The 57,671-nt window shown below is 71.9% G+C and carries 44 protein-coding genes and 3 pseudogenes (1 of these 47 running past the window's edge); 13 read left to right on the top strand and 34 right to left on the bottom strand.

The features are described from left to right. Both ACIRRH_RS38305 and ACIRRH_RS38300 read right to left on the bottom strand, forming a co-directional pair. Positions 1 to 52 carry the 5' end (the start) of a pentalenene synthase gene (locus ACIRRH_RS38305; RefSeq protein WP_403077003.1) on the bottom strand. 938 nt of this gene lie to the left of the window's left edge, so the window shows 52 of its 990 coding nt (coding positions 1-52); the start codon lies at positions 50 to 52; the stop codon falls past the left edge of the window. Between the two features lie 31 nt (positions 53 to 83). Continuing rightward, positions 84 to 1,448 carry a cytochrome P450 gene (locus ACIRRH_RS38300; RefSeq protein WP_403077001.1) on the bottom strand — a complete coding sequence of 455 codons (1,365 nt, stop codon included), beginning with the start codon at positions 1,446 to 1,448 and terminating at the stop codon, positions 84 to 86. Positions 1,449 to 1,895: 447 nt separating this feature from the next. Here ACIRRH_RS38300 and ACIRRH_RS38295 point away from each other — a divergent pair, with 447 nt between their 5' ends. Then, the gene (locus ACIRRH_RS38295) at positions 1,896 to 3,311 is read left to right on the top strand and encodes a pyridoxal phosphate-dependent decarboxylase family protein (protein ID WP_403076999.1); all 1,416 of its coding nucleotides are present in this window, start codon (positions 1,896 to 1,898) and stop codon (positions 3,309 to 3,311) included. A 44-nt stretch (positions 3,312 to 3,355) separates the two neighbouring features. Here ACIRRH_RS38295 and ACIRRH_RS38290 read toward each other — a convergent pair whose 3' ends face one another. The 3 genes from ACIRRH_RS38290 to ACIRRH_RS38280 all read right to left on the bottom strand — a co-directional run bounded on the left by ACIRRH_RS38290 (position 3,356) and on the right by ACIRRH_RS38280 (position 5,844). Continuing rightward, positions 3,356 to 3,859 (bottom strand): DinB family protein, encoded by a 504-nt coding sequence (locus ACIRRH_RS38290; RefSeq protein WP_403076996.1) that lies wholly within the window; start codon positions 3,857 to 3,859, stop codon positions 3,356 to 3,358. Between the two features lie 69 nt (positions 3,860 to 3,928). Then, complete coding sequence (locus ACIRRH_RS38285) at positions 3,929 to 4,375, bottom strand: hypothetical protein (RefSeq protein WP_403076993.1); 447 nt, start codon at positions 4,373 to 4,375, stop codon at positions 3,929 to 3,931. Between the two features lie 251 nt (positions 4,376 to 4,626). Next, entirely contained in the window at positions 4,627 to 5,844 is a 1,218-nt protein-coding gene (locus tag ACIRRH_RS38280) for an RNA-guided endonuclease InsQ/TnpB family protein (protein WP_403077041.1), read from the bottom strand. Positions 5,845 to 6,033: 189 nt separating this feature from the next. Between ACIRRH_RS38280 and ACIRRH_RS38275 the strand changes: the two genes are divergently transcribed. Then, positions 6,034 to 6,462 (top strand): PPOX class F420-dependent oxidoreductase, encoded by a 429-nt coding sequence (locus ACIRRH_RS38275; protein WP_403076990.1) that lies wholly within the window; start codon positions 6,034 to 6,036, stop codon positions 6,460 to 6,462. A 90-nt stretch (positions 6,463 to 6,552) separates the two neighbouring features. Here ACIRRH_RS38275 and ACIRRH_RS38270 read toward each other — a convergent pair whose 3' ends face one another. The 7 genes from ACIRRH_RS38270 to ACIRRH_RS38240 all read right to left on the bottom strand — a co-directional run bounded on the left by ACIRRH_RS38270 (position 6,553) and on the right by ACIRRH_RS38240 (position 18,167). Then, entirely contained in the window at positions 6,553 to 7,344 is a 792-nt protein-coding gene (locus ACIRRH_RS38270) for a putative protein N(5)-glutamine methyltransferase (RefSeq protein WP_403076987.1), read from the bottom strand. A 325-nt stretch (positions 7,345 to 7,669) separates the two neighbouring features. Then, positions 7,670 to 8,341 carry a ScbR family autoregulator-binding transcription factor gene (locus ACIRRH_RS38265; protein WP_403076984.1) on the bottom strand — a complete coding sequence of 224 codons (672 nt, stop codon included), beginning with the start codon at positions 8,339 to 8,341 and terminating at the stop codon, positions 7,670 to 7,672. 134 nt (positions 8,342 to 8,475) lie between these two features. Beyond that, on the bottom strand, positions 8,476 to 9,324 hold the full coding sequence (locus ACIRRH_RS38260) for a BTAD domain-containing putative transcriptional regulator (protein WP_403076981.1): 849 nt from the start codon (positions 9,322 to 9,324) through the stop codon (positions 8,476 to 8,478). A 301-nt stretch (positions 9,325 to 9,625) separates the two neighbouring features. Next, positions 9,626 to 10,357 carry a ScbR family autoregulator-binding transcription factor gene (locus ACIRRH_RS38255; protein ID WP_403076978.1) on the bottom strand — a complete coding sequence of 244 codons (732 nt, stop codon included), beginning with the start codon at positions 10,355 to 10,357 and terminating at the stop codon, positions 9,626 to 9,628. Positions 10,358 to 10,883: 526 nt separating this feature from the next. Beyond that, on the bottom strand, positions 10,884 to 14,774 hold the full coding sequence (locus ACIRRH_RS38250) for an AAA domain-containing protein (protein ID WP_403076975.1): 3,891 nt from the start codon (positions 14,772 to 14,774) through the stop codon (positions 10,884 to 10,886). Between the two features lie 443 nt (positions 14,775 to 15,217). Further along, positions 15,218 to 16,582, bottom strand: coding sequence for a M14 family metallopeptidase (locus ACIRRH_RS38245; RefSeq protein ID WP_403076973.1), 1,365 nt, complete (start codon positions 16,580 to 16,582; stop codon positions 15,218 to 15,220). 160 nt (positions 16,583 to 16,742) lie between these two features. Then, entirely contained in the window at positions 16,743 to 18,167 is a 1,425-nt protein-coding gene (locus ACIRRH_RS38240) for a BTAD domain-containing putative transcriptional regulator (RefSeq protein WP_403076971.1), read from the bottom strand. A 231-nt stretch (positions 18,168 to 18,398) separates the two neighbouring features. Between ACIRRH_RS38240 and ACIRRH_RS38235 the strand changes: the two genes are divergently transcribed. The 3 genes from ACIRRH_RS38235 (at position 18,399) to ACIRRH_RS38225 (ending at position 20,687) form a co-directional block, all read left to right on the top strand. Continuing rightward, positions 18,399 to 18,974 carry a hypothetical protein gene (locus ACIRRH_RS38235; protein ID WP_403076969.1) on the top strand — a complete coding sequence of 192 codons (576 nt, stop codon included), beginning with the start codon at positions 18,399 to 18,401 and terminating at the stop codon, positions 18,972 to 18,974. A 229-nt stretch (positions 18,975 to 19,203) separates the two neighbouring features. After that, the gene (locus ACIRRH_RS38230; protein ID WP_403076966.1) at positions 19,204 to 20,070 is read left to right on the top strand and encodes a DUF4389 domain-containing protein; all 867 of its coding nucleotides are present in this window, start codon (positions 19,204 to 19,206) and stop codon (positions 20,068 to 20,070) included. 257 nt (positions 20,071 to 20,327) lie between these two features. Next, entirely contained in the window at positions 20,328 to 20,687 is a 360-nt protein-coding gene (locus ACIRRH_RS38225; protein ID WP_403076963.1) for a hypothetical protein, read from the top strand. Positions 20,688 to 20,806: 119 nt separating this feature from the next. Here the strand turns inward: ACIRRH_RS38225 and ACIRRH_RS38220 are convergent, their stop codons facing one another. Beyond that, positions 20,807 to 21,229 (bottom strand): RidA family protein, encoded by a 423-nt coding sequence (locus ACIRRH_RS38220; protein ID WP_403076960.1) that lies wholly within the window; start codon positions 21,227 to 21,229, stop codon positions 20,807 to 20,809. 226 nt (positions 21,230 to 21,455) lie between these two features. Between ACIRRH_RS38220 and ACIRRH_RS38215 the strand changes: the two genes are divergently transcribed. Next, on the top strand, positions 21,456 to 22,082 hold the full coding sequence (locus ACIRRH_RS38215) for a C40 family peptidase (protein WP_403076958.1): 627 nt from the start codon (positions 21,456 to 21,458) through the stop codon (positions 22,080 to 22,082). A gap of 44 nt (positions 22,083 to 22,126) precedes the next feature. On the opposite strand, the gene ACIRRH_RS38210 is transcribed toward ACIRRH_RS38215, so the two are convergent. Then, a complete protein-coding gene (locus tag ACIRRH_RS38210) occupies positions 22,127 to 22,603 on the bottom strand; it encodes a MarR family winged helix-turn-helix transcriptional regulator (protein ID WP_403076955.1) in 477 nt (158 codons plus the stop codon). A gap of 81 nt (positions 22,604 to 22,684) precedes the next feature. Between ACIRRH_RS38210 and ACIRRH_RS38205 the strand changes: the two genes are divergently transcribed. Beyond that, positions 22,685 to 23,095 carry a VOC family protein gene (locus ACIRRH_RS38205; protein WP_403076952.1) on the top strand — a complete coding sequence of 137 codons (411 nt, stop codon included), beginning with the start codon at positions 22,685 to 22,687 and terminating at the stop codon, positions 23,093 to 23,095. A gap of 140 nt (positions 23,096 to 23,235) precedes the next feature. Here the strand turns inward: ACIRRH_RS38205 and thrS are convergent, their stop codons facing one another. The 5 genes from thrS to ACIRRH_RS38180 all read right to left on the bottom strand — a co-directional run bounded on the left by thrS (position 23,236) and on the right by ACIRRH_RS38180 (position 28,174). Then, entirely contained in the window at positions 23,236 to 24,513 is a 1,278-nt protein-coding gene (gene thrS, locus ACIRRH_RS38200; protein ID WP_403076949.1) for a threonine--tRNA ligase, read from the bottom strand. A gap of 224 nt (positions 24,514 to 24,737) precedes the next feature. After that, positions 24,738 to 25,496 carry a leucine-rich repeat domain-containing protein gene (locus ACIRRH_RS38195; protein ID WP_403076946.1) on the bottom strand — a complete coding sequence of 253 codons (759 nt, stop codon included), beginning with the start codon at positions 25,494 to 25,496 and terminating at the stop codon, positions 24,738 to 24,740. Positions 25,497 to 25,554: 58 nt separating this feature from the next. Next, positions 25,555 to 26,106 (bottom strand): GNAT family N-acetyltransferase, encoded by a 552-nt coding sequence (locus tag ACIRRH_RS38190; protein WP_403076943.1) that lies wholly within the window; start codon positions 26,104 to 26,106, stop codon positions 25,555 to 25,557. Positions 26,107 to 26,238: 132 nt separating this feature from the next. Further along, positions 26,239 to 27,486, bottom strand: coding sequence for a serine hydrolase domain-containing protein (locus tag ACIRRH_RS38185; protein ID WP_403076940.1), 1,248 nt, complete (start codon positions 27,484 to 27,486; stop codon positions 26,239 to 26,241). Between the two features lie 199 nt (positions 27,487 to 27,685). Further along, positions 27,686 to 28,174 carry a carboxymuconolactone decarboxylase family protein gene (locus ACIRRH_RS38180; protein WP_403076937.1) on the bottom strand — a complete coding sequence of 163 codons (489 nt, stop codon included), beginning with the start codon at positions 28,172 to 28,174 and terminating at the stop codon, positions 27,686 to 27,688. A gap of 95 nt (positions 28,175 to 28,269) precedes the next feature. Here ACIRRH_RS38180 and ACIRRH_RS38175 point away from each other — a divergent pair, with 95 nt between their 5' ends. Continuing rightward, positions 28,270 to 29,229: a pirin family protein gene (locus ACIRRH_RS38175; protein WP_403076934.1), complete on the top strand. Its 960-nt coding sequence runs from the start codon at positions 28,270 to 28,272 to the stop codon at positions 29,227 to 29,229. A 1,133-nt stretch (positions 29,230 to 30,362) separates the two neighbouring features. On the opposite strand, the gene ACIRRH_RS38170 is transcribed toward ACIRRH_RS38175, so the two are convergent. Beyond that, positions 30,363 to 32,177, bottom strand: a complete 1,815-nt coding sequence (locus ACIRRH_RS38170; protein WP_403076931.1) for an APC family permease — start codon at positions 32,175 to 32,177, stop codon at positions 30,363 to 30,365. A 329-nt stretch (positions 32,178 to 32,506) separates the two neighbouring features. Here ACIRRH_RS38170 and ACIRRH_RS38165 point away from each other — a divergent pair, with 329 nt between their 5' ends. Then, positions 32,507 to 33,253, top strand: coding sequence for a DUF4118 domain-containing protein (locus ACIRRH_RS38165; protein WP_403076928.1), 747 nt, complete (start codon positions 32,507 to 32,509; stop codon positions 33,251 to 33,253). A 48-nt stretch (positions 33,254 to 33,301) separates the two neighbouring features. On the opposite strand, the gene ACIRRH_RS38160 is transcribed toward ACIRRH_RS38165, so the two are convergent. From ACIRRH_RS38160 to ACIRRH_RS38145, 4 genes are all read right to left on the bottom strand, one after another. Next, the gene (locus ACIRRH_RS38160) at positions 33,302 to 34,786 is read right to left on the bottom strand and encodes a cation:proton antiporter (RefSeq protein WP_403076926.1); all 1,485 of its coding nucleotides are present in this window, start codon (positions 34,784 to 34,786) and stop codon (positions 33,302 to 33,304) included. Between the two features lie 278 nt (positions 34,787 to 35,064). Continuing rightward, positions 35,065 to 36,432 (bottom strand): hypothetical protein, encoded by a 1,368-nt coding sequence (locus tag ACIRRH_RS38155; RefSeq protein WP_403076924.1) that lies wholly within the window; start codon positions 36,430 to 36,432, stop codon positions 35,065 to 35,067. A 675-nt stretch (positions 36,433 to 37,107) separates the two neighbouring features. Beyond that, a complete protein-coding gene (locus tag ACIRRH_RS38150; protein WP_403077038.1) occupies positions 37,108 to 37,182 on the bottom strand; it encodes a 50S ribosomal protein bL37 in 75 nt (24 codons plus the stop codon). Positions 37,183 to 37,214: 32 nt separating this feature from the next. Beyond that, positions 37,215 to 38,036 (bottom strand): SDR family NAD(P)-dependent oxidoreductase, encoded by an 822-nt coding sequence (locus tag ACIRRH_RS38145; RefSeq protein WP_403076921.1) that lies wholly within the window; start codon positions 38,034 to 38,036, stop codon positions 37,215 to 37,217. Between the two features lie 493 nt (positions 38,037 to 38,529). On the opposite strand from ACIRRH_RS38145, the gene dnaE reads away from it, so the two are divergent. Next, complete coding sequence (dnaE, locus tag ACIRRH_RS38140) at positions 38,530 to 42,039, top strand: DNA polymerase III subunit alpha (protein ID WP_403076918.1); 3,510 nt, start codon at positions 38,530 to 38,532, stop codon at positions 42,037 to 42,039. 643 nt (positions 42,040 to 42,682) lie between these two features. Here dnaE and ACIRRH_RS38135 read toward each other — a convergent pair. Then, on the bottom strand, positions 42,683 to 43,051 hold the full coding sequence (locus ACIRRH_RS38135; protein WP_403076916.1) for a hypothetical protein: 369 nt from the start codon (positions 43,049 to 43,051) through the stop codon (positions 42,683 to 42,685). Between the two features lie 407 nt (positions 43,052 to 43,458). Between ACIRRH_RS38135 and ACIRRH_RS38130 the strand changes: the two genes are divergently transcribed. After that, positions 43,459 to 46,092, top strand: a complete 2,634-nt coding sequence (locus ACIRRH_RS38130) for a SpoIIE family protein phosphatase (protein ID WP_403076913.1) — start codon at positions 43,459 to 43,461, stop codon at positions 46,090 to 46,092. 56 nt (positions 46,093 to 46,148) lie between these two features. On the opposite strand, the gene ACIRRH_RS38125 is transcribed toward ACIRRH_RS38130, so the two are convergent. The 8 genes and pseudogenes from ACIRRH_RS38125 to ACIRRH_RS38090 form a co-directional block, all read right to left on the bottom strand. Beyond that, positions 46,149 to 46,280, bottom strand: a complete 132-nt coding sequence (locus ACIRRH_RS38125; RefSeq protein WP_403076910.1) for a hypothetical protein — start codon at positions 46,278 to 46,280, stop codon at positions 46,149 to 46,151. A gap of 376 nt (positions 46,281 to 46,656) precedes the next feature. After that, a pseudogene (locus ACIRRH_RS38120) lies at positions 46,657 to 46,931 on the bottom strand (helix-turn-helix domain-containing protein); the annotation flags it as partial. Between the two features lie 366 nt (positions 46,932 to 47,297). Next, a pseudogene (locus ACIRRH_RS38115) lies at positions 47,298 to 47,777 on the bottom strand (multicopper oxidase domain-containing protein); the annotation flags it as partial. 378 nt (positions 47,778 to 48,155) lie between these two features. Next, positions 48,156 to 48,662: a DUF302 domain-containing protein gene (locus ACIRRH_RS38110; protein ID WP_403076907.1), complete on the bottom strand. Its 507-nt coding sequence runs from the start codon at positions 48,660 to 48,662 to the stop codon at positions 48,156 to 48,158. Further along, a complete protein-coding gene (locus ACIRRH_RS38105) occupies positions 48,659 to 49,114 on the bottom strand; it encodes a hypothetical protein (protein WP_403076904.1) in 456 nt (151 codons plus the stop codon). Before ACIRRH_RS38105 ends, ACIRRH_RS38110 begins: the two co-directional genes overlap by 4 nt. Before the next feature lie 245 nt (positions 49,115 to 49,359). After that, positions 49,360 to 49,788, bottom strand: a pseudogene (locus tag ACIRRH_RS38100) (AAA family ATPase); the annotation flags it as partial. Between the two features lie 102 nt (positions 49,789 to 49,890). Further along, entirely contained in the window at positions 49,891 to 51,555 is a 1,665-nt protein-coding gene (locus ACIRRH_RS38095) for an AMP-binding protein (RefSeq protein ID WP_403076901.1), read from the bottom strand. Positions 51,556 to 51,613: 58 nt separating this feature from the next. Next, positions 51,614 to 53,125 carry an aromatic amino acid ammonia-lyase gene (locus ACIRRH_RS38090; protein WP_403076898.1) on the bottom strand — a complete coding sequence of 504 codons (1,512 nt, stop codon included), beginning with the start codon at positions 53,123 to 53,125 and terminating at the stop codon, positions 51,614 to 51,616. A 933-nt stretch (positions 53,126 to 54,058) separates the two neighbouring features. On the opposite strand from ACIRRH_RS38090, the gene ctaD reads away from it, so the two are divergent. After that, entirely contained in the window at positions 54,059 to 55,708 is a 1,650-nt protein-coding gene (ctaD, locus tag ACIRRH_RS38085) for a cytochrome c oxidase subunit I (protein ID WP_403076895.1), read from the top strand. Positions 55,709 to 55,747: 39 nt separating this feature from the next. Then, a complete protein-coding gene (locus tag ACIRRH_RS38080) occupies positions 55,748 to 55,990 on the top strand; it encodes a hypothetical protein (protein ID WP_403076892.1) in 243 nt (80 codons plus the stop codon). A 760-nt stretch (positions 55,991 to 56,750) separates the two neighbouring features. On the opposite strand, the gene ACIRRH_RS38075 is transcribed toward ACIRRH_RS38080, so the two are convergent. Further along, positions 56,751 to 57,671: FAD-dependent oxidoreductase (locus ACIRRH_RS38075; protein ID WP_403076889.1), on the bottom strand; the 921-nt coding region annotated here is incomplete at its 5' end.

Raw genomic sequence — 57,671 nt, 5'->3', positions numbered from 1 at the left:
CCTGGGCCGGTGTCCCCGGATCCGCGGACAAGGGCTCTGCCGTCGATGTCATGGTGTGGCGCACCTTCGGGAACGGGGCCGGTTCAGTCGGCCGGCCAGGGTGAGACGCGCATGGGCAGCGCGTTGGGCCGGATCAGCGCGTGGACCACGGGGCGGACCCGGTGCCCCTCGACCGGCCGCAGCCGCCACCGCGAGACGATCGAGCGGAGCACGACCAGCATCTCGGTCATCGCGAAGTGGTCCCCGATGCACTTCCGGTTGCCCAGCGCGAACGGGACGTAGGCGCCCGGCGGAAGGTCCTTCTCGGTACGGTCGAGCCACCGGTCCGGGTCGAACCGCAGCGGGTCCGGGTAGTACGCCGGGTCCCGGTGCATCGCCAGCGCGCTGTAGATCAGCTCGGCCCCCTGCGGGAGGTCGACCCCGCAGACCCGCACCGGCTCCAGGGCGCGCCGCATGAGCAGCCAGCTGGGCTGGTGCAGCCGCAGCACCTCTCGGAGGAAGCGCTCGGTGAACGGGAGCGTCGCCACGCCGGGCAGGGCGCCGGCGGGCAGCGCTTCGCACTCGGTCCTGATCCGCTCGGTGAGCTCCGGACGCCGGCCGATCTCGTGGAGCGCCCAGGCCAGTGTGGTGGACGTGGTCTCGGCGCCGGCCATGAGCAGGGACAACAGCTCGTCGCGGGCCTCCACGTCGGTCATTCCCCGCGGGTTGCCCGGAGTTCCGGCGAACATGATCGACAGCAGGTCCCCGCGGTCGGTGCCGCCCTGCCTCTCCTGCCCGGTCTGCCGGGCCTGTCGGACGGCGGTGTCCGCGAGCTCGCGAAGCGCCGCGGCCGCGGCCAGGTACCTGCGGTGGCCCAGCGCGGGCGAGGATGCGATCGGAGCGGGCAGCACGGTGCCCACGAAGACCCCGCGCATCACCGTGGTCAGGTGCTCGGCGACGCGTTCGCCCAGCTCGGCGACGGCGTCTGCGCCGTCCGGGCGTTCGGTGCTGAACAGGGTCGCCACGAGCATGACCGTCATCATCCGGCGCAGCACTACGTCCATGGCGATCACCTCGCCGGGGCGCCAGGCCGACACCTGCTCCTCAGCGATGTCGGTCATCGTGCCGACGCACGCGGCGATGCCGTCCCGGCGGAAAGCCGGCTGCAGCGCCCGCCGTTGGCGAAGGTGGAAATCCCGCTCGGAGGTGATGATGCCGTTCCCGATGAAAGGCCGCGCGACGTCGAACAGCAGTCCTTTGCCGAACTTCCTGCTCTGCGTCAGGAGAACGTCGTGGACGGCCTGCGGCGAGTTCAGGACGAACACCGGCCGACTCCCCAGGAATATCCTGACGATGTCGCCCTGCGCCCTGACCGACTGCAGGAACTCCACCCGTTTGACGGCCAGCTGTGGCAGGTGGCCGAGCAGCGGAAAGCGCCCCGGCGCCACGGGAGCGGTGATGGAACGCACAGCCCTGCACCTCCCTGAAGTCTCGGATCGAAAACCCGCCCTACAATGGAACGTTTGCTCGCTCGCGGTGCACGGTGATCATCGTCCGCCCCCTGCGGAGAGGTCAAGGGACCGATGGGAAATTCCCATCCGGGGTTGTTTTGAGTCGAAGGATGTGAATTCCTTGGAATTCGCCCCGGAGCCGTCGGCCTTGCTGCTAGGGCCTGTCTTCAGCCCCCCGTCTGCGGGCGGACGACGGGAGTTCGAAGACAGGCCCTGGGGCGGCGGAGAGCACGGTAGGCCTCGGGAATCGGACCTACAAGTCCAGAGCACCGGCGGCATCGGCCGGTTGGCGAGACCCGGGCGCTCGGCCGCCGCACCCTCCGGGCCACCCGTTCCGGATTGGACCGGGACACCGGCGGCCCCGGCGGTTAGCCTCGGCGCACAGTCGATCAACGGAGAAGCGTCATGCACCCCGAACTCGCCGCCGATCTGGGCCGGTTGCCCGAACTCCTGGAGGAGACCCGGCAGCGGGCGCTCGCCTTCCTGACGGGCCTCGACGAGCGGCCCGTGGTCGAACGGGCCGAGCCGCCCACCGTCGCGCCGCTCACCGAGGAGGGCGGCGGGCTGCGGGCGGCGCTGGCGGAGTTCGCGGAGCGCTGGGAGCCGCGGCTGTCGGCGAGCGCCGGTCCGCGCTACTTCGGGTTCGTGACCGGCGGGGCGACACCGGCGGCGCTCGCGGGCGACTGGCTGACCTCGGCCGCGGACCAGAACTCCAACTCCTCGCTGGACCCGGCCGGTCAGCAACTGGAGCGGGAGACGGTCGGCTGGCTGCGCGAGCTGTTCGGGCTCTCGGCGGCGCACCACGGCACCTTCGTGAGCGGCGCCACGATGTCGAACACGGTGGGGCTGGCGATCGCCCGCGAGTGGCTGGGCGAGCGGCTCGGCGTGGACGTCGCCGAGGACGGGACCGGCGCCCTGGGCCCGGTCCGGGTGCTGTCGGGCAGTGCGCACTCCAGCGTCGCCAAGGCGCTGTCGGTGCTGGGCCTGGGCCGGACGGCTCTGCGCGCGGTGCCCGTCCTGCCGGGCCGGGAGGCGGTGGACGTGGCCGCGCTGGAGCGGGCGCTGGCCGAGGCTCAGGGACCGTGCGTGGTGGTGGCCAACGCCGGGACGGTCAACACCGTCGACTTCGACGACCTGCGGGCGATCGCCGCGCTGCGCGAACGGTACGGGTTCTGGCTGCACGTGGACGCCGCGTTCGGCGCCTTCGCCGCGCTGTCGCCGGAGCACGCGGAGCTGGTGGCGGGGCTGGACCTCGCCGACTCGGTCTGCGTCGACCTGCACAAGTGGCTCAACGTGCCGTACGACAGCGCCGTGCAGTTCACCCGCCGCCCGGACCTCCAGGCCCGGGTCTTCCGGAACGCCGCCGCCTACCTCGGCCCTTCTCCGGCCTCCGGCCGGGGGTACTCCCAGGGCGAGCACCCCGATCTGGTCCACCTCACGCCGGAGAACTCCCACCGGCTGCGCGCCCTCGCCGCCTGGTTCACCCTGCGGGCGTACGGCCGCTCCGGGCACCGGGAGATCGTGGAACGCTGCATCGCCGGTGCCCGGACGCTCGGCGAGCACGTCGCCCGGACCGACGGCCTGGAGCTTCTCGCCCCGGTGCGGCTGAACGTGGTCTGCTTCTCGCTGACGGCGGACCCGACCCCCGAGCGGCTGGCCGCGCTCGCCACCGAGCTGGCCGGCGAGGCCTTCCTCACTCCCACCCACCACGCGGGCCGGCCCGCCCTGCGCGCGGCGTTCACCAACTGGCGCACCACGGAGGCGGACGTCCGACGCACGGCGCAGGCGCTGGCCCGGGCCGTCCGGAAGCTGACGGCCTGAGCGCCGGGCCGGGGGGGCGGGCCGAGCGGGAGCAACGTCCGCGGTCAGCTCCGGTCGTGGTCCCCCGTCCCGCCGTCGATCAGCTCGCGCAGGATGTCCATGTGCCCGGCGTGCCGCGCCGTCTCCGTGGTCATGTGGATCAGCACCCAGCGCAGCGAGACGGTGTTGCCCGACCAGGAGGTACCGAGGGCGTCCAGCGTCAGCTCCCGGATCGCCTCGTCGGCGCCGGCCCGGGCCCGTGCGTAGAACGCCAGGACGTCCGCCGTCGACTCGTGCGGTTCCACCCGCATGTCGGAGGTCTCGTCGGCGTCGATGTCGAACGGCAGCGGACCGGTGTCCCGGCCGAACGTCTCCCGGAACCAGCCGAGTTCGGCGCCCCCGAGGTGCTTCACCAGCCCCAGCAGGTTGGTCCCGGAGGGCGTCATCGGGCGGCGCAGCTGCTCGTCGTCCAGCCCCTCCACCTTCCACAGCACCGCATCGCGGTGCCGGTCCAGCGCCGCATGGAGGCTTTCCTTCTCGCCACCCGTGAAGGGCACACGATTGCTCATGCGCGGGACCGTACCAGCCGGCACCGACAGCCGGCGCCGCCTACGGCCACCGCCCCCGGCCGTCCGGGATCACGGGTGCGCCCCGTCCCCGTACACGCCGCCCGCCCGGTCGGTCAGGCCCGCCATGAGCTCCGCGTGCGCGAGGTTCATGTACGCCAGCGGGCGCCAGCGGGAGCGGTGGTCGGGGTGGTCGCGGAACCGGTCCGCCGTCTCGCAGAGCCGTTCCCACCACAGCATGGCGTCCTGGCGCATCCGCTGCGTCCAGCCGGGCTCGTCGTTGCGGCCCTCCAGGACCACCTCCTCCCAGGCCACCAGGACGTCCGAGAGGAAGACGCAGTCGCCGGCGGTGACCTCCGCCAGCCGTTCGGCGGCGAACCGGGCGCTGCTGTCCTCGGGTTGGGCCTCGACCACCTCACGGAGGCGGGCGGCCAGGAAGGCCTGCAGCGGGGTGACATCGTCGGTGTGGAGGTCGTCGGAGTACTCCAGCAGTTCCACCGGCCTGCGTTCGCGTGCCATCGTACGGTGTCCCCTCGGCTCGGACGGTACGCACTCGATGACGGACCGTCACAACTCTCGGACCGACCCTAACGGCTCGCACCGAAGATCACGGCGAATTTCCGAACCCCCCGCACCGGCTCGCCGACCGTGCCGTCATGCGGAGCCTCCTGCACCCAACACGCGTGACGGACCTTGCCTTCACACCGGTGTGAAGGCCGATGATGCTCCCTTGACTTCCTCCCCCTTCTCTGACGGGAGGGGGATTCCCCTCAGCCTCGCGGCTGAGCCGCTGCGCGTTTGCGCTGCGGTGGGACGACTTCCTGCTTCACCGACGACCGCCCGCCCGGAGTGTTCCGTTGAGGTCTTACACCGTCTCCACAGGCCGACACCGCCAGTCCGGCGGCCAGGATGTTGCGTGCCCCGTTCACGTCCCGGTCGTGGACTGCTCCGCAGTCGCACGCCCACTGGCGGACGTTCAGCGGCATCTTCGCGGCGATAGTGCCGCACGCGCTGCACAGCTTGGAGCTGGGGAACCACCGGTCAACGGTGATCAGCTCGCGGCCGTACCAGGCGCACTTGTACTCCAGCATGGTCCGCAGCTCGGTCCAGCTCGCGTCCGAGATGGCTCGGGCAAGGGGCTTGCTCTTGAGCATGTTGCGCACCGTCAAGTCCTCGATCACGACCGTTTGGTTTTCACGGACGAGTCGGGTGGTGAGCTTGTGCAGGAAGTCCCTGCGCCGGTCGGCGATCCTCGCGTGGACACGGGCGACCTTGCACCGGGCCTTCTCCCGGTTGTTGCTGCCCTTGGCCTTGTGGGCGAGTTCCCGCTGCGCCCTGGCCAGGCGTTCCCGATCGCGGCGCTCGTGCTTCGGGTTGGCGATCTCCTCCCCGGTGGAGAGCGTCACCAGGCTGGCGATCCCGACATCGATCCCCACGGCCGTGTCCAGCACGGGAAGCGGCTTCACCGTCGAGTCGTCACACAGCATCGAGACGAACCAGCGCCCCGCCGCGTCCCGACTCACCGTCACCGTGGACGGCGAGTGCCCTTCCGGGAGCGGACGCGACCACACGATGTCCAGCGGCTCAGCCATCTTGGCCAGCGTCAGCCTGCCGTCGCGGTAACGGAACGCGGACGTGGTGTACTCGGCGCTGTCACGGGACTTCTTCCTCGACTTGAAGCGGGGATACCCGGCCCGCCTCTGCCAGAAATTGGAGAACGCCCCTTGCAGATGCCGGAGCGCCTGCTGCAACGGAACGCAGGACACCTCGCAGAGGAACGCCAGCTCCTCGGTCTTCTTCCACGCCGTCAACATCGCCGACGTGGCGTTGTAGGTCACCCGCTCCCGGCGCATCGTCCACGCCTCGGACCGGGCGGCCAGCGCCTTGTTGAAGACGAGCCGCACACACCCGAACGTGCGCGACAGCTCGGCCGCCTGCGCATCAGTCGGGTAGAAGCGGAACTTGAACGCCCGCTTCACGTGAGTGATCGCCACGACACAAACGGTAACACCCGTCCGGATGGACACCCACTGGTGATCACCTCGCGCGACGCCACACCGCCTTGGCGACGGCCTCGCTCTCCCTGCCCCGCCACGCGGGAGCTTCGTTTCTCCCCCCGCAAGCGGGAGGTGCCCCCATCCCCGGCTGAAGCCGGGGGTATCCACGAAGGAGTCCGAATGACCGCCATTCCTTTCGACGCATACGCGCTGCTCGCGCAGAGCCGCCTCGGCGTCCTCGCCACCATCAAGGCGGACGGCCGGCCGCAGCTCTCCCCCGTCATGCCGTTCTACGACCGGGCGGCGAACGCCATCCTGATCTCCACCCGGGACGGGCTGGCCAAGACCGCCAACCTGCGCCGGGACCCGCGGGCCAGTCTGGAGGTGACCGGGCCGGACGGCCACTCCTGGGCCACCGCCGAGGGCGTGGCCGCCCTGACCGGGCCGGGCACCGACCCCGACGGGCCGGAGGTCGAGGCGCTGGTGGACTACTACCGTCGCGCCGCCGGGGAGCACCCGGACTGGACGGAGTACCGCAAGGTGATGGTCGCCGACCGCCGGGTGCTCCTCACCATCCCGGTCGACCACGTGTACGGCACCCGCATCTGACCGGACCCGGCCCGGCCACCGTCACAGGGGAACGGTGGCCGGGCCCACGCCGCCGGGCCGCCGGCGAACCCACCTCGGCAGCAGGGCGGTTCAGCGCAGCGTCGCCGCGACCACCGTGGCGTCCAGCTCCTCCTGCCGGCTCGCCACCGCCGCCAGCCCGGCCGCCCGGGTCACCGCGAGGGCCGTCGGTACCTGCCGCTCGCTGGTCTCGAACAGCAGCGACCCACCGGGCGCCAGCCACTGCGGCGCCTCGGCGACCACCCGCCGCAGCACGTCCAGCCCGTCCGCCCCGCCGTCCAGCGCGGGCCGGGCCTCGTGCAGTCGCGCCTCGGGCGGCAGCAGGCCGAGGTCACCGGTCGGAACGTACGGGACGTTGGCGATCAGCACGTTCACCCGGCCGCGCAGCTCCGCGGGCACGGCGCCGAACAGGTCGCCCTGGAAGACCCGCGCCGCGGCGCCGGCCAGGTTGCGGCGGGCGCAGCGGACCGCGCCCGGATCGATGTCCGCCGCGTACAGCTCGACCGGGTGGGCGGCCGCGGCCGCCAGCGCGGCGCCCAGCGCGCCGCTGCCGCAGCACAGGTCGAACACCACCGCGCCCGGGGCGGTCAGCGCGGTGGCGGTGGCGGCCAGGAACTCGCTGCGGCGGCGCGGGACGAAGACGCCCGGGTCGACGGCGATCCGCAGACCGGCGAACTCGGCCCATCCGACGACGTGTTCGAGCGGCCGCCCGTCGGCGCGGGAGCGGACCATGGCGGCCAGGTCGGCGGGCGAGGCGGCGGCGGAGAGCAGGATCCGCGCCTCGTCCTCGGCGAACACGCAACCGGCGGCGCGCAGCCGGGAGACGACCGAGGAACGGAGGGAGGCGGAGGAGAAGACCGACAAGAGAACCCCTTGGGGGAAGACGGGAGGGCTGACGACTCCGTCAGGGCTCCCGCGAGGGCCGACACCGTGTCGGCGCGCCGTCCGCGCTATGCGCGCGGGGCGCCCGCACGGCCGCGCTCCGGGAGCACCCGCTCGGACATACCGGTAATGGGTCTCACCTCCCTGAGTCGCGGTCATACTCGGCGTCGGCCACCCTACCGCACCGCCGGCCGAGGGTGATCGGAACGGCTCCACCCCGCCCTCCGCCGGCCGGGCCGCCCGCGGTGCCTTCGGGTACCGGGGGCGGCCCGCTGTCCGCCGGGGTCGGGTTCAGACGGGCCCGGGTTCAGGCGGGCTGCCGGGCCGGCGGCCTGGTGCGGTAGCCGCCGGCCGTGCCCGGGGGCACCAGGCAGGGCAGCAGCCAGTCCCAGAGCGCGCCCACCCGGCGGGCACGCTCATCGGCGGGGCAGCCGTCGACGAAGACCACCTCCAGACCGCAGGCGGCTGTCACCACCAGGGTCTCCGGGCCGAGGCCGCCCGAGCGGTCGCGCAGCTCACCCGCGCGGCGGGCGCCGGCCAGCAGGTCGCGCACGACCCCGGCCCAGACACTGTGGAAGCCGCGCATCCCGGCGAAGGCCGGCCCGGCCGTGGTGAGCGAGGCCGTGGTGGGCGAGACCTGCCACCCGGCGTCCTCGCGGCCGAGGCGGAAGGCCGCCCGGATCACCGGGTCCGCCCCGAGAGCGTCGACCAGCCAGTACCCCGCGTCGATCAACCCCTGGAGCGGGGAGGAGGCGCGCACTTCCGTGCAGGCCGACCGCAGCAAGCGCTCGGCCCGCGCGGACACCGCCCTGGCCAGCTCCTCCTTGGAGGCGAAGTGGAAGTACAGCGCCCCCTTCGTCACCCCGGCGGTCGCGGCGATCTCGCCGAGGGTGGCCCCTGCGTAACCGCGCCGGTCGAACAGTGCCGCCCCCGCCTCCACCAACCGCCCGCGCGTCCGTTCCGACCTCTCCTGGACCACCCGTCCCACAACCCCTCACAACGACAAGCAGGTTCCGACCGGACCGCGGCCGCCCCACGACGGGCGGCGCGGCTTCCGACGGCCGTCCGCGGCCGGCTCCGGCGATCCGGCGCCGCCCCGGACGACCAGCCGGTTCAGCCGACCCGGCTGAACCGGGCCGCCGCCTCCGGTCCTGCGGCCACACCGGCGGGTTCGCGGTCCGCCCGCTCCGGCCCGGCGAGCAGGATGGAGCGCTGGAGCCGCCGCAGTCCGACCGATGGCTCCATGCCCAACTCCCGGACCAGGGTGTTCCGCAGGCGCTGGTAGGCCTCCAGTGCCTCGCCCCGGCGGCCGGAGCGGTGCAGCGCGATCATGTACTGGCCGTGCAGGCTCTCGTGGGTGCGGTAGCGGTCCACGAGGACGGTGAGTTCGGCGAGCAGCACCCGGTGCCGGCCCAGCCGCAGGTCGGCCTCGATCCGCTGGTCCAGTGCGCAGAGCCGGGTCTCCTCCAATCTCTTCGCCTCGACGGCGAGTTGGCCGCCGACCGGGACGTCCGCGAAGGCCGATCCGCGCCACAGCGCGAGCGCCTCGCCGAGCAGCCGGGCCGCCGCCGGGTAGTCCTCGCCGTCCATCGCCCGGTAGCCCGTTCCGGCGAGCCGTTCGAACTCCCGCAGGTCCGTCAGTCCGCCGCCGCTGTTGAGCATGTAGCCGCCCGGCGAGGTCACCAGGACGTCCTTGGCGCAGGACACCCCCGTCGCCGCACCGGCCGCGACGAGCGCCCGGTCGATGAGGTCCCGCAGCTGGAGCACGTACGTCTGCACGGTGGTGCGCGCACTGCGCGGCGGCCGGCCGGACCACAGCTCGTCGGCCAGCACCCCGGCCGGCACCACCTGGTCCGCCCGCAGCGCCAGCAGCCCCAGCACCTGCCGCGGCTTCGGCGCCGACGGCACCACCGACACCCCGCACACCCGGACGTCCAGCGCCCCGAGCACCCGGATTTCCACGATGACCACCCCAATCACACGGAACGCCGCAGCCTCCATCGCCGCGGCCGGCACCCGGGTCGACACCCTGGGTCAAGTGCTACCAGTCAAAAACAGGACGCGCGGTTTGTCAATATAAAACCGAACGTGCTGTTTGTTTTGCCCAGGCGTCGCCGCTCGCCACCACAGGTGAGACTTCAGGCACGCTGCGTCACCGAATCCGGGCAAACCAAAGGCGGCGCCGGACCACCCTGGCCCCGTCGCCGCCGGTTCGCCTGCGCCTGCCCGGACTCCCGTGGGCAGGAGGGCTGGTGAGCCACCGTCAGCCCACGCCGACCTCCGCCTGCGCCTCGACGCGCGCGGTGCCGTCCGCCCCACCGTCCGGGGCGCCGCCCTCCTCCGCCACACGGGCCGCCGCGGCCTCGGCGACCACCTCGGCCCCGCGGTTCGGCCCCATCTGCAGCGAACCGAGCACGCCCGGCACCGCGATGCTCGGCATCAGGTGCTGGAACAGCGCGGACACCCGCAGCTCCAGGTCCGCCCGGCCGCACAGCTTCTGGGACTGGATCTGTACCCCCGTCCACGCGGCGATGACCAGCCACGCGGTGTCCGCCGGCACGACGTGCGGGAGCAGCTCGCCGCGCTCGCCGGCCGCGACCAGCAACGCCTCGAACCGGCTGATCCAGCCGGGGATGGCGCCGCCGCCGAGATCGTCGAAGACGTCCTGCCCGAGCGAGAGCCGGGCACCCGCACTGAGCAGCGGGTCACGCGGCATCAGGTACGCCACCACCATCCCGGTGTCCACGAACTCCTGGAGCTTGCAGCTCCGTTCGGGAACTCCGTCCTGAACGAACTGCTCCTCCACCACGCCCTGCGCCAGATCCCGCTTCGAGGCGAAATGGAAATACACCGCACCACGCGTCACGCCGGCCCGGGAGACCACCTCACCGATGGTCGCGCCCTCGTACCCGAACTCGTCGAAGACCGAGGCCGCCGCCTCCAGGATCAGCCGACGTGTCCGGAGCGCCCGCTCCTGCCGTACCACCGAAACCACCCGCCCTGAGCTCCCCGGAAAACAAAACCAAACACCCCGTATCTTAGCTGCGCCCCACCCACGACGGACAAGACGATGCCGATGAATCCCGCCAACCACTCCCCCTCCCCGTAACCCGTCAAGCCCCACCGCCCCGAGGGCGACCACACGCCCCGGTCGTCCCTCCGGTTCGGCCTTTGATACACCACCTCTTCACCCCAAAAACCGAACGAACGGTTTCTTTCGAGCATTCACCTCCGTACATACGTGACCTCCGAGGCGGCCCGGTCGTTGCGCCGGATCGGCGGGATTCCTCGACGGATCCGGATGCGGACGGGCCTCGGGCCGGGCGTGGTGGTACCGGCGCTGGGCGACCGGCCCCGGGGGCCGAGCGCGCTCCTCGACTCGTCGGCCGCCCAGGAGGGCCAGGCCGCCCGGTCCCCACCACGCTCGACCGCATCCGCCCCGAGGGCCGGTCAGGACGTGTGGGGCGTCGGCCGGTCCGACGTCCCACACGGCGGCCTCGGGGCGCCCCCTTGCGCGCGGATCAGCCGTTCGCGCCTCGGCCGGCGGGATCGCCACCGGGGTCGTCGAGCGGCCAGGTGTCGCGGTCGCGGACGTGGTCGTAGGCGGGGAGTTCCGCGGCCAGGACGTCGAAGTGGGGCAGCGGGGCCCACAGGGCGCGGTCGCCGACGACGTAGAGGCGGCGTTTGGCGCGGCTGGCCGCGACGTTCAGGAGGTGCGGGGTGCCGGCGGCCCAGTCGCGGGCGCCGGAACGGCCCGCGCCGAGCAGCAGGATCACGACGTCGGCCTCCTTGCCCTGGGCCTTGTGGACGGTGGCGCAGCGTTCGTCGAGGAGTTCGGCGGTCCATCCGGGCAGCGTGCGGCAGGTTTCGCGGGCCTCGGCGACGAGGGCGCGGAAGGGGGCGATGATCCGCAGGCGTTCGACGGTGACGCCGTGGCGGTCGAGCCGGCGCAGGAGGAAGGTGAGGGCGCGGCGGTCGCGTTCGCCCCACGGGGCGTCGGCGGGGCGGTCGGGGTCGGGGGTGTCGAGCCAGCGGCTGGGAAGGAGGCCGTCCTGGTCGGGGTCGGGGAAGGGCTGCGGGTGGGTGCCGTGGACCATGAGGCCGCCGTAGGCGACCTCGTTGCTGACGCTGAACATGGGGTCCTCGCAGCGGCGGTGGACGCGCAGCGGTGAGCCGACCCAGACGGTGTCCTCCTCCGCGCCGGTGGGGGCGGGCAGGTAGGTGCCGTAGCGGTTGACCCGGTCCGCGACGGCCTGGGCGGAGGTGGCGGAGGGCAGCCATTCCTCGTCGACGCCGTAGGCGAGCAGGAGGCGGCGTTGCAGGGCGGTCGGCATGGTGACGACGGGTTCGAGCTGGAGCGGGTCGCCGACGAGAACGGCGCGGCGGGCGCGCCAGAGGGCGCCGACGGCGGCCTGCGGGGTGGCCTGGCCGGCCTCGTCGACGAGGATCCAGCCGAGGGAGCCGCCGCCGAGCCGGGCGAACATGCTGCCGATGGAGGAGAAGGTGGTGGAGACGACGGGGACGAGGAGGAAGAGGGTCTGCCAGGCGTGCAGGACCTGCTCGTCGGGGACGGGCCCGCCGGTGCCGGCCATGAGCTCCACCAGGACCTGGAGGTTTCCGCGGATCCGCTTGGCCGTGTTGGCGACGAGGGCGCGGTGCAGGTCGAGGGCGCGCAGGAAGAGGTCGCTGCGGGCGGTGCTCCAGGCCTCGTCGGACCAGGGTGCGCCGAGTTCCTGCTCGGGGTCGCCGAGGTGGAGCCAGTCGAGCGGCAGGGAGGGGAGCTCGGCGGCGGCCGCGCGGAGGGTGCGGTGGGCGGAGTCGAGTTCGGCGGTGGCGCCTTCCAGGTCGCGTCGGGCGGCCCGGGCCTCGTGCCGGGCCCGCTCGACGTCCGCGCGGGTGGTGGTGTCCGCGGCGCGGGCGGCGTCCTCGTGGGCGCGGGCGCGGGTGGTGGCCGCGGCGGCTTCGGTGACGGCGGTGGTGGAGCGGGTGTGCCGGTCGGCGGCGGCGTCCTCGGCGCGGGTGCAGCGGGCGATGTGGTCGCGGGCGTCCTCGAGGGCGGTGCGCTGCTGGACGAGCTGGGCGAGGAGCTCGCCCCTGCTGCGTTCGCGGTGCTGTTCGGCGGCCTGGCGTTCGGCGCCGCTCCGGAGCAGACGGCGCAGCCCGGCCCGCAGGCCCGGCTGGCCGCCGGCGGGCTCGTCGTGGAGGGCCGCCAGTACGTCGACCTGCCAGCGGTGCTGGTCGGCGCGTTCGCGGGCGGCGGCCAGGGTGGCCCGGGTGTCGGCGAGGGCCTCACGGGCCCGGGGGACGTCGGCGACCGCGGCCCGGTGGACGGCTTCGGCGGCGTGAACGGCGGTGCGGGCCGTGTCGACGGCCGCCGCGGCCGCGGCGTGCCGGGCCTCGGCGGCCGCCGCGCGGTCGTCGGCACGGACGATGGCGGCGCGCAGGGCGTCGAGCCGGGGGTGAACCCGGTCCGCCCGGGTGTCCGCCAGGGCGGCGGCGAGGCGGACGCGTTCGGCGCGCAGCCGTTCGACCTCGGCCTGGGCGGCGTTGAAGGCGGCGACGGCCTCGGGCCAGGAGGGGATCGGCTGGGCGGGGGCCTGGGCTTCGGCGGCGGGGGCGGTGTTCGTGGCCGTGACCGCAGCCGTTCGACCGTCGCGCGGGGTGCGGGCGGGCCTTGGCACGCTGGGCGGCACCCAGTCGCCGAGCACGGCGTTCATGCCCCGCAGCGGCGGGAGCCCCGCGGCGGCGCGGGCGGCGGTCTCGTCCTCGGGCAGGCGGCCCCACCAGAAGCGCTCGGTGAACCTCGTCCGGTTGGTCTTGTTGCCGAGGACGGCGGCGACCAGCCCCCAGGCGGGCGCGCCGCCGAGCAGGGCGGAGGCGAGGTCGGAGAAGTGGTCGGGGCCGTCGTGCCAGTGCTCGTCGAGGGCGTCGGCGCCGGGCAGTTCGGCGGTGATGTTCTCCACCGCCCCGTTGTTGGAGGAGGTCACCACGATCTCGCGGCCGGTGAGCCCCGGGTCGAGGGCGGAGACGAAGCGGGCGTGGACGCCCTGGCGGTCCTTGCCCCGCCAGGCACGGCCGACGAACGCCTCCTCGGGCCTCCGGTAGCCGGCCATCACTGCGGCGCGTTCGACCACCAGGGCGGCGACCAGGTCGCGCAGCATGGTGGTCTTGCCGGTGCCGGGCGGGCCGTTGACGGAGAACAGCCCGCCGGCATCGGTGCCGGCGGTGGCGGCTCCTGTGCGGTCGCCGTCGGCACGGTCGGCGAGCATGCGGTTGACCGCGAACTGCTGGCTGAGCGCGAGCGGATACCGCGCCTTGGCGGGCCAGCGCCCGGCCGGGACGAGAGCCGGATCGACGCCCGCGAGGACGGTGAGACGGTCCTCGCGCAGGTCGGATCTGGCGTCGACGGGGATGTCCCGGCGGCCGGTCAGGTAGGCCTGCAAGGCAGGTCCGAGGCCGGCGGCCCGGCTGTCGCCGAGCGCGGCGCGGACCCGGGCGAGGTCGGGCGGCAGGAGGCTGTTGAGGAACGGCTGCGCGGCGGCGAACTTGGCCTTCGGGTCGCGCGGGCGGTGGACCAGCCGGCTCCGGACCCGGATCACCCGCGGGTCGAGGTGCTCCTCGACGCCGCAGAGGTGGGCGATCTGGGCGGTCAGGGCCACCAGGTCGGCGAGCGCGACCGGACGCGGGCCGGTGTCCTCCCCCGCTTCCTCGGCGGGCGACGGCACGTCGGCGGCCGGTTCCGGCGCCGCGGGCGGGGAATTCCCGTCCGCGCCCTGCGGGTTCGGACGGCGGGCCGCCGTCCACTCGGCGACGCGCCGCACCAGCGGTTCCGTCGCGCCCTGCACGGCGGCCCCGGCGACCTCGCCGAACAGCGCACCGACCGCCGCCACGGCCGCGCCGCCCAGAATCTCCGCAAGCAGTTGCCGCCAGCCGCGGACGCCCTCCTCGTCCCCTACGGGCACCGCGCTCGGCAGGGGAGGGAATCCGGGCGCGTACGGAATCGGCGTCGCGGTCAGCCGCCCCACCGCGACCTCGAACGCCTCGGTCAACTCCTCGAAGCCGTCGAGCCACCCGGCCGCCGACGGCCCCGGGTCGAAGAGCCGGCCCGTCGCCCAGCCGCACGCGGAGACCACCGACGTGTCCTCGACCGGCCGCCCGTGCTCGTCCAGGACCAGCGCGAACATCGCGCTCGTCCCCGACAGCACCAACTCCTCGGCCGGCACCCCGGGATCCGGGTCGGTGCCCTCCGGCAGAACGGCGATCATCGCCTGGCGCAACAGCTCCAGGTCGAACACCCCGCCGTACACCTCGTGCCGCCAGACCATCCCCCGCGGCGCCCGCCGGGCCGCCGTCTCCGGATGCTCGGGCGCCCACGGCAGCAAGGGCGCCGGCCGGCCCGCCGCTGGCGTCACATCGACGACGATCGCATCCGAAGCCCGAGGACGACCGGCCCGACGCTTCCGCGGCACCTCGGGAATCGGCGGCGGACTGAACAACTCGACCGCCCGCCAGCACTCCAGCAGGTCCCCCACACGCCCGTCCCCGCTCCGCACCCGTTCGCCCCCTGCGTCGAACCCACGGCACACAGCCGCTTCGTGTGCCGAACAACCGGCCGCAGAATCTACCGGACGGCGGGCCGGTAGGCCGAGCGCCCGGGTCGGACTCGTCTGCGGGCACCCGGTGGCACAAGCACGGCTGGGCCCGCACCCGAGGGGCGGACCTGGTGGCGTCGTGCGGAGCTGGTGCTGTCACTTCCACCCGCTGCCGAACGGCCTCAAGGCCACGGACGCCGGCTGCGGGCCGATCCCGCAGCCGGCGCCGGGCCGTGGCACCCGACGCGACCAATGGCGCCCGGTCAGGCGGAGATGCCGCAGTACTGCTGCTGCTTGCCGATCGCCCGGTAGACGCAGTCGGCCGTCTCCACCAGGCGCAGGACCGCTTCGCGGTTGCGGCTGGTCTCGCGGCCGATCACCTCGTCGGGCGGGTAGAAGCCGCTGCTGCCGTTCGGGCCCGGGTACATCTCGAAGGTGTAGGCGAAGATCCGCTGGGCGCCCCACAGCCAGTCGTCGATCGCACCGTCGGTGATGTAGAGGTCGCTCGACTGCTCGGGCGTGTAGCCGTTGGTGCCGGCCATGCTGCGGCCGAGGGCGGCGAAGGTGTTGTACTCGTCGGCGGTCATGCCGGTGGCGGTGTCGGCGGTGGTCCAGCCGAACGGCCAGAGCACCAGTTCGCTGTAGGTGTGGAAGTCGATGGCGGCGGTGATCTGCTGCTTGCCGCCGACGACGCGGCTGCGGACGAAGTCGGCGACCACCCTGGTCTCCTTCGCGGACTCCGGGGCGCTGCCCCGGTAGGTCTCGCTGGAGGTGGAGCCGGAGGAGCCGCCGCAGCAGCCCCACTTGTAGTTCCAGTTGCGGTTGAGGTCGGTGCCGACGCTGTTGCTGCCGGTGTTCGGCTGGCGGTCCTTGCGCCAGCTGCGGTAGCGGCCGGTCGCGATGTCGTACTCGCCGCCGTCCGGGTTCAGGTCGGGGATCACCCAGATCTCGCGGCTGTTGACGGCGTTGGCGATGCGGCTGTCGGTGGCGTACTTGTCGCCGAACTCGTGCAGCAGGTAGAGCGCCATCTCGACGGTGAGGTGCTCGCGGGCGTGCTGGTGCGCGGTGAACAGCACCTCGGGCTCGTTCTCGTCGGTGCCGACGTTGTCGCTGATCTTCACCGCGACGATCGGCCGGCCCTCGTAGGAGGTGCCGATGACGCGCTTGCTCATGATGTCCGGGTGCGCGGCGACCACCGCGTCGATGTCGGCGGTGGCCTCGGCGTAGTTGTGGTAGCCGGAGTCCGCCTGCGGGAAGTCGTACACCGGCCCGGCCAGGCCTTCGTCACCGGGCCCGGCACCGTAGCGGGGGCGGGGCAGCGCGACGGGCGGCCAGCCGAGCGCGCGCAGCCGGGCGGCCTCGGCGGGGGTGGCGGTGACGACCACCGCGTCGGGCAGGACGGCGTCGACGGAGGCACCGGTGGCGGCGACGGCAGAGCGGTCGGCGACGGTGCGGGGGCCGTCGAGCCGGTACTGCCGCGCGGTTTCGGCGGCCGTGTCCGCGGTGGCGGACGCGGGCGCCGACGGGCGGTCGGGGGAGGCTGCCTGGGCGGTGAGCGGGGTGGCGAGGGCGAGGGCCAGCAGGACGGCGGTGGCCGCGGCGGGCTTCCCTCGGCGGGGCAGTCGCATGACTGTCCTCCTGTGGGGGTCCGTGGGGGCGGAACGGTGGAGGAGGTGAGGCGCGCGCCAGCATGATGGTCCGCCAGTGTCATGGGTTCGTCAAGACATGGGGAAGGCCGGGGAAAGGGGCGCACGGAGGCACGGGCGGAGCAGGAGGCCGCGCCGCGACTCAGGAGGCCTGGCGGGTCCCACAGGTCGCCAGGCTGCACCAGCGCCGCCGGCCGCTCGCATCCAGGAAGAGCCAGCCGCAGCCACTGCTGGGGCAGCGGCGGAGGGTGAACCGGCGCGGGTCGGCGAGCAGTTCGGCAGCCGCCCGGGCGGCTGCGTACAGCGGCAGCCGCAGGCCGGACGCCGGTCGCAGTCGCCAGTACGCCAGGCCGTCCTCACCCCGGGTGAAGACCGCCGACCGGCCGGCCTCCTGCACCACCGCCGCCACCGCGCCGAAGGCGGCGCCGTCCTGCGGGTCGGTCAGGCACGCGTAGAGGGCCGACCGGAACGCACGGGCGTCGGCGAGCACGGCGGCCGACTCCTCGGGCCGCTCCGCCGCCCGGCGGAGCAGCGCCTCGACGACCGCTTCGTCGGCGAGGTCGTGATGGCCTGCCCAGACCGCGAGCGTGGGGTAGCCGCGCAGCCAGTCCGACCCGGGGCTCGGCGCGTCGGCCGGCGCGGCACCCCAGCCGGCATAGGTGTTGCAGAACTCCAGCGCCGGATGGCCGCCCGCGCTCCACGGCAGCCACTGCTCGCCGACCCGCACCGCGTACAGCGGCGCCGGGGGGCGGTCCAGCCGGGGGTCGGCCCGCAGGATGCGGTCGTGCAGGGCGGCGAGTTCGGCGCCGGGCTCGACCCCGAGGCCGTCCACCAGCACGCGCCGGGTGCGGCGGTAGAGGGCGAGCGCCTCGACCTGCCGGCCGGCCCGGTAGAGGGCGGTCATCAGGGCGAGGACGAGGCGCTCGCGGGACAGCAGGGCATCGGCGGGAAAGCCGGCCTGGGGCCCGGCGGACGCGGAGTCCTCGTCGGAGGGCGACCCGTCGGTGCCGGGCGCCCCGGCCGAGGGTGCGGTCAGATCGGCGAGCACCTGCTCGTGCCGACCCATGGCGAGCAGGATCTCGGCCCGCTGCTCCAGGGCGGACAGCCGCAGCTCGACCAGCCGGCGGCCGAGCCGCCCACGCAGCGCCTCGTCGGCGACGTCCGCGAGCAGCGGTCCGCGCCAGAGCGCGAGCGCCCGGTCGTGGCAGCGCAGCCGTTCGCCGGGGTCGCCGGTGGCGACCGCCCGGGCGGTCAGGTCGAGGAACTCCCGTACGTCGACCACATGTTGGCCGGGCACGAGGGCGTACCCGTCGTGCCGGGTCTCGATCACCACCGCGTACGGGCGCAGCCGGGCCCGCAGCCGTCCGACGTACGTGTGGACGGTGCCGCGGGCCGAGGCGGGCGGGTTGCCGTTCCAGAGCAGGTCGATCAGCCGGCCGGTGGTGACGACCCGGCCGTCCTCCAGCAGGAGGACGGCCAGCACGCAGCGCTCCTGGCGACGGCTGCCCGCCAGGACGGACTCTCCCTCATGGCAGGCCTCGAACGACCCGAGCAGTCGGAACTCCATGACGGGCCACCCTAGGCCCGAACGGCCGGCGGAGGCACTCGGGGCCACGATCTCCGCACGGCCGCCGATGAGCCAGAAGTGTCCCGTAGCGCGGCCCGGACGACGGACACGGCCCCGATCGTCCACCGGCAGGTTCCTGACGGCCGGCCACGGCTCGTGGTGAGAATCCGGTCAGGGGCGCCTGCCAGTCTGGGCCCCTGAACGCCCGACACCTCGCCAGGAGGACCGATCATGCGACGAACCCTGCTCACTGCCGCGTCCACCGTGCTGGCCGCAGTCACCGCCGTCACCCTGACCGGCCTGGCGGCCGCCCCGGCCGGCGCCGCATCCGGCCCGCCCGGTTCCTCCGATTCGTCCGGGGCCGTCGCCGGTCGGGGCGGATGGGAGCCGTGGCCCTCGCCGACGTTCGACCTCCCGGCCGGCTCCCGCTGCGACTTCCCCGTCCACATGGAGGCCGTCGTCGACGAGGTGCAGCGGCGGGTCCTGGAGTACGCCCCCGACGGCACCACCGTGCGACGCGCCGCCTACCGGGGCGCCCTCGTCCTGCGGATCACCAACACGACGACCGGCGCCTCGTACGACGCGGACGCCGGCGGCCGGTCCGTCGTCGACTACCGCGCCGACAACTCCCAGACCTGGCACGCCCAGGGCCCGGTCCTGCTCGGCATCGGCGCCGGCGCCGGCAACCTGCCCCGCGACCTCTACATCGTCGACGGCGACTACACCATCGACATCAGCGCCACCGGCTACCGGACGCTGACCGTCAAGCACGGCTCCGCCGAACCGCTCTGCGCGAAGATCGCCTGACCACGCCCTGCGGGGCCTGCGGCATCCTTGGCTCGAACGACGGGAACGCGTTCGGAGGTCCGCCCCGGTACGCCCGCGGGTCGAAGGCGGCCGGTCCACGCCACGTCGGCAGGCTGCCCCGTCCGGCGCAGCGCGGCGCGCGGGACGGGCGGGGTGCTGCGATCTTCGGAGGGACCCCAGGCCGCACCCGACCACCGGGTCCCGTCGTCCCGAGACCGTGGAGGCCCGGATGTGGCAGGCTCCCCCCGCCCCCGTCAGCCGTGAGTGGCTCCCGGTGCTGGACATGCCGGCGACCGGACCGCAGAACCGCTGGACGGTGCTGCTGCGCGCGCTGCTGCTGATCCCCCAGTTCGTGGTGGTGTGGGTGCTGGCGGTGGTGGCGTTCTTCGTCACCGTCATCGGCTGGTTCGGCGCGCTGGTGCTCGGCCGACTGCCCGGCTTCGTGGCGGACTACCTCACCGCGTTCGTCCCGTACGGCACCCGCGTCACCGCCTACCTGATGCTCACCGTGGACCGCTACCCGCCGTTCCGGTTCCAGGCCCCCGACCACCCGGTGCAGGTCGGGCTGCGGCCCGGTGAGCTGAACCGGCTCGCCGTTCTGTTCCGCATCATCCTCGTCATCCCGGCCGCGATCGTGCAGGGCCTGGTGTACGCGGGGTGGTGGGCGGTGTCGTTCGTCCTCTGGCTGGTGGTGCTGGTCCTCGGCCGGATGCCGCAGCCGCTCTACGAGGCGACGACCGCGATCCTGCGCTACCGGATGCGCTACACCGCGTACCTGGTGATGCTCTCGTCCGCCTACCCCAAGCGCCTGTTCGGTGACGAGCCGGGCAGCGAGCCGGAGGGCCCGGTGTCGGCCACCCGCCCGCTGGTCCTGAGCGGCGCCGGGCGAGGCCTGCTCGTCGCCTTCCTCCTCCTCGGCCTGGTCTCCGGGGCGACGGGCTCGATCACCGCCTCGGTGAACTCGGGCGACGACAACGACGGCAACGACGACAACACCACCGGCCCGACCCAGCACGTCGTCGCACCTCTCGTACCGGGCCCCGCCGACCAGGCCCGCGACTCCCACCGGCGCGGCGAGGACACCCGCGAGTCGTAGGTTCGCCCGATCAGGGGGCGTCCGGGCGGTCGTCGCCGGTGAGCAGTCCTCCTCGGGGTGGGCGGTCATCGCGGAGGTGAGCCGGCCGTTCCAGTCATGGGCACCGCCGCCCTGCCTGTCCCGACCGGCGCACACTGCACCACGTCGAACCCGGCGTCACCCGAACGAGCGCACTGGGCCGCCCTTCGGAGTCAAACTGCTTCGTCCGCGGCAGGAACCCTCCACGAACGTTCCGTACCCGCACAAGGAGACCCATCATGCGACTGGCCTTGCCCCTCCGCGCCGTTCTCGCTGCCGCTGCGCTGGTCGGCGGGACGGTGGTGGCCGCCGCGACGCCGGCCACCGCGGCGACGTGTCCGCACAGCGACTCGCCCAAGATCGACGGAGCGGAGGCCACGTGGACCCTGAAGTGCAAGAAGGTCGAGGGAGTCGAGACGTTCTACGTCGACGGGTGGGTGGAGGACACCCGGGCTGACGGCATGTGCGCGACGGTCACGATCGCGCCCGACGGCGGGCGCTACCCGGAGGAGGTGCAGGCCTGCGGTGCCGGGACGCGCGAGCAGATTCACAAGTCCTACACCGGCAGGACCGCCACGGTGAAGCTCAGCGTGCGCTGATGACCGGTTGACCGGCGGGGGCGGGCCGCCCTCGGGAGCCGCCCCCGGCGGGATCGGCCCGCCCGCCGACACCACGCCCGGGCGCGGCCCGTCGACGTGAGCCGACATGCCCGCCCCGGTCAGGTCCGGTCAGGCCCGGAAGGCAGCACGGCCACGGCCTCCACCTCCACCAGTTGGTCGTCGTACCCGAGCACCGTGACGCCGAGCAGGGTGCTCGGAGCGTCGTGCTCCCCCATGTAGTCGCGGTAGACGTTCCACACCTTCACCAGGTCCGCCCGATCGCCGGAGGCCACGTAGACGGTCGTGCGGGCGATGTCGGTGAGGGCCGCACCGGTGTCCTCCAGCACGGCTATCAGGTTCCGCATCACCTGGTGGGCTTGGCCCTCGTAGTCGCCGACGGCGACCGTCCCGCCCTCCTCGTCGAGCGGGCAGGCCCCGGCCAGCCAGAGCGAGCGGGCCGGGGCGTCGACCTCCGCCGCGTAGGCGTAGTCCACCGCCCTGGTCAGCCGCGTGGTGCGGATCAGCTTGACGGCACTGCTCATGCAGCCCTCCAACGGTCCCGAACGAACGTTCGCGCCCATCGTTGGCGACTCCTGAACGACCGTCAAACGATTTACCGGCCGACTCCCTTGCGCTTCACGGCCCGTGCGTCCGCGATTCACCGTTGCGGGTGATGGCGGACCGGCCCACCGGGACGGAATCCTGGTGCCTGCGCCCGGCACCACACCCCCGAGCGCCCAACCACCTCCAGCACCGGAAGGCACCGCCATGGAGCCCCAACCGTCCGGCCGCGACCAGGCCGCCGGAGTCCTTCGGCGCCGCATGCTCGGCCTCGCGCTCGGGGCGGGCCTCGTCCCGGCGCTCGGCGCGGCCGCCCAGGCGGCGCCCGACGCCTCGCCCGAGACGGCCCCGCCACTGTCGGCCGAGGCGCTGGGCAGCCGGGTCGCCGCCGTGGCCGCGAGCCAGCTCGGCGTGCCGTACGCCTGGGGCGGCGGCGACCGGCTGGGCGCGAGCCGCGGCTTCTGCGACGAGCAGAACGGCTGGCTGGACGGCGTGTGCCTGGGCGAGAAGACGGTCGGCTTCGACTGCAGCGGCCTGTCGCTCTACTGCTGGTACCGGGCCAGCCAGGGCACCGTCGAGCTCGGGCACTACACCGTCGCGCAGTTCCGCCTCAGCGCTCCGGTGGAGCGCGACGCGCTCGCCCCGGGCGACCTGCTGTTCTTCTCCCGCCCCGACGCGCCGCTGCACCACGTCGGGATCCATGTCGGCGCGGGCGCGATGATCCACGCCGAGCGGACGGGCACCCTGGTCGCCCGGGTCGAGAACGTGCTCGACGTCCCGCGCTGGGCGGGCGAGTTCGCCGGTGCCCGCCGCCCGGGGCAACCCGCCGGCTGACCTGCCGGCCGGGTCTCCACCGGCCTCTCCACCGGGCCGGCCGGTCACAGGCCGCCGCGCCACTCCCCCATCCCGCGGTGCACCCGCAGCAACAGCCCCTGCAACGCCTGCCGCTCCCCCGCGTCCAGCGGCGCGAGCACCTCGTCCTGCACCGCCCGCGCCTGCGCGTCCAGTTCGGCGAGCAGCGCAAGTCCGGCGTCGGTGACCGAGACGGAGACCCTCCGCCGGTCGGCCTGGTCCCTGGCGCGCTCGACGTATCCGGTGGCGGCGAGCTGGTCGGCGACCTTGGCCAGGTCGCTCGGGTCGATGGCCAGCCGCCGCACCAGGTCCCGCTGGGCCTGTGGGCCGAAGTCGGCGAGCGCGGCCAGCACCGCCATGTCCCAGAGCCGCAGGCCGCGTTCGGCCAGCCGCTCGGCCAGCCGGCCGCGCGCCGCCTTGCCGACCCGGGAGAGCAGGTAGGTGCTGAGGTCCAGCAGGGTCGGGGGGAGGTCGGCAGCGGGGTGCGGGTTCTCGGAGGCCATGGCGGCAGTCTAGGGTCTCTCCCTATAGTGGGTGCAGGCCCACTAATTGGCCCTTACCGCCCCCTTGCCAGGAGTTCGCCCGTGGACGCCCTGTACCCCCGACTGCTCGTCACCCGCTTCGCCGAGTGCTTCGGCTTCTACCGCGCGGTCCTTCCGCCGCTCACCGGCGCCACCCTGGTCAAGGGCGCACCCGAAGGCCCGTACGCCGACTGGGACCTCGCCGACCAGGCCCTCCTGGTGCTCTTCGACCGCTCCGCGATGGCCGCCACCCTCGGCACCGCCGAGCTGCCCGCCCACCCCGCCGCCCCCGCGCAGGACGCGGCGATGCTGGTCCTCCGGGTGGACGACGTGGACGCCGCCCTCGACCTCTGTCTGCGCCACGGCGGCACCCCGGCCGCGCCGGCGACCGACCGCCCGGAGTGGGGCCCCAACCTGCGCAGTGCCCATCTGCGCGACCCGGACGGCCACTTGATCGAGCTCCAGTCCTACTGAGCGGCCCGCGCCGCACCGGGACCTCCGCCTCGTGCGGCGCGGGCCGTCGACAGGACGCCCCGGCCGGACCGGCTCCACCGGCACCGAGGTGTGGTCCGCCGGCCAGGTCGCTCCGAAGTCACCCTCGGCCGCCCCCGGGTTCAGTGCTCGGCGCCGTCCGCCCACAGCTCCGCGTCGCACGCCGCCACCAGGGCGCCGATCCGCGCCCACGCCTCCTCGGCCGGCAGCGGCTCCAGCCGGCGGCCGTCCCGCAGCCTCAGCGCGACCCGGTCGTCCACGGCCTCCTTGGCCCCGATCACCCCTTGGTACGGCACCAGCCGGGCCTCACGGATCCGGGCACCGAGGCTGCCGTGCTCGGGGCCGGCGACCTCGGCGCGCAGTCCGAGGTCCAGACAGCGCTGCCGGAACCGTTCGGCCTGCGGCAGTTCGGCCTCGGAGACGGGCAGCAGCACCACCTGGACGGGCGCGAGCCAGGCCGGGAACGCACCCCCGTACAGCTCGATCAGGTGGGCGACCACCCGCTCGACGCTGCCGATCACGCTGCGGTGCACCATCACCGGGCGGTGCTTGGCGCCGTCCGCGCCGACGTAGTGCAGGTTGAACCGCTCGGGCTGGTGGAAGTCGATCTGCACGGTGGAGAGGGTGAACTCGCGCCCGGCGCCGTCGGCGATCTGCACGTCGATCTTCGGCCCGTAGAACGCGGCCTCGCCCTCCGCCGCCTCGAACGGCACCCCGGAGCGCTCCAGCACCTCGGTGAGCAGTGCGACGGCGCGCTCCCAGAGCGCCGGGTCCGCCACGTACTTGCCGCCGGCGCCGGGCAGCGAGAGCCGGTAGCGGACGGGTACGACGCCCAGCGCCCGGTGCGCCTCGCGGATCAACTCCAGTGCGGCGACCGCCTCGTCGGCCGCCTGCTCCGGGGTGCAGAAGACATGGGCGTCGTTCAACTGGATCGCCCGGACCCTGGTCAGCCCGCCCAGTACCCCGGACAGCTCGGAGCGGTACATGCCGCCCAACTCGGCCATGCGCAGAGGAAGTTCCCGGTAGCTGTGGGCCCGGGAGCGGTAGATCAGCGCGTGGTGCGGGCAGAGGCTGGGGCGCAGCACCATCTCCTCGGAACCCAGTTCCATGGGCGGGAACATGTCCTCGCGGTAGTGTGCCCAGTGGCCGGAGATCTCGTACAGCTCGCGCTTGCCGAGCACCGGGGAGTAGACGTGGCGGTAGCCGGCCCGGCGCTCGCGGCCACGGATGAACTCCTCCAGGGAGTGCCGGATCGCGGCGCCGTCGGGGAGCCAGTACGGCAGGCCGGAGCCCATCAGCGGGTCGGTGTCGAACAGGTCGAGTTCGCGGCCGAGCTTGCGGTGGTCGCGCGCCGCGTGGCCATGGGCGACGTGAGCGTGCGAGGGCTGGTTGTCGTGCACGGGGATGGTCTCCACTCGGTCTGCGGGCGAGTGGGTCCGGAAACGGCGAAGCCCCGGGGCACTCGCCCCGGGGCTTCGGACTAGGTCAGCAGTCAGCGCGCCGGGACTCTCTCCGGCGTCGTCGTGGCGAGTGCAGCGCGCTTCATGCGTTCCACGGTAGCAGCTCCGCGCTGCCGGTGTTGATCCTTTCCGGATCGGAGTCCGGCGGCTCAGAAGCCGGCAGCTCAGAAGAGCGTCACGCATCCGCGCGCGGCCAGCGCCGTCAGCAGCCGGGCCGACGGCCGCACCGCGTTCCACCGCAGGTCCAGCTTCTCCAGCGCGGGCAGTGCCGCCGGATCGGCCAGCCAGTCGGGCAGTTCGGTGATCCGGTTGCCGCGCAGGTCGAGGCGGCGCAGTTGCGGAAGCCCGGCGAGCACGGCGGGCACTTCGGTGAGGACGTTCTCCCGGAGTTCCAGCTCGCGCAGCTCGGCGAGCCGGCCGACGGAGTCCGGCAAGCCGGTCAACTCGTTTCCACGCAACCACAGTTCGCGCAGAGCACCGAGTTCGCCGATCGACTCCGGCAGGGCGGTGAGCCGGTTGTGCTGCGCGCGCAGCTCGATCAGCGAGGCCAATCCTCCGATGGTGGAGGGGAGTTCGGTGAGAGGGTTCTCGCCGACGTTGAGGTAGCGCAGCACGGTGAGCCGCCCGAGCGCCTCGGGCAGGGCGGTCAGCGCGTTGTCGTGCAGGTAGAGGAAGTCCCCGAGCCCGGTGAGGTCGCAGAGCTCGACGGGCAGTGCGGTGAGCCGGTTGTGCCCGAGGTCGAGGGTCCGCAGCCCGGTCAACCGGCCGATTCCGGGCCGGAGTTCACGGATACCGGTCTCGGCGAGAATGAGCACGGTCAGCTCGGTGCGGTCCCACACCTCCGGCGGCACCTCGCCGAGCGGCTGGCGCCACAGGTTGAGCGTCACGTCCGTCACATCCGTCACGTCCGTCACGTCCGTCATCCCATCACGCCCGTCGCGTCGGTCATACCCGTCATGCCCGTCACGTCCGTCACGTCCGTCATGCCGGCGTCCCCTGGGCCGGACCGATGCGGAACTCCGCCAGCTGCCGGCCGTACCAGCGGTCGGTCAGCCCGGCGCTGGTCATCCCGAGGCGCCGGCAGACCGCCGCCGACCGGATGTTGTCCAGGGCCAGCACGGCGCGGATCTCGGTCAGGCCGTCGGCGAAGCCCTTGGCCAGGGCGGCCCGGGCGGCCTCGGTGGCGATGCCCTGGCCCCAGCTGTCGGGGTGGAGGTGCCAGCCGATCTCGATCTCGCCGTCCCCGTCCGGCAGCGGTACCAGGAGGACCGTGCCGGCGACGGTGCCGGTGTCGCGCCGCTCGACCGCCCAGGCGCCGTAGCGCGGGTCGGCGGAGCGCTGCCGGCAGCGCTCGATGAAGGCCCCGGCCTCCTCGGGCCCGGTCATGGCGCGCGGGGTCCGGCCGAGCCACCGGGCGACCTCCCAGCGGGAGTAGATGTCGAAGGCGCGCTCCCGGTCCGCCATGGTCCACTGACGCACCACCAGCCGTTCGGTGGTCAGCACCGTCTCCGAGCCCTGTTCCGTTCCCGCCATGGCGCGTACCCCTCTCCGATGATGTGTGGATCACCGTACGCACCCGGGCCACCGGGTGGAACTCCGCAGCCGCTCCACCGCCGGAACCCGGGTGCGAAGTCCCGGCGGTGGGGCGGCGGAACAGCGGGCGGGTCAGCCGAGCTTCGGCACCACGCCGGCCGGGGCCGGCGCGCCGCCCGCCCCCTGCCCGCTGCCGCAGAAGGCCTGCTCCAGGAAGCCGGCCTCCGCCTGCATCTGCGCGGTGAACTGAGCCTCGTCGCCGCGCGGGGTGACGGACAGCGACACCTGCCGGTCACCCGAGCTCCACAGCTGGGTGCTGTACCCGGGCACCGAGCCGTTGTGCCCGTAGACCGGGCCGCAGGAGAGCTGCCAGCCGGCCAGCCCGAGCCCGTAACCCAGCGCGGTCGGCACGCCCCCGGCCTCGATCGGGACGGTCGCGGCCATCTCCTTCAGCAGCGCCGGCGGCAGCAGCCGGCCGCCCAGCAGGGCCTTGTCGAAGCGGTTCAGGTCGCCCAGGGTGGAGATCAGCTCGCCGGCCGAGTTCGCCCAGGTGAGGCTCGCCACCGTCACGTCCCGGTCGCTGCGGTCCTCCGGGCCGGGGCCCTCGGGCAGCGTCCAGTAGCCGTGCGCGTGCGGGCCCCGGATGCCGGTGGCCGTGCCCGGGAAGTACGTGCCGGTGAGGCCGAGTGGGCGCAGGATGCGCGCGGTGACCTCCTGGGCGTAGCCGTGCCCGGTCACCTTCTCGATGATCATGCCGAGCAGGGTGTAGTTGACGTTGGAGTAGCCGAACCCGGTGCCCGGCGGGAAGTTGGGCGCGTGCGCCACCGAGGAGGACACCACCTGGGCCGGGGTGATGTGCCGGGTCAGGCCACCCTGGTCCAGCCAGTTCCGGATGGCCGCCGAGTCTGTCCAGTCGGGGAAGACCCCGCCCTTCTCGTTGGTGGAGTCCCAGAGTCCGGAGCTGTGGTTGAGCAGCTGACGGACGGTGATGCGGTCGCCGTTCGGGACCAGCCCGGGCAGGTGCCGCGCGACCGGGTCGTCCAGGCCGATCCGCCCCTCCCCGACCAGCTGGAGCACCGTGGTGGCGATGAACACCTTGGTGACGCTGCCGACCCGGAAGCGTCCGTCCGTGCGGAGCGGTGCGCCGGTGGCCAGGTCGGAGACGCCGGACGCGCCGCGCCAGACTCCCTTCCCGTCCCTGACCTCCGCGATCGCCCCGGCCGCGCCGGCATCGGTCAGCGCCCGCAGGGCCGCCGCCCGCGGATCGTCGGTGCCCGGCCGCCCGTCGGCGGCCTCGGCCGCACCCGCCGAGACCACCGGCCCGGCCAGTGCCAGACAGACCGCCCCCACCAGCGCGGAAACAAACGTACGACGTGCCATGCGACCCCACCTTCGCCGTCGGCGAGCAGCTCCCCGCCCTCGTCGCCCAGCCTCACCGCATCGTTGACGGCCAGTCATCCCCCGCCGGGAGGAACCGGTCGTACACCCGCCAACGGAGGGCATCCGCCGGAAGGCGGAGGCCCTCCGACAGCCGCAACCACCGGGCCGGGGACGGGAGGGGAACCTCCGGCAGGCCCGACTACCGGCCCGGCGCGGGGCGGACCGGGTGCTTGCTCAGGATGGACACCCGGTTGAAGGAGTTGATGGTGATCGCCACCCACACCGCCGCGGAGATCTCCTCGTCGCTCAGCACCTCGCGCGCCACGGCGTACGCGGCCTCCTGGAGCGCCGCGTCCGCCGGGGCCGTGGTCGCCTCGGCCAGCCCGAGCGCGGCACGCTCCCGGTCGCTGAAGACCTCGGTGTCGCGCCAGGCCGGGAGCACGCCCAGCCGCTGGGTGGTCTCGCCCTCGCGGATCGCGGCCCTGGTGTGCACGTGCAGGCAGTAGGCGCAGCCGTTGATCTGCGACACCCGGAGGTTGACCAGCTCGATCAGCCGGCGGTCCAGCCCGGCCACGGCCGCGGCCTCGCGCGCCGCCTCGGCGGCGGCCAGCAGCGCCTTGTAGGCCTGGGGGCTCTGCTTGTCAATGAACACCCGCTGGTCCGTCGGGACCACCGTCACATCACTCACCTGGACTCCTTAGGCTGATCATGCTGTCGCCCGCCACTCTGCCATGGCATGATAGTTGAATATAGAACTAAACGCACCCCCGGGAGGGACCCACCGTGAGCACCGCCGAGACCGACCTCGTCGAGACGCCCGCCGCCGATCCGCGGGTGGAGGTCCTGCCCGCCCGGGACGTGCCGCTCGGCGGCCCGCGCGCGATGACCGTACGCCGCACCCTGCCCCAGCGTTCCCGCACCATGATCGGCGCCTGGTGCTTCGTCGACCACTACGGGCCCGACGACGTCGCGAGCACCGGCGGCATGGACGTCGCCCCGCACCCCCACACCGGGCTGCAGACCGTGAGCTGGCTGTTCACCGGCGAGATCGAGCACCGGGACAGCCTCGGCGTGCACGCGTACGTCCGGCCGGGCGAGGTCAACCTGATGACCTCCGGCCGCGGCATCGCCCACTCCGAGGTCTCCACCCCGGCCACCACCGTCCTGCACGGCGTGCAACTGTGGGTCGCCCTGCCCGAGGAGCACCGGCACACCGGGCGCGACTTCCGCCACCACGTGCCCGGCCTGGTCGCCCTCGACGGCGGCGAGGCACGGGTCTTCCTCGGCACCCTCGCCGGCGACACCTCCCCCGTCCCCACCTTCACCCCGCTGCTCGGCGCCGAGCTGATCCTGCGCCCGCAGGCCACCGTCACCCTCGACGTCGACCCCGCCTTCGAACACGGCCTACTGGTCGACAGCGGCGAGGTCCGCCTCCTCGACACCCTGCTGCGCCCCGCCGAACTCGGCTACGTCACCCCCGGCCACAGCACGCTCACCCTCACCAACACCGGCGGGACCGACGCCCGGCTGGTCCTGCTCGGCGGCACGCCCTTCGAGGAGCAGATCGTCATGTGGTGGAACTTCATCGGGCGGTCTCACGAAGACATTACCCGAGCCCGCGAGGAATGGATGAGCTCCGCGAACCCCGACCGCTTCGGCGCCGTCGAGGGCTACCCGGGCGACCGCCTCCCCGCCCCCGAGCTCCCCGGCATCCCCCTGAAGCCGCGCGGGAGCGCGCGCTGACCTGCGCGTTCACCCTCACAGGGAGCCGACGGTCGCGCCCGCTCGGCTCCCCACCCCAGAAACCCGATCCGGGCGCCGGCCCGACCCTCTCGGAGCACTTTCACGCCTTCGGCGCCTTCCAAGGTCTGACCGTCTTCGCCAACGCCTGGCAGGACCAATGCTGACCCGATGCTGACTTTCCTGACGTATCGTCAGGAAAGTGGTCGCCCGGCGGCCGGCTCGACGGGTACACAGTTCGATGTCGCAGGCGTCGACCCGGCAGTACGCCCGCCGCTACTGTCCGTGGCCTCACAGGCCGTCCAACCAGCACCTCCACCGCACTGCCGCGAGGCTTGCCGAGGAGAATCCGCGACCGCCGGGTCCGCCTCGGAGCCACTCAGAGAAGACCAACGCAGGGTGCCCGCCATGGGGCACCCGCCCACAGCTCCGCAAGCGCTTCCTGGCAGCGGTCGGCGACCGTGACACCGGACGTGATCCGCCCTCTCTTCAGACGGCGTCGCCCCAGTGGCGAGCCGCACCGCAGGCATCCTGGAGCATTCGACCTGTCGCGTGTCGTTCCCAGCCGATCCGCGCCAACGCGCGATGTGCCCGCCCAGATGACGTGCACGTGTGCGACACGGACCTGATCGACCGTCCGGGAACCGGCCACCCCCACGGAGGGAGGCGCCCGGAGTGGCACCGCCCTCGGGGGCAGGAGGTCAGCTCTCCTGTCGGCCCACCGAGCCATCCGCGCGCCGGTGCTGCCGGTGACCGACGGCGGCCTCGTGGGTGACCATGAGGACGTCGATGTCGCCCGACAGGTCGATGGTGGTCTCGCCGATGCCCCGGCCGGTGAGGAAACGCCTGAGCCAGCCGCGGCGACTGGTGCCGAGGACCAGCTGGGTGGCGTCGTGGGCTCGGGCGAAGTCCAGCAGCGCCCTGGGGACGCGAGGCGGCCGTCGGAGTGGGTGGCCATCTGGAGGACGGCCTCCAGCCTCCGCGGCGGTCTACTGCTGGCCACGACCATAATCAACGAGATCTCCCCGGCGGCACCGGCAGCGGCCTTTACGGGCTCTCATGGCCGTCAGGATCGCCTCCTGTGCGCCGGACCGTCCTCCAGGTCCGACACACACGGCGTTACCACCCGGGCGTGCTCAGCGCGGGATGTCGATTCGGAAGCGCAGCCGGCAGATCACCGCGTCGGTGTGGCGCCGCAGGGCCCGGTCGAGGATCGCACCGCGCTGGTTCTGCAGCAGCCGGTGCCACGGGCGGGGCAGGTGCATCTCGGGGATCAGCACCACCAGTTCGTCGTGGTCCTCTTCCGCCGCGAGGGAGCGCAGGTAGTCGACGGTCGGGCGGGTCAGCGACCGCGTCCGGCTGGTCAGCACCGTCAACGGGACGTTCGGGTGCCACGCCTCCCACTCCTCCCGCACCCGCTCCACGCTCGGTGTGTCCGTGTCCTCCGGGTGGACGACGGTGACGGCGCGCACCTCGTCGCCGAGGGAGAGCGCGGCCCCGATCGCCTCCCGAGTCAGCAGGTTCACCGCGCCGACCGGGACGACCACCAACGAGCGCCGTTCCCGCGGCGCCGGCGGCACCTCGCCGATGTGCAACGCCCGGCCGATCCGCTCGTACGTCCGGTGCACCGATTCGAACAGCACCACCAACACGGCCACCGCGACGAAGACCAGCCAGCCGCCCTCGCCGAACTTGGCGACCAGCTCGATCACCGTCGCCGCCGCCGTCAGCACCGCCCCGGCCCCGTTGAGGACGGCCCTGCCCCGCCATCCGGGCCCGCGCTCGGCCCGCCAGTGCCGCACCATACCGATCTGCGAGATGGTGAACCCGATGAACACCCCGATCGCGAACACCGGCACCAGCGCCTGGGTGTCGCCCTGCGCACCGATCAGCAATACCAGGGCGGCACCCGCCAGCACCAGCACGCCGTACCGGTAGACCTGACGGTCCGCCCGCAGGCCGAAAACGTGCGGCACATGGTGGTCCCGGGCGAGCAGCGACGCCAGGACCGGCATCCCGCCGAAGGAGGTGTTGGCCGCCAACGCCAGCAGCGCCATGGTGGCGAACTGGACGACGTAGAAGCCGAGGTTGTGGCCCAGGGCGCCGTCCGTGAGCTGGGCGAGCACCGTCTTGGTGTTGCTCGGGGCGACGTGCCACCGCTCGATCAGCAGCGCGAGACCGATCAGCATCGCCCCCAGCAGCGCGCCGAGCGCGACCTCGGTCCGCTGAGCCCGCCGCACCCGGGGCGTACGGAAGGTCGGCACCGCGTTGGCGATCGCCTCCACGCCGGTGAGCGCCGCGCACCCGGAGGCGAAGGCCTTGAGCAGCAGGAGCAGCCCGACGGTCTCGGTGGCCTCCCCCACGCGGGCCGGCTCGGTCACCGGGTGCGCGCGCAGCAGGCCGACGGCGATCACGGCGAAGATCGCCACGACGAACACGACGGTCGGCACGACCAGCGCCCTGGCCGACTCGGCGACGCCGTACAGGTTGACGCCGGTGATCAGCGCCAGGACGGCCACGCACAGCCCCACCCGCTCCGGATACAGCCCAGGGAACGCCGAGGTGAGCGCGGCCACCCCGGCCGAGACCGACACGGCGACGTTCAGCACGTAGTCGATGACCAGCGACGCCGCCGCGACCAGGCTCACCCGCCGCCCGAGGTGTGCCCGGGCCACCGCGTACGCGCCGCCGCCGTTCGGGAACGCGGCGACCACCTGTCGGTAGGAGACGGTCAGCGCGGTCAGCAGCACCACGATCGCGACCGTCACCGGCAGGGTGAAGCCCAGACCGTGCGCGCCCGCCGCCGCGAGGACCAGCACGATCGCCTCGGGACCGTACGCCACGGACGCCATCGCGTCCAGCGAGAGCGCGGCGAGCCCTTGAGGGACCGTCAACCGGTCCCGTTCGCGCCCCTCAACGGACACGTCCCCCGGCGCCGCACCTGCCGCCATCCCCGGACCTCCGCCTCGACCGTCCCCAAAGGACCGACGCTAGCGGCAGACCGGCGCGCCGAGCTGCGCGACGCGCGACGGGCCTCCCGCCACCGGGCAGGCCCTATATCACCGGACCGGCGTTCGAGGTAGCGCAGCCGTAGCCGGGCGTGCTCGTCGCACAGCTCGGCCGAGAAGGCGCGCAACAGTCGGGCATCGGGTGTGGTGAGCGCCACTTCCACCGTGCACCGCCGCACACCCGCCTGCCCGTCGTCCTCCGCGCCGGCGGCCGGGCGGCCTCCGGGCGCGGGCGGGCAAAACGCCTGGTAGACAGGATCTGGAGGTGTTCCATGCTTCGCCACCTGGACCGCGACCGGGTCGCGGTCATCGCGGCCCTGCTCGCCCCGCTCGCCCTCGCGGCCGTGCTGGTGCCGGTACGGTCCCATGTATCGAACACGGAGGTCGCGCTGGTCCTGGTCGTGGCGGTCGTGGCGGTCTCGGCGCTGGGGAACCGCTTGGCCGGCGCCCTTGCCGCGCTGTCCGCCGCCCTCTGGTACGACTTCTTCTTCACCATGCCGTACCAGACGTTCTCGATCACCAAGTCCGCCGACGTCAGGACCGCGGTGCTGCTCCTGCTGGTCGGGCTCGCCGTCTCCCAGCTGGCCGCCCGGGCCCGCCGTCTCGAAGTGGTCGCCATCACGGACGCCCGTTACCTGGAACAGCTCCACGAGGCGGCGGCGATCGCCCAGCGCCGCGATTCCGCCGGCCTCGTGGACCACGTCGCCCGCCAGCTGGTCGATCTTCTCCAACTGCGCGGCTGCCGCTTCGAGCACGGAAAGCTGACCGGGCACCCGCCGCGCCTGGAGCAGGACGGCTCGGTGGTGACCGGCTCCCGGACCCTGGACGTCGGGCAGCACGGCATGCCGGAGGAGGAGATCGAGCTCCGGGCGTTCGGCAACGGCCGGTACTACGGCCGGTTCATGATGAGCCCGACCCCGGGCACCAAGCCGTCGCTCCAGGCGCGCCTGGTCGCGGTGACCCTCGCCGACCAGGTCGGCTCCGCCCTGGACACGGCCCAGACGCCGACACGCGAGTAGCCGGGCCGTTCGCCCAGGCCACCGAACGGCCCGCACCGGGCCCCCGCGTCAGCGGCCCACAAGGCCGAGCGCCGCCTCCTCCCGGTCGAGGTCGTGCTGGAGGCGGCGGCGGGTGGTGTCGCTGATGCGGTGCTCGTCGTAGAGCCGATGCAGTTCGGTGCCCTGGACGGCGATGACCTCGTGCCGCAGCTGACGGTAGGCGGCGTCGGCGGTGGTGCCGTCGGGGGCCTCGGGAGTGCGGTCGAGGCGGGCGGTGAGGGCGCGGCGCACCCGGTCGAGGGCGGTGTCCGGTAGGGCCTCCAGTTCGGCAAGGTGCTCAATGTGGTCGAGGGCGGCCCGGTTGAGGGCGTCGCGGGCGTCGTCCTCCTCGCGGGCGGTGTGCTCGGGTTCGAGGGCGAGGCCGGAGCGGTTGACGACGGCGGCGAGGGTCAGGCCTTGGACGACCAGGGTGAACACGACGACGGCGGTGGTGAGCACCAGGATCAGCGGCCGTCCGGCGAGTTTCGTCCCGTCGTCGGTGACCAGGGGGATGGACAGGGCGGCGGCCAGGGGCATGACGCCCCGGGTGCCGGCCCAGGTGACCACTCCGGCGACCCGCCAGCACAGTCGGCCCCGGCCCTGGCTGGGCTTGACGGCGCGAGTCAGTGGCAGCGTGGAGAGCACCCGCACCGCGATCAGCACCGCCGCCAGCGCGAGCGCCTGCAGCGGCCACCAGCCGGTACCGGCCGGCAGGTCCCGCACCAGCGTCGGCAGTTCCAGGCCGACGATGCTGAACACGACGCTCTCCAGCAGGAACACCACCACCGCGTACACGGCGTGCAGCTGCAGCCGGCTGTGGGCGTCGGTGAGCCGGTGTCCTGAGCGGCCCAGCAGCACACCGGCCACCACGACCGAGGTGACACCGGAGGTGTACACGGACTCCGCGAGCACGTACGCCGCATACGGGGTGACCAGCGCGATGACCGTCTCCAGCACCGGGTCGGTGGTGCGGCGGCGCACCAGCCAGACCAGGCCCGCGATGACAGCACCGACCGCGCTGCCGCCCCCTCCGAGCAGCAGGAACTCCCCGCCCGTCGCCGGCAGGCTCACCGAGGCGCCTACGGCCACCGCGATGCCGACGGCGACCTTGAACAGCACCAGCGAGGTGGCGTCGTTGAACAGGCTCTCCGCCTGCACCAGGACCTGGACGCGTCCTGGCAACGCCAGGCGGCGCCCGAGCGCGGTGACGGCCGTGAAACCGACGGCGGCAGCGGAGGCGAAGACCAGGCCGAAGGACAGGATCGTGACCGGCCGCCACACCGTGCGCAGGTCCCGCAGCGACAGCTCCTCGGCGGAGGCGTACAACAGCGGCGGCAGCACCACCATGCCGATGATCTGCGGGGGAACACGCAGCGCGGGAACGCCGGGTATCAGCGCCACGCCGATGCCCGCCAGGACCAGCAACGAGGGCGCGGGAACGCGCAGGCGCCGGGCGAAGGTGGCCACGGTCGTGGCCAGAACCACCAGGACGAGAACGATCGCCACAACGTGCATCGGTGGAAAGGACCCCATCGCAGGAATCGGGGTCACTGCCGCCGATCGCCGCAGTCATCCCCGCGCCGACCAGACTTCCCGGCACACCCGCGGTCATCTTATCGGGGCATTTGCAGAGATGGGCAGAGACGGAACCACGGGGCGTCGGGGCGCAAGCGGTGCGAACAGGGCGTGCCTGTCTCTCTCTGCCCGCGCCCCGCTGATGGTCACTCGCCGCGCTCCTCCGACGGCGGGTGGCGGACGCAGGAGAGCCGGACCTCGGCGGCCCACGTCGCCGATCAGGCGAACTCGCGCAGCCGCGGCCGTACTCCCAGCGCGGTCAGGGCGAGCGCCGCCGCCAGCGCCGCCGCGCCCAGACCGGCGGTGGTGGCGTCGAGGTCGTCATCCGTGGCGGCGACGGCGCCGTCGAAGGCGCGCTGATTGATGGCCTGGTCGTCGTCCAGGGCGGCACTGAGTACCCCGAAGTCGGCGTTGGACTGGCCGGGGGTGAGACCGGTATCGAAGGTCAGGGCCTCCTTCAGCCGCCCTTGGGTGTTGAGCTCGCGGATCTTCCGGTCGTCCCGCTGGTACTGCTGGAAGGCGGTCAACACCCGTTCCGCCGCGTCCTGTTCACCGGCGAAGGTGATGTTGCGCAGTTCGTCGCCGAGGTATCCACCGAAGTCCACCTGGCCGTGGTCGGCCCGGTGCCGGTCGGCCGCCGCTGCGAGTCTGTCGTCGTACGTGGTGAGGGTGGCGCCGTCGACCCGCGCGAAGGCCTGGGTCTTGTCGAGGAAGCTCTGCTCGTAGGCGGCCGCCCGGGACGGGTCGGTCAGGTAGCGGCTCTCGTCCGCGTTGAGGTCGTACGCCACCGCACGGGCCCGGCTGAGGGCGATCACCGAGTCGAAGGAGTTGCTTTTGGCGACCACCAGCTGATGGTCCGCCCGGGAGGTCAGCGTCAGCGCGGTGACCAGTTCGGCGAGGGCGAGCAGGCTCGTGACGGCCAACGGGACGTTCACCAGCCGACGGAAGCGCACCATGAGCAGCCGTTGCAGCACCCCGAGCGCGACCAGGGCGAGCAGACCGGTGGCCAGGATCCCCCACCAGCCACCGGCCAGGGCGTCGCGCTGGTCGGTGTAGTTGCGCTCCACCACGGAAGCGTTGGCCTTGGTCACCTCGTCGACGGCTGGCAGCAGGCGCTGGCGCAGGAGGTCGGTTGCCTGCCGGTAGGTCGCGAGGGCGTCCGCCGGCGGGCGGCCCGCCGGAGCGTGGGCCTGGTCCTCCAGCAACTGGGCACGGGCCACCAGGGCCTCGTAGCGGCCGAGTTCACCGATGACGGTCTGCACGGCCCGCTGTCCGGCCGCATCACCGGCCACGGCCTCCGCGACGCGCTGCAGGTCGGCGTCGGCCTGGGTGCGCCGCTGCTCGTAGGTGTCCAGGGTCTCCTGGTGCAGCGCCGCGTAGTTCGGGTCGGCGCCGAGCAGCAGCAGGTTGGCGGCCTGGGCGTCCATGTCGTTGAGCGCGAAGTAGAGGTCGGCCGAGCGCACCACCTGCGGGGCGGCCTGGTGACCGATGACGTCCGTTTCGTCCCGGGCCCCGCCCAGGACGGTGGCGGTCACCGTGCCGGCGGCGATCAGCGCCAACAGGCAGAGCCCGGTGAGCCCGCGCACCAGGCGCGGGGTTTTCCACCAGGCCCGGCCGTGCCAGGAGCGGCCGGACCGGTGACGGGGGGCGCGCGGCCCGGGGAGTGATACGACAGTCTCCTGTCGCGCCGTCTCCGGCGCGACCGTGTTCCCCACGACCGCCGTACCGCCCGACGTACCCGTTGGCATCGCCGCGCGCCCCCTCCCCCTGTTTTTCACTGGCCGCCGAACCTTTCCCCGGAGGAACCCGCCGGGGGTCGGGATTCGGCAACGGTCCCCCGCCAGGCCCCACGCCCGGGCGGCGAATCGTTTCCTCGCAGATGACGCTAGGTGCAGTCGGAGGTTCACCCGCCCGCCCTGACACGTCCTTGATGTTTCCGAGGTCCGTCTTGACGAGGCATTGGCGCGGGATCCGTCCGACAGGAGGCCATGGCGCGGTCCAGGCGGAGCGTCTTCAGCTCAGCAAGTGACCGTCCACTGCTGCTCGACGGATCCGTCGCAGGTCCACACGCCGAGCGTCTTCTGGTCTTCGTGGTAGGCCAGGCAGTCCTGGTCGCTGATCGGCCCTGATGCGATCTTGACGATCCGTGCAACGGCTCGGCCCCTGAGACGCCGTCCGTCCGCAAGCCGGACGACGGGCCTCAGGGGCCGAAGGTGTGAACCCGGTGCCGGTGGCACGCGGCACCGGGTGGGTCTGTCGCGTTACTGCCCGGCCTTTCGGCCGTGGTTCGCCTTCTTCTTCCGGCGGGCCTTCTTCTTGCGGGCGCGCTTGGACATCGTGAGTCCTCCGGCTCTTCAGGTCGTACGGTTCAGGAAGCCTGGCCGACCAGCTGGTCGGCCAGCTTGGCCAGACGCTTCAGCGAGCGCTCCTCCTGGGCGGCCTGCGCGGTCGGCGCGATGGCATTGCCGTCGTAGTAGGCGCCGTTGGCGACGGCCGTCTCCGGCAGGCAGAGCCGCACGACGGCCGCCGCGCCCTCCGCGGCCGGCGCGCCGACCCGCCCGTACAGCGGCAGCAGCGCGGTGTCGCACAGGCCCGGATTGACACTGACGGCGGTGATGCCGGAGCCGGCCGGGGCCATGTCGGCGGTCGCCATGGTGAGCGCGAGCTGCGACTGCGCGTACGCGGCGACCCGCGAGTACCTCTTCACCCGGTGCGGGTCCGACCAGTTCATCGAGGCGGTGCGGTGCAGCGAGGAGGAGACGTTGACGATCCGGGCGTCGCCGGCCGCCGACAGCGGCGCGCGCAGCAGCTTCGCCAGCAGGTGCGCGGCCAGGAAGTTGACCTGCAGCGAGACCTCGTTGCCGTCGCCGGTGAGGGTGCAGCGCTCGGGCGCCATCGCCGCGGCGTTGTTCACCAGCAGGTCCAGCGCCGGGTAGTGCTTGACGACCGTGCCGGCCAGCCCCGCGACCTCCGCGAGGTGGGTGAAGTCGGCTGCCAGCTCGACGAGTCGGTCCCTCCGAGCACCCGCGTCGACCAGCCGGGCGACGGCGGCCTCGGCCTCGCCGGTGGTGCGCGCGTGCACGAGCACGGTCGCACCGTGCGCGGCGAGCAGTCGGGCGGTCTCCCAGCCGATCCCGGAGGAGGCGCCGGTGACGAGGGCGGTGCAGGAGGACAGAACAACGTCGGACATGACCCATCCAAGGGTGGAAGGCACCGGCGGGGTGCGAAGGCGGCGCGGCACGAAGCCGTACGCCTCCGGGGCCGACGGTGCGAAAAGGGTGTGATGCGATGGACCGCTCGTCCGCCCCCTGCCCTCGGAGCCCTCCGGAACAGGGAACGGACGGCGGTGATCGGCACGGGCACGACGAACGGCACCCGGCCCGTGCACGCGACCGGCGGAGAGCGGGAAGGGGCTCGGTCCTACCGGACGGCGATGGCGACCGCGACAGCGACGATCCGCGGCCGACTATGCGGCGGGCGGTCGTGATGGCGTGTCGAGCGGTGCATGTCCTCCATCAAAGCCTTCCCCGAGACCCGGGGCAAGCCGGTTCACCCTCCCTGATGAACCCCTGACGGGCCACCAGCGAGTCCTTGACGACGCAGCCGGTCCGGAGCCAGCCGGAGACATCAACCATCGTGAAGCCATAGGTAGTTGCAGATCATCCCGTCCTGTCCTCACCAAGGTGCTCGACGGGGCCGCGAAGAACGGGAAGCTGTTCGCCGAGGCGCAGAGACAGGGCATGCCCGCCATCGCGATGAGCGACCACGGCAACATGTTCGGCGCGTACGAGTTCTTCCACGCCGCCGCCAAGACCTCCGTGAAGCCGATCATCGGCATCGAGGCGTACGTCGCGCCCGGCTCGCGCTTCGAGAAGAAGCAGGTCTTCTGGTCCCCCGGCGGCCAGCGCCCGACCGGCGCCGACGGCGAGGGCGGTAAGGACGTCTCCGGCGGCGGCCGGTACACCCACATGACGATGTGGGCGCAGAACGCGACCGGCCTGCGGAACCTCTTCCGGCTCTCCTCGACCGCGTCGATGGAGGGCTACTACATGAAGCCCCGGATGGACCGCGAGCTGATCGCCGCGCACGCGGACGGCATCATCGCCACCACCGGCTGCCCCTCCGGCGAGGTGCAGACCCGGCTGCGGCTCGGCCAGTACGAGGAGGCGGTCAAGGCCGCCGGCGCCTACCAGGACATCTTCGGGAGGGAGAACTACTTCCTGGAGCTGATGGACCACGGCCTGGACATCGAGCGCGAGGTCCGCTCCGACCTGCTGCGGCTGGCCAAGCAGCTGAACATCCCGCTGCTGGCCACCAACGACTCCCACTACGTCACCGCCGACCAGGCGGACGCCCACGACAGCCTGCTCTGCGTCGGCGTGGGCAAGAACAAGGACGACCCGAACCGCTTCAAGTTCCAGGGCACCGGCTACTACGTCAAGACCGCCGAGGAGATGCGCGAACTCTTCCGCGAGCTGCCGGAGGCGTGCGACAACACGCTGGCGATCGCCGAGCGGATCGAGTCGTACGAGGAGGTCTTCACCTACGTCGACCGGATGCCGCAGTTCGACGTGCCCGAGGGCGAGACCCAGGCCTCCTTCCTGCGCAAGAAGATCGAGATCGGGCTGAAGCAACGCTACGGCGACGACCCGAGCCAGGAGGTGCTGGACCGGATCGAGCTGGAGATGGGCGTGATCACCCCGATGGGGTTCGACGCCTACTTCCTCGTGGTCGCCGACATCTGCCAGTACGGCCGGGACAACGGCATCCCTGTCGGCCCGGGCCGCGGTTCGGCGGCCGGCTCGATGGTCGCCTACCTGACCGGCATCACCCAGCTGGATCCGCTGGAGCACGACCTGCTGTTCGAGCGGTTCCTCAACCCCGAGCGCATCAACCCCCCGGACGTCGACATCGACTTCGACGACCGCCAGCGCGACCAGATGGTCCGCTACGTCACCGACAAGTACGGCGCCGCCTACACAGCCCAGGTCAACACCTTCGGCACGATCAAGGCCAAGGCCGCCGTCAAGGACGCGAACCGCATCCTCGGCTACCCGTTCTCGATGGGCGACCGGATCACCAAGGCGATGCCCCCGGACGTCATGGGCAAGGGCGTCCCGCTGGCCGACCTGTTCAACGAGAAGCACCCCCGCTACAACGAGGGCACCGAGATCCGAGGGCTCTACGAAAGCGAACCGGACGTCCGCAAGATCATCGACACCGGACGGGGCATCGAGGGCCTGATCCGCGGCACCGGCGTGCACGCCGCCGCCGTCATCCTCTCCTCCACCCCGCTGCTCGACCTCATCCCGCTACACATGCGGGACAAGGACGGCGTGATCATCACCGGCTTCGACTACCCGTCCTGCGAAGCCATGGGCCTGATCAAGATGGACTTCCTGGGCCTGCGGAACCTGGGAATCATCGACCACTGCATCAAGATCGTCAAAGCCAACCGGGGCATCGACGTCGACATCGAGAACATCCCGCTCGACGACCCCACCACCTACCAACTCCTCGCCCGCGGCGACACCCTGGGCGTCTTCCAGCTCGACGGCGGCCCCATGCGGGCCCTGCTGCGGCTGATGAAGCCCACCGAGTTCGCCGACATCTCCGCAGTCTCCGCGCTGTACCGGCCCGGCCCGATGGGGATGAACTCCCACACCAACTACGCGCTGCGCAAGAACGGCCAGCAGGAGATCGTCCCGATCCACCCCGAGCTGGAGGCACCGCTCGCCGAGGTCCTCGGCCCCACCTACGGCCTCATCGTCTACCAGGAGCAGGTCCAGCGAGCCGCCCAGGTCCTGGCCGGCTACAGCCTCGGCCAGGCAGACCTGCTGCGCCGCGCGATGGGCAAGAAGAAGAAGGAGGTCCTGGAGAAGGAGTTCGTCCCCTTCCACGCGGGCTGCCAGGAACGCGGCTACTCGGACGAGGCCATCCAGGCGGTCTGGGACGTCCTGGTGCCCTTCGCCGGCTACGCCTTCAACAAGTCGCACTCCGCCGCCTACGGCCTGGTCTCGTACCAGACCGCCTACCTCAAGGCCAACTACCCGGCCGAGTACATGGCCGCGCTGCTCACCTCGGTGGCCGACGACAAGGACAAGATGGCGGTCTACCTCGCCGAGTGCCGCCAGATGGGCATCCGCATCCTGTCCCCAGACGTCAACGAGTCGGTCGTCGACTTCACCGCCGTCGGCAGCGACGTCCGCTTCGGCCTCAAGGCCGTCCGCAACGTCGGCGTGCCCGTCATCGACTCGCTGGTGCGCACCCGCGACGAGAAGGGCAAGTACACCTCCTTCGCCGACTTCCTGGACAAGGTCGAGCTGGTGGTCTGCAACAAGCGCACCGTCGACTCCCTGGTCAAGGCGGGCGCCTTCGACTCCCTCGGCCACACCCGCCTCTCCCTGAGCACCGTGCACGAGAGCGCGATCGACGCCGTGACGGGCCTCAAGAAACAACAGGCGATCGGCCAGGACGAACTCTTCGGCGCCCTCGACGCCGACACGGACGGACCGGCCATCGGCCTGGACTTCGAGCTGACCGACCGGGAGTGGCCACGGCGCCAACTGCTCAGCCTCGAACGGGAGATGCTCGGCCTCTACGTCTCCAGCCACCCGCTCGACGGCGCCGAGCACATCCTCTCCCGCAACCGTGACAGCTCCATCGCCGAACTCCTCGGCTCCGGCCGCACCGAGGGCGAGGTCCGCCTCTCCGGCCTGATCACCGCCGTCGACCGGCGCATCAACAAGGCCGGCAACGCCTGGGCCATCATCACCCTCGCCGACCGCGACGGCTCGGTCGAAGTGCTGTTCTTCCCCGCCACCTACAACCTCATGGCCGGCCAGATGGTCGAGGACAACGTCATCGCGGTCCGCGGCCGGCTCAACGAGCGCGACGGATCCCTGAGCATCTTTGGTCAGGAGATCACCACCCTGGACATGACCTCCGCCGAACTCGGCACCAAGCCGCCCGTCCAGATCACCGTCCCCGCCGCCCGCATCACCCCGGGGAAGGTGGCCGAGCTGAAACTCGCCCTCCAGGCCCACCCCGGCGACGTACCGGTACGCCTGCTGACCACCAACTGGGACAAGGACACCCTCTACGAACTGGGCTTCCATGTGAACCCCGACAACGGCCTCGCCTCCGACGTCAAAACCCTCCTCGGATCCAACGCCTGGGCCGGAACCGTGTAGCGGGCGGCCTACGACCACCGACCGGCTGGGCAGCACGGCGGGCAGCCCGAACGCACAGCGGCCCACGGGCATCGAGGGCGAGGTGGCTTCCGTCAGCGCCGGACCGAAGCGGAATCGCCGCCCCGGCGCGCTCGCCCATTCGTCAAGAAGGCGCCAGCATGGCGTGCGAGGCCGCCAAGCCGGCATCAACGATCCGCCGCCGACCACCCGACCCATGGCCGACTTGAACCGTGTGCGCTTCGAATCCCCACGCGTTCACCCTGTGCTCCCATCGCCTGGGTTCGGCGCAGGCTTGCCGAATTGAAGCCGGAGGTTCAGATGGGCCACGCCACCGGGCCTGATGTCGGACCGATGTCGGAGCAGGTCGCCGAGGCAGCCACGCGACAGCGGCTGGGCGGTCATCGCGCGAGCTACGTTCCGGCACAGCCCTCACCGGTCCTTCAGCGGTCGGACCTCGTCGTCCTGTCCGTGCTCGTCGCCGTCCTGGCGCCCGCCGGCATCGCGCTGGCCCGAACGGCCCCGGTCTTCCTCGTCTTCTGCACGGTGCCCATCCCGGTTCTCCTGGCCTCCAGGCTCGCACGGGAGCTCCGCCACAGGAACGTCAGGAAGAACGCCGGCCTCCACTTCTGCGAGTGCGGCCTGATCACCGTCCTCCGAGGCACGCCGGGGGTGCTGCGTCGTCCTTGTCGCCACAGGTACACTCGGTGGTGCGGATGACCGAGGGGCTGGTGACCAGGGCCTGCTCGGTCACCGTCCTGACCATCGGTCTGTTGAACCAGTCGTTGACCGGGAGCACCTCGGTCCGGCCCGGCAACGGGATCCGGCCCGGCGGATGCCGGTTGACCGGCATGCAGGCCATGGGGCTGCTGTCGGCCGAGGCCGGCATGTGGCTGTTGACGCGCGAGCACTCGGGATCGGTGCGGACGACGTTGATCCGGCCGCCGGGCTCGGTGGTGATCTCCCTGATGCGCGAGCGCGTGAACCACGGCGAGGCGGGGTCCGTGCCGTCCACCCGATTCCGGAACCTCTTGTGGAGGAAGCCGGCGCCGGACCGAGCGCGGTCGTTCGACAACGCTCCGTTGCTGTCCGCGGCTCGGAGCGTGAGCCCGGTTACGTCACTTCGGGTGCCTACTGTGTTCGGCTGCAGGCACGAGCCCCTGTTCGGAGTGCGGACAGGCCACACCCAGGGCCCTACTACGGCCCGGTGTCGCATTCGGGGACCTTTGTCCCCTGTTCGGGCGCCGCTGAGAACGGGCGGGTCCAGCCGTACCATCCGCCCGACGACCGGGCGCGTGCCTCTGTCGCTGTACCCGAGCAGCAACCCCTCAGCACCGCCACGGGAAGGCGGCACCCGCTCCTCGCCGGGTCGCCACCCGGTCGGCCTTGACAGCGTCGCCACCGGGACGTAGATCGGGAAGCATGAGTCGGCACGAGCCGGTGGACCGGGCGGCGCCGCCCGTCCGGAGCGACGCGGCCACGTACCCGGACACGGACGCCACGGCGGATTCCGGCCGTCGCGGACGGGCGACCGAGGCCGGGGCGGCTGTCGGTACGGCGGCGGAGCGTGAGGACGCCCTGGTGACGGCGGTGGTCAAGGCCGTCGAGGAGACCGCCGCCCATGCCGGGAGCGTCTTCCTGCGCTCCCGGGACAGCCGCTCGATCGTGCTGGCCGCCACCTGCGGTGCGCCGCCGTCCCTACTCGGCGGCTGGCGGCTCATCCCGGTCAACAGCCCCATTCCGGTGGCGGTGGCCTACCGGTCGGGCCGGACGGTCCATCTGGCCGACGCCGACGAGACGATGCGACGCTATCCGCAGCTCGCGGTGGCCCTGCCGTACGCGTTCGGCTCGGCGTCGGTGCCGGTGAGGGCCGGGCAGGAGAGTCTGGGAGCACTGGCGGTGGTGTGGTCGGCGCCATCCGGGCACGCGGGGCTGTCGAGGGCCCGGCTCCGCCATCTGCGGGCCATCGCCAACCGGCTCGGCGCAGACCTCGCCGGCCTTCGAGCCCGTGAGGGCGTCTTCCCGTACGACGCCGCGACAGTGCCCATCGAGGTCCCGGCTCCCACCGCGCCGGCGGTGCGGGTCGGTCTGTTCGACTGGCAACTCGACACCGGGACCGTGGTCGCCGACGACGAGCTCTGTGCGATCTTCGGTCTCACGCCCGACGCCTTCGACGGGCGGGCCGACACACTGGCTTCCCGGCTCCACCCCGGCGACCGGGTCTCGCTCCGGGCTGCGGCCCGGGCAGCGGTCGCGGACGGCAGAGTGGTCGCCCGCCGCCTGCGTGTCCGCACCGCCGACGGCTACCGCGCCGTTGAGCTGTGGGGTCGCGTGCCGGAGGCGCCTGAGGAGGCGGTCCGGACCCACCTGGTCGGCAGCGTGCTCGACGCCGGAGCCGGAGCCGCAGCCGTCACCGCGGTGGAACGGCTCCGGGACGGACTCTTCTCCCTCGATCCGAACGGACACGTCGCCTACGCCAATCGCAGCCTGGAGGTGTTGCTGGGGACGCCCGGCGGGGAACTGCTCGGCCGCTGCCTGTGGGATGTCCTTCCGTGGCTGTCCGATCCGATCTTCGAGGACCGGCACCGAGCCGCGATGGTCTCCCAGCAACCCACCGTCTTTCTGGTCCGGCGCCCGCCGGACCGCTGGCTCGTCTTCTCCCTCCACCCCGATGCGAACGGCGTGACCGGCAGGGTGACGTCCTCCCGACCGCCCCACTCGCCATCGAACGTGTCCGGCGCATCGGAGGGCTCCGGGACATCGACCGCCCCTTCGTCCGTCCCCGGGCCCGGGTCCCCCGTGCCGAGCCCGCCACCACCCCACGCGGAGCCCGCGCGTCTGGGCGCCATCTACCGCGTCCTGCAGCTCAGCAGCGCGCTGACCGAAGCGGTGAGCACGGTCGAGGTGTGCGACGTCGTCGCCGACCAGCTCCTGCCGGCCTTCGGCGGACAGCACCTGGCCATCTACGTGATCGACGAAGGCCGTCTGCACCTGCTCTTCCACACCGGCTACCACGACCGCTTCCTGCAGTGGCTGGAAGGCAAACCGCTCGACACTCCGCTGCCCGGAGCGGAGACGCTCACCTCCGGCGTACCCCTGTTCGTCGACTCCCGGCAGGATTTCACCGATGCCTGTCCGGCTCGCACCGTGGAAGGCGTCGGAGCCTGGGTCTACCTACCGCTGATCGCCTCCAACCGCCCAGTCGGCACCTGCATCCTCGGCTTCGACGAGATCCACCGGTTCACCGCCAAGGACCAGGGCATCCTGACCGCGCTCAGCGGTCTGATCGCCCAGGCACTCGAACGCGCCCGTCTCTACGACGCGAAGGCCGCCCTCGCACACGGCCTGCAGAAGGCACTCCTGCCCCACCGCCTGCCCGCCCTGCCGGGCATCCGCACCACCGGCCGGTACCTGCCCGGCACCAGCGGGATGGACATCGGGGGCGACTGGTACGACGTGATCCCCACCGGGAACACTGTGGCCCTCGTGGTCGGAGACGTCGAAGGCCACAGCGTCGCCGCAGCCGGCACCATGGGCCAACTGCGGAGCGCGGTGCGGGCCTTCGCCACGGCCGGTCACTCACCCGGCGCCGTTCTGGCCGGAACCAACCGGCTCCTGGTCGACCTCGGTCCCGAGCTGCTTGCCAGCTGCTGCTACATCCTCATCGAGCCGGACGAGGACCGTGTACGCGCCGTCCGCGCCGGGCACTGCCCGCCCTTGCTACGCCGTCCCGACGGCAGCACCGAGGTGCTCGAACTGGAGGGCGGCCCACTCCTCGGCGTCGACGGCACCAGCAGCTACCCGGAGACGGAGCTGCACCTTCCCCGAGGGTCGATCCTCGCCCTCTACACCGACGGCCTCGTCGAGGAACGCGGCAGCAGCATCGATCTGGGCATCGACGAGCTGCGCGCCTCGCTGGCCCACGCCCACGCCGGAAGCCTCGACGGCCTGGCCGATCGACTCCTACGCAAGGCCCGACGCTCCCCGCACCGTTCCGACGACATCGCTCTGCTGCTCACCGCCTACCACCCCGGCCGGGCCCCGCAGGCCGACTGACGGCCCAAGGGCACGGAACCCACGCAGGCGGCCCGGCCGCGCAGCGCTGAGAGGCCTCAGCCCGGCACGGCCTCGTCCAGGGCGGCCAGCAGCAGCTCGGGCAACGATCCGGGGAACCGGCGGATCCTCGGGTACAGCGCCGCCCAGCGCTCGGCCGGCACCCTTCCCCCGGCCCAGCCGTCGAGCAACGCGGCGCACGCCACGTGCAGCGCGGCCCGTCCGCTCCAGGCCGCCCCGGCCGACGTCCGCGTGCCCCAACGTCCGGCCGACCCACGAGGTCAGCATGGTCACGAGGCGGGCCGACTCGACCACCTCGCCGGCCGACAGCGGCCCGTGCTCCACCACTGCCCCCTCGGCCGACCTGCCGAGCGGTCCGGTATCGCCCGATGGCCGCCACTCGGGCACCCAGCGCGGCCGCCGGCCGGGGCGGCGGCCGGGAGTGCGAACCTGGGCGGCGAAGTCGACGTGGACCAGGCCGAAGCGCCAGCTGAACCCCTCAGCCCGTCGAACGGGCTGTCATGTGGCAAGACCTTGACCGAAAGTCACTAGCTCTCATCAAGTCAATTATCCAACAGAGGAGTTGACGCACTCTTCCAGCACGTCCACGTCGCGGACCGCACCGGCGTGGACGGCTCCGGCGCGGGCGCGCAGGCGGCGGAGCATCCGGGCGTCCTGGAAGCCGGCCGCGCAGCGGCGGCCTCCGTGGTGGCGCCGTGCGCGATGAGGTGCTCTGCCTGCTCGACGCGCAGTTCCTGCTGGTAGCGCAGCGGGGTGAGTCCGGTGGCCTCGGTGAAGTGGCGGGTGAGGGTGCGCCCGCTGACGCCCGACGCGCTGGCGAGGCCATCGATGGTGCCGTAGGTGTCCGCGTACGACAGCAGGCTGAGCCGGGTCCGGGCCGGCAGCGGGACGTCCCGGTAGTCGCCCTCCTTGCGGTGCTTGAGCGGCGGTCGACGGTGGCCATCCGGCGGCTGTGGAAAGCGGGGTAGAGGTGGTGCTCCAGGGGTCGAGGCGCCTGTCTCGCCCGGCCGGATGCGGATGACCGGATTCTGCTGGCCGTTGATGGTGCGGTTGGTGGCCGCGCCGTTGCTCAGGTTCTCGGTCTTGACGGAGTCGCCCTCGACCTGGTCGTCCTTGAGGGCGATGACGTGCTCGGTGATGTGGCGCAGGGGGTCGGGCAGGTACCGCTCCAGTCCGTCGACGATGATGACGCCCGATTCGCCGCCCGCCACCTGCGGGGCGGAGCGCATGGCGGCGTGGGAGTGGTACCAATAGGTGCCCGGCGTGATGTCGTGCGGGATCCGGTAGGTGTAGTGGAACGTCCCACCGGGTTTGATCGCGATGAAGATGTCGTCGGACGGGCTCTGCGGGGAGACGTGGAGCCCGTGGACGTGGAGGTTGGTGTCCTCGTCCGACTCGTTGACCATCTCCAGCTCCACCCGGTCGCCCGGCCGGATCCGGAGGGTGGGCGGCATGTAGAGGCCGTTGCAGGTCAGGGCGAACAGCTCGCGGTCGCCCGCGGCCGTCTTTCGCCTCGCGACGGTGATCCGCGCCGTGAGGACGCCGTCGTGGCTCACCAACTCCGGTGGATCCTGCAGCGGTTGACCGGTGTCGGTGGACGGTGCCGCCGGCCGGTACGGTGCGACTGCGGGCGGCGGTACCGGGGGCCGATCCGATCGCGCGGCCATCCCGGACGGGCCGGTATCGCCAGACAGGGACACCGCGGTGAGTATCACGCCGGCGGCAAGCCAGGCCGAGGTAGCGCCAGACCACATGTGACGGTCTCCATCAAAGCCGCGGATCGATGACGGCCGGGGACGGTCGCCGCTCCTGGTGCAGGTCGAACCTCGGAGCTCCCGGGCAAATCGGCCACAGGACGAACCGTGCCTTCGATAACACCCTGAACGACCACTCGTCGCACGCTGGGACGGTCATCCGGCCCACAAACCGTTCCTCCCGGCCGCTGTGTCCAGGTGGCCTCCCCGAGTAGCCCTGATCGGGAAACGAGTCGTGGCGAGGTTCGTCGCTGAGGCCGAACTGCCGGAGCGGCCCCGGGCGCCGAGGGGTCACAGTTGGGGAGGTGTGTCGCCGCCGAGGAGGGTGATCAGCTGGGCGAGGAGGGTGTCGAGTTCGCGGCCGACGTCGGCGATCCGCGGGTTGCCGTAGCTGGCGAACAGCAGGCTGGGCTGGTCGACGGCGAGCCTGGTGTCGCCGTCGGGGTCCGCGTAGAGCAGGGTCCGCAGTGGTGCGTGCAGCATGACAGACGGGTCGTGGCGGAACATGCGCTCGGCGATGGTGTGGTTGCCCATCAGGTACTGCGTGGCCTTCCAGGAGGACGGCGAGCCGGCCATGACGGCGGTGATGTCGCTTCGGTAGTAGCGCATGAACCCGTGCGGGGCGTTGATCTCGGCGAGTTCGAGCATGGCCTGCCAGGAGGCCATCTGGAAGAAACGGTGGACATCGACCTCGGGGACGAGGGCTTCGTAGTGCTCGCGCGCTTCGTCGTAGGGCCGTGGCAGCGCCACGACGAGCCGCCGGGCGGGATGGTCGATGACGGCGGTGTCCGTGGTCATGGCTGTACCTGTTCGTCGTCGGAGTGGACGAGCTCGACGTCGTGGATGTCGAGCGTGATGGAGGGCAGGTTGAGGTTGACGCTGTTGTCGGGGTTGCGGCGGAAGACCCGTCGGCGCGTCGCCACGAGCAGCCCGTCGAAGCTCCGGTGACGGCCGGTGTAGTGGCCCACCAGGGTGCTGCCGTTGACTTCGGCGACATAGTCCATGCGGCGCTGACTGCCGAAGGCGTCGAAGACCATCCGGCGGTCGGGGCGGGTGAACGGGCTGAATACGATGTGCTCCCTGACCGTGTCGAGCGTCAGGATCTGGTCGAACGTCTTCTCCGGCGGCCAGCCCTTCGTCGCCCAGATCGGGCCGCCGATGGAGATGTCGGCCTTCAGGCCGCGCAGGGTGTCCCAGAGCTCTCGACCGCCGGCGGTGGCGATGGCCAGATCGAGGAGTTCGTCACTCATGGACCGGTCCATGCCAGCAGCCTGCGGGGCCCGCAGCCAGGGTGCAACTGGAGCCCGACGAGCTGTTGGCGCTGCGAAAACAGTCGGCTCAGTGATGGGATCGGCATACTCAACCGGCCAGCTCAAGCCATACGGGCGCGCCGAGCAACGCGCCCAGCGGACCGAGCAGGCCCTCGCCCGCCCGGCGTGCGGGTCCAGGCCGATCCGCTGTTCGTCCGGGACGGCAGGGTGGTCACCACCGCGGGCACATACTTGCGGTAGTCGTCGATGGTGGTCGCGCCCACCAGGTGCAGCTCGCCGCGGGCCAGGGCGGGCTTGAGTATGTTGCCCGCGCCCATCGCGCCCATCGCGCCCATCGTGCCCATCGCGCCCTCGCCGCCGGCGCCCGCGCCGACGACGGTGTGCAGCTCGTCGATGAACAGGATGACGTCACCACCGGACTCCTGGACGTCCTCAATGACCTTCTTCAGTCGCTCCTCGAACTCACCCCGGTACTTGGAGCCCGCGACCATGACGGCCAGGCCCTGAGCGACCACGCGTTTGCCCTTGAGCGTGGCGGGCACGTCGCCCGCCACGATCCGCTGCGCGAGCCCCTCCACGATCGCTGTCTCGCCGACGCCCGGCTCACCTATCAGGACCGGGTTGTTCTTGGAACGCCGGGAGAGGATCTCCACCCCGGTGCCGCCACCAGGTCTGCGGCGGCCGGGGCAGGTCGCGTGTGACATTTCAAGGACGGCCTCCGATGGCCGTGCCCCAGGGTTGTGGAGACCGAATCGCTATGCGGGCGGCCCGCCATCGTAGGCGGCGCCCGAGGTGTGCAACCGCTCCCGCAGCAGGCGCTTGCACACCTTGCCCATCGAGTCCTGCGGCAGTTCGTCCACGACGACCAACCGGGCTGGCAGGTACGAGTCGGTCATGCCGTGCTGTTCCAGGTAGGCGCGGAGTTCGTCAAGTGTGGGCGGCTGGCCTTGCGGGACGATAACGGCGCATGGTAGCTCGCCGTAGCGCTCGTCGGCCTGTCCGATGACGGCGACCTCGCGCACCGCGGGATGATCGCGCAGTTCGTTTTCCACGTCCGCCACGGGGATCATGAACAAGGTTGAACCGGATACGCGCTCGGCGACACGGCTGACGTATCGCAGCCCGCCGTGGCCGTCCGGGCGGAGGAGGTCCCCGGTGTCGATCCAGCCGCCGGTCGTCTGTGGCGTCCAGGTCAGCTGGGCTGTGTCCCGGTCGACGGTGCCCAGACAGACCGCGGGACCGCGCACGAGCGCCCGGCCGGATGACTGCCCCGCTTCCTCGTCGGGAACAAGCCGTACCTCGACCCCGGGGCGGGGGCGACCGATGCTGTGCGCGGCCCGGTCGGTCGGGTCGTCGTGGCGGGTGCAGGTGATGCCGGCGGTCTCGGTCGTCCCGTACGCATTGATCACCGGGCGCTGGAAGGCGCGGCAGGCCGTCTCGATGTCGCCGCGTGAGAGCGGTGTGGCGGTGCAGGCCACCGCGCGCAAGTCCGGCAGTTCGTGCTGGACGTCCATTTGGCTTGCGGTCAGCTCCCTGAGCTGGGCCGGACTCAGCAGGAGGAAGCGGACGTGGTGGCGGTCGGCGAGGTCGAGCACGGTCGCGGGATGGAATTCATCCCAGATGACTGAAGTGTGGCCGTGCACGAGCGGGCCAAGGACGGAGAACTGGAAGCCGAGGGTGTGCCCGAGCGAGGCGCCGGTGGCCACGGTCTGCGGCCGCTCGTCGCCTGTGAACGGCCTTAGCATCTGCCGTACCGCGGCATAGTGTGTGTTGCCGCTGTGGAACACCCCTTTGGCGGCCCCTGTAGTGCCGGAGGTGAACACCACTGTGGCCACCTTGTCGGGGTGTGCAAGAGCGGGCGGCAGCGCCTGCCGCACGGCGTCGGGGGGCGCTGTGAGATTCTCCCCGGCTTCCGAGGGAATGGCGCCAACCGCTGTCCGCCGCGCGGTCGGCCAGGCCTGTGCCACGGTGCGGAGGATCTCGTCCCGCGGGCGCCCCTTCCAGTGATGCACCGTCACGAAGTGGGCGGCCTGAGCGAAGGCCACCGCCCGCGCAACCTCGCGAGCGCCGACAGACATCGGTACGGGGGCCATGACGGCACCCAGGCGCATGATCGCCAGTCCGAGCGCGGCATTCTCCCACCAGTTGGGCAGCTGGTAGACGACCACGTGCCCGGAGCGGACGCCGAGCCGATGAAGTCCGCAAGCGAAGGAGGCAACGTGATCGCGCAGCGCGCCGAAGGTGACGACCTGCTCCCGGTTTTCGGTATGGCGCCAGTTGATGATGGCCGGCCGCTGCGGGTTCTGTTGGGCGCGGCGCTCCAGGTCCTCGACGAAGGTGGTATCGCGCCACCACCCCGACTTCCGGTACCCGGCTGCCACCGACGCCGGAGGAGCGATCTGGTGAAGCAGTGTCAGCATGCCCGACTTCCTCCCCACGCTCTGCCCCTGCGCTGTGTGCTTCCAACAGGCCGACTGGTCACTGCTGTCCGAGTCGGTCGACCAGTTTGGTGGCGGTCTCGATATCCCCGGTCAGCGGCCGGTCCGCCATGCGCTCGTCCAGGGCGGCGTTGGCCAGTTTGAACGCGTGGGCCGCCTCGGTTCCGGTCGGCGGAGGCGTCCCGCGCTGGCGCAGTGCCCGAACTGCGGCTACCAACTCGCACGCCAGGACCAGACGGAGACCTTCGACAGCGTGCAGTCCCTGGCGGACAGCGAGCGAGGCGAAGCTTGCCAGCTCCTCGGTACCCCGACACAGCACCGCGTGGCCTAGAGAGGCAGGGAACGCGGCTGCCTGCACATCGCTGAGGGCATCGGCCGCGGTGTGCCCGAGCAGCATCACGCCTGAGCCTCCATCCTCGGCCAGGAAGGGACCCAGCCCGGTCAGGGCCGGCTCGAACAACGCGGTCAGCAGCGCGTTGGACAACTGCGCGACCTTGAAAATCGCCAACCGCAACTGGTCCAGGACAAGTGTGATCTGTGCCGTGAAGAATCCTCCGTGGTGGTACAGAGTGTGTTCTCCCACGCTGATCAGCGGGTTCTCCACGCCCGCATTCAACTCGACAGTGAGCGCCTGCTCCACGGAGTCGGCAGCGCCCAGTGCCGCTCCGTACACCTGCGGCAGGCAGCGGAAGGCGAACGGATCCTGGACACGGCCTGCCGGCGGTCCAGGTCTCGACGTCACACCGAGCAGCCGCCGCATCGTGGCTGCCGAACGCACCGCGCCCGGATGCGGCGCGGCGTCGTGTACCGCACCGGCGTACGGCTCCATCGACGCGTCCACAGCCACCAGGCACAGCGCTGCGATGGCATGCGCGGCATGCAGCAGACGGCGTACGTCATCCAGGATGAGCGCCGACCGCCCCAGGACCAGCGCGTTACTGCTCATCAAGGCCAGGGCGTCATCGTCGTCCAGGACGATGGCCGGCAGACTCAAGGTGCCCTCCCAAGGATGTTCACCGGTCAGAGCCAACCCCAGTTCCGCCAGTGCGGTGAGATCTCCACAGCCGACCGCCCCGTACTCACGGACCACCGGATGAGCACCGCTGTTGAGCGCCGCAACCAGGGCACGCACCACCTGCGGATCGACCCCGGCTCCCCCGGCCAGGAGTTGGTTGGCACGGATGGCGAGCATGGCCCGCACCTGGCGAGCGGGCAGCGGCCGTCCGGCCCCGCTGGCGTGACTGCGCAGCAGCCGCATCCCATGACCAGGAATTTCCGGCTCCGTAAACCGGACCCCACCCTTGCCACCGACCCCTGTAGTACGCCCGTATACATCCCGGGTAGCCGCAAGGTGCACGGCTGTGGCGTGGGAGAGCTCCATCTGCTCCAGAGCGGCAGGCGAAAGAGTGGCGCGGGCAGTGCCGTCAGCAAGGCGCACCACCTCGGCACAACCCAGATCTGCGCCATTGAGCAGGATGACATCGAAGGACTTCGCAGGGGCGCCGGTCGGGGGACGAACAGCGGCCGGTACATCGTCACTGGGCGACGTCATTCAGGAACCCCCTCGCACTGGCGCCCCCATCTGACGTCGGGACCACCGGGGCGCTGACGGCCAAGGGTGCCGACAAGTTAGCCACCACGTCAGGGCGCCCTCCCGGACCACCGTGTAGATGCTCTCTGTGATTCCCAGGATACGAATTGTAAGCGAATGGGAGTAGAGGCGCCCGCGTGGCTCGCGCGCCGGGGCGAGAAAGCCGCCGAGCGCCGCGCGGCAGCGCACGGCTGGGCCGTGGTCGGGCCGGCCGGGAAGTGCGGTGAGTGATCGGAGGGCAAAAGCAATCGCGGTGAGCAGCAGGATGCGGTACCCGCGGACCGCCCGGCGCCACTCGCGGGTGGCGGCGATCTCGCCGTCGAGCCAGAGCTCACCGCCTGGCCGGTGGATGAGAGCGAGCCTCCGCCGGCCGACTCGGCGGCACACTCCACAAGTACTGACAAGCCGCGTGAACCGCACGGATGAATTATCGGCACCAGCAATGCCGCGGAGTTCGATCTGGTCGGCCCGGCGGACCACCTCGTCCGGGACCGGTCTCACGCTGAAGCACCCCGGTGATCTTGCGGACCACGCGGTTGAGCGACTCCAGGTGCTGGATGCAAGGCGCCGCCTTCGCCAAGGAGAGCGGCATGGCCCTCCGTGACAACGGCTGGCAGCACGCGACCGCCTGCCAGTCGGACGCCGTGCCCGATTCGAACCGAACGACCCGAGACACACAGACCGCAGTCGCGTGATGCCACCCATTCGTCACGCAATGCAGCCATTCGACTACTCTGCGATCATAGCGCTAGGAGCTGAGCAGACGGAGAGAGCTGAACCCATGACAGCTGGGACGGATACGGTGCGTGCGGGCGCGAGACAACGGGAGCGCGCGCTCCGGGCCGGGTCGTGGTGAGCTGGCTCACCACGACCGATCACAAGACGATCGGGACGTTGCATCTCGGGACGTCGTTCGCGTTCTTCCTGATCGGCGGGGTGCTGGCCCTGTTGATGCGGGCGGAGTTGGCGCGGCCGGGGACGCAGATCCTCTCCAACGAGCAGTTCAACCAGGCGTTCACCGTGCACGGCGGTGTGATGCTGCTGATGTTCGCCACGCCGCTGTTCGCCGGTTTCGCGAACTGGATCATGCCGCTGCAGATCGGTGCTCCGGACGTCGCCTTCCCCCGGCTGAACATGTTCGCCTACTGGCTCTACCTGTTCGGCTCGCTCATCGTGGCGGGCAGCCTGCTCACACCGAACGGCGCGCCCGACTTCGGCTGGTTCTCCTACCCGCCGTTGTCCGACGCCATCCACTCCCCCGGCATCGGCGCCGACATGTGGTTCATGGGGCTCACCTTCTCGGGCTTCGGCACGATCCTCGGCTCGGTGAACTTCATCACCACCATCATCTGCATGCGCGCCCCCGGCATGACCATGTTCCGGATGTCCATCTTCTGCTGGACCGTCCTGCTGACCGCCGTGCTGGTGCTGTTGGTCTTCCCGGTGCTCGCCGCCGTGTTCCTGGCCATGGAAGCGGACCGCAAGTTCGGGGCCCACGTCTTCGAGGCCGCCAACGGCGGCGCCATGCTCTACCAACACCTGTTCTGGTTCTTCGGCCATCCCGAGGTGTACGTCATCGCGCTGCCGTTCTTCGGCATCATCTCCGAGGTCATCCCGGTCTTCAGCCGCAAGCCCATGTTCGGCTACTCCGGCCTCATCGCCGCCACCATCGCCATCGCGGGCCTGTCGATCACGGTGTGGGCGCACCACATGTTCGTGACCGGACAGGTCCTGCTCCCGTTCTTCGCCTTCATGACCTTCCTCATCGCGGTCCCGACGGGCGTGAAGTTCTTCAACTGGATCGGCACCATGTGGAAGGGCTCACTCAGCTTCGAGACCCCGATGCTCTGGGCCGTCGGCTTCCTGGTCACCTTCCTCTTCGGCGGCCTGACCGGCGTCCTGCTGGCCGCCCCGCCGATCGACTTCCACGTCTCCGACTCCTACTTCGTCGTCGCCCACTTCCACTACACGGTCTTCGGCACCGTCGTCTTCGCGATGTTCGCCGGCTTCCACTTCTGGTGGCCCAAGATGACCGGCAAGCTGCTCGACGAGCGCCTCGGCCGGATCACCTTCTGGACGCTGTTCTTCGGCTTCCACACCACCTTCCTGGTCCAGCACTGGCTCGGCGCCGAGGGCATGCCCCGCCGCTACGCCGACTACCTGAGCTCGGACGGCTTCACCACCCTCAACACCGTCTCCAGCATCGGCGCCTTCGTGCTCGGCCTGTCGATCCTGCCGTTCCTCTACAACGTCTGGAAGACCGCCAAGTACGGCGAGAAGGTCGAGGCCGACGACCCGTGGGGCTACGGCCGCTCGCTGGAATGGGCCACCTCCTGCCCGCCACCGCGGCACAACTTCCTCACCCTGCCGCGGATCCGCTCCGAATCCCCGGCCTTCGACCTCCACCACCCCGCCATCGCCGCCCGCGACTACCTGGAGCAGCACGGCAAGCCGGCCAAACACCTCGTCGGAGTCACCCCCGCGGAGTACGACACCCCGCAGCGCCGCCGCAGCTCTGACTCCGGCTCGGGCGACCAAGCCTGACGCGGGCGCCGCGAGACCCAACGGGCACGGGGATTTCTGATGGACGAACACGCTGTCGACGTCGGCGACGGCCTGCGCCGGCTGGAGGGCTACCTGCTCTGGCAGGCCGAGATCGCCACGGCCTGCCAGGACGCCACCGCGTTCACCGACGCCCTGCCCTGGCTCACCGACGCCCAGCGCGAGGACGTCGCGCAGGCGTACACGCGGGAGCGCCTTCGCGTCTCCCGGCAGGACGTCACCCGCATCGCGGAGGGTCCACAGCGGTTGGAGGAATCGGCGTAGAGGACTGACGCCCGCGTGATGTATGTGCCGGTTCCAGACTGAAGGAGATCAGCAAAAGCATCACGGAGCTTACGGCGACAAGGCAGTCCTGACGGCACGGCCGCCGGCAGCGACGAGGTCCACAACGCCACGTTGCGGACCCTCTACCGGTCCTTCGCCGACGTACACCCCACCTCTGAGGTCCTCGACCTGATCGAGGCAGGCCGGTGACCACGCCCCGGCCCGCCGCCATGACGGCCGACACCCGTCAAGGGCATCCACTTCAAGGCGGGCCGGCGGACCGCCGAGGCCCTGGCCGGGCACCCGTTGCCCAGCCGGGCCAGCCGCCACCCGGAACCTACCGAGTGAGGACACGTACCTTGATCGACTTTGACGCCCTGGTTCGCCAGGCCCGCGAGGATGGCATCGAGAAGTTCGCCGCCGGCGTCGTCTTCGACGAGGACGACCGGACGTCGCGACTGAGCTGGAAGCCTACGACTTCACCTCCCGCGCCGCGAAACGGCACCGCAGCGAGCTGCGAAATCTCACCGGTTGGCACGAGTGCACGGAGACCGACTTGGTCAAGCTCGTCTCGCACCTGGTGGACGTGATTTGGCACGACGAACGCCGTGTAGGGTCCGCGAGTTGATGTGCAGTGTCTGCGCTGGATGCGTAACCGATGTGCAGAATCCGAGGCCTCGATGCGCAGCGGCTCCGGAGTGTCGTCACTACGTCGCGGGACCGGACCGCGAAAGCCGGCAGTGCCTGTCGCGAGTCTCTGTCAGGTCGGCATCATGCGGACCAGCGAGTTGCGCAGGCGGGTGCGCTCGGTAGTCATGAAGCGGTGCAGGCTCCGGGAGCCGAAGGCGACCCGCTGGGCGCTGCGGCGGCGTTGCGAGTTGTAGATGCGCAGGGCAGAGGGCAGGTCGGTCGAGCCGTGCTCGGCGACAGCTCGTGTGAGGGCCTCCGCGTCGAGGATTGCCGTGCATGCGCCCTGGCCCAAGTTGGGCGTCATGGCGTGTGCCGCGTCGCCGATCAGCGCGACCTTCCCGCTGTGGACGAAAGCCGGCAGGGCGGGGAACAGGTGCCGCATCTCGTAGCGGATCCAGGTGGACGGATCGGTCTCGGTGAGGATCCGTGGGATGGGGTCGTGCCAGCCTTCGAAGTGCTGGCGCAGCTGCGCGGCGGTGGTGGCCTGGGGCACGGTGGCGTACCAGTTGGTGCGGCCTGGTTCGACCGGGGTCATGCCGAAGAACCGGCCCTTGCCCCAGGTTTCGCCGTAGATGCCGCTCTCGAAGTCGGCGATGCCGATCCAGGCGGCGGTCCCGACGTGCCGCGGGCCGCTGCGCTCGCCGAAGCATGCCTTCCGCACGGCGCTGCGGATTCCGTCGGCGCCGATGACCAGGTCGTTGTCGGCCACCAGCGCCTCCACCTCCGAGACGTTCTGCCCGAGCCTGAGGGGCACGTCCCCGAAGGCATCCAGCTCGGACAGCAGAGCATCGATCAGGTAAGGCCGGGAGAGCAGCAGTTCGGGTCGGCCGGCCTTGCGTTCGATGCGCTCCAGAGGGAGCCTCGCCATCACCTTGCCCTCCGGGGTGCGGATCCGCGCGCCCCGGTAGGGAACCGCCCGATCGCGGACCGCCTCGCCCACCCCAAGCATGTCGAGTGCGGCCTGCGCGGTGGGGTGAAGGCCGAACGCGGT

This window comes from Kitasatospora sp. NPDC101235, from assembly GCF_044767505.1.
Classification (GTDB): domain Bacteria; phylum Actinomycetota; class Actinomycetes; order Streptomycetales; family Streptomycetaceae; genus Kitasatospora.
Note: the sequence above shows the minus strand (reverse complement) of the source record. Positions and strands in the feature narration are given on the sequence as shown.

Coding starts and splice junctions, on each gene's coding strand:
- ACIRRH_RS38295 (WP_403076999.1), top strand. CDS start 1,896: ATGCACCCCGAACTCGCCGCCGATCTGGGCCGGTTGCCCGAACTCCTG.
- ACIRRH_RS38290 (WP_403076996.1), bottom strand. CDS start 3,859: ATGAGCAATCGTGTGCCCTTCACGGGTGGCGAGAAGGAAAGCCTCCAT.
- ACIRRH_RS38285 (WP_403076993.1), bottom strand. CDS start 4,375: ATGGCACGCGAACGCAGGCCGGTGGAACTGCTGGAGTACTCCGACGAC.
- ACIRRH_RS38275 (WP_403076990.1), top strand. CDS start 6,034: ATGACCGCCATTCCTTTCGACGCATACGCGCTGCTCGCGCAGAGCCGC.
- ACIRRH_RS38245 (WP_403076973.1), bottom strand. CDS start 16,582: ATGCGACTGCCCCGCCGAGGGAAGCCCGCCGCGGCCACCGCCGTCCTG.
- ACIRRH_RS38240 (WP_403076971.1), bottom strand. CDS start 18,167: ATGGAGTTCCGACTGCTCGGGTCGTTCGAGGCCTGCCATGAGGGAGAG.
- ACIRRH_RS38235 (WP_403076969.1), top strand. CDS start 18,399: ATGCGACGAACCCTGCTCACTGCCGCGTCCACCGTGCTGGCCGCAGTC.
- ACIRRH_RS38230 (WP_403076966.1), top strand. CDS start 19,204: ATGTGGCAGGCTCCCCCCGCCCCCGTCAGCCGTGAGTGGCTCCCGGTG.
- ACIRRH_RS38225 (WP_403076963.1), top strand. CDS start 20,328: ATGCGACTGGCCTTGCCCCTCCGCGCCGTTCTCGCTGCCGCTGCGCTG.
- ACIRRH_RS38220 (WP_403076960.1), bottom strand. CDS start 21,229: ATGAGCAGTGCCGTCAAGCTGATCCGCACCACGCGGCTGACCAGGGCG.
- ACIRRH_RS38215 (WP_403076958.1), top strand. CDS start 21,456: ATGGAGCCCCAACCGTCCGGCCGCGACCAGGCCGCCGGAGTCCTTCGG.
- ACIRRH_RS38210 (WP_403076955.1), bottom strand. CDS start 22,603: ATGGCCTCCGAGAACCCGCACCCCGCTGCCGACCTCCCCCCGACCCTG.
- ACIRRH_RS38195 (WP_403076946.1), bottom strand. CDS start 25,496: ATGACGGACGTGACGGACGTGACGGATGTGACGGACGTGACGCTCAAC.
- ACIRRH_RS38190 (WP_403076943.1), bottom strand. CDS start 26,106: ATGGCGGGAACGGAACAGGGCTCGGAGACGGTGCTGACCACCGAACGG.
- ACIRRH_RS38185 (WP_403076940.1), bottom strand. CDS start 27,486: ATGGCACGTCGTACGTTTGTTTCCGCGCTGGTGGGGGCGGTCTGTCTG.
- ACIRRH_RS38170 (WP_403076931.1), bottom strand. CDS start 32,177: ATGGCGGCAGGTGCGGCGCCGGGGGACGTGTCCGTTGAGGGGCGCGAA.
- ACIRRH_RS38165 (WP_403076928.1), top strand. CDS start 32,507: ATGCTTCGCCACCTGGACCGCGACCGGGTCGCGGTCATCGCGGCCCTG.
- ACIRRH_RS38160 (WP_403076926.1), bottom strand. CDS start 34,786: ATGCACGTTGTGGCGATCGTTCTCGTCCTGGTGGTTCTGGCCACGACC.
- ACIRRH_RS38145 (WP_403076921.1), bottom strand. CDS start 38,036: ATGTCCGACGTTGTTCTGTCCTCCTGCACCGCCCTCGTCACCGGCGCC.
- ACIRRH_RS38130 (WP_403076913.1), top strand. CDS start 43,459: ATGAGTCGGCACGAGCCGGTGGACCGGGCGGCGCCGCCCGTCCGGAGC.
- ACIRRH_RS38110 (WP_403076907.1), bottom strand. CDS start 48,662: ATGACCACGGACACCGCCGTCATCGACCATCCCGCCCGGCGGCTCGTC.
- ACIRRH_RS38105 (WP_403076904.1), bottom strand. CDS start 49,114: ATGAGTGACGAACTCCTCGATCTGGCCATCGCCACCGCCGGCGGTCGA.
- ACIRRH_RS38095 (WP_403076901.1), bottom strand. CDS start 51,555: ATGCTGACACTGCTTCACCAGATCGCTCCTCCGGCGTCGGTGGCAGCC.
- ACIRRH_RS38090 (WP_403076898.1), bottom strand. CDS start 53,125: ATGACGTCGCCCAGTGACGATGTACCGGCCGCTGTTCGTCCCCCGACC.
- ACIRRH_RS38080 (WP_403076892.1), top strand. CDS start 55,748: ATGGACGAACACGCTGTCGACGTCGGCGACGGCCTGCGCCGGCTGGAG.